Source organism: Shewanella sp. (assembly GCF_048265805.1).
Classification (GTDB): domain Bacteria; phylum Pseudomonadota; class Gammaproteobacteria; order Enterobacterales; family Shewanellaceae; genus Shewanella.
In genome coordinates this window covers 57,672-101,213 of the sequence record NZ_JBLXAT010000019.1, presented here as the reverse complement: position 1 = coordinate 101,213, position 43,542 = coordinate 57,672, and the positions used below count along the sequence as shown (strand labels likewise).

Genomic DNA, 43,542 nt, shown 5'->3' with positions numbered 1-43,542 from the left:
TGGTTATTTGAGCCCAGAAAACTTTGAATTAAAAAATAGTGCTTAGCAAAGTGTCCACTATTACTGGATCAGATCAAGCTGTTTCTAACAATAGTTCTATATTTCCAATAGAACTTCATTCAGTCTATCGCATTAACTGAGTTTAGTCGTACACCTTTTAAACTTGAAAACACAAATTGAGCTTGAACCTAATAAGCACAAAAGCGAACCTCTCGGTTCGCCTTTCAGTATCCAATCGATACAACCAAGCTAAATGGCGTTACTGCCGATGCTAAGGCAAGGCAGCGGGGGATTTTCGCCGCGCAGTTTACTGGAGTAAATGAGCAGCGGAAATCTTTCGCTAACGCCGCGTTAGCAAGGCCAGTAGCCATGAACAGGCTACTTATAATCTTCCATCGGCACACATGCGCAGAACAGATTTCTATCCCCATAAACGTCATCAATACGGTTTACCGTCGGCCAGAACTTGTTGGCACGTACCGCTGCGCTTGGGAACACCGCCAGTTCGCGGCTGTATGGGCGTTCGTCAAACGCTGGGTCCATGATATCGGCCATCGTGTGCGGTGCATTGTGCAGTGGGTTGTTGTCCACAGGCCACTCGCCTGCTTCTACTTTGGCGATTTCGCTGCGGATGGACACCATAGCGTCGATAAAGCGATCCAGTTCCACTTTTGATTCTGACTCGGTTGGCTCAATCATCAGCGTACCCGCGACTGGGAAACTCATGGTTGGTGCGTGGAAGCCATAGTCGTTCAAGCGCTTAGCAATATCCATTTCGGTCACGCCAGAGGCTTCTTTCAGAGGGCGCAGGTCGATAATACATTCGTGCGCGACGCGGTCGTTACGACCACGGTATAACACTGGATAGTGCTCAGACAGCTTTTTGGCTAAGTAGTTAGCGTTCAGCATGGCGTTTTGGGTCGACAGACGTAAGCCTTTGGCGCCGAGCAGTTTGATGTACATCCAGCTGATTGGCAGGATGCCCGCGCTACCGTATTGCGCCGCAGAAACTGCACCGTTGTTGTCGCTTTCTTTGCCCAGTTTCACCACCGAGTGACCGGCAACGAACGGTGCTAAATGCGCTTTAACACCGATAGGACCCATGCCTGGGCCACCACCGCCATGCGGAATTGCAAAGGTTTTATGCAGGTTGAGGTGCGATACGTCAGCGCCGATAAAGCCCGGTGAGGTAATGCCTACCTGTGCATTCATGTTGGCACCGTCCAAGTACACTTGGCCGCCGTGTTGGTGAATGATGTCGCAGATTTCGCGTACGGATTCTTCATACACACCGTGAGTCGATGGGTAAGTGATCATGATACACGCGAGGTTGTCGGCCACTTCGACAGCGCGCGCACGCAGGTCGTCTAAGTCAACGTTACCTTGCTTGTCACATTCAACCACCACCACTTTCATCCCCGCCAGCTGCGCTGATGCCGGGTTAGTCCCGTGGGCAGAGTGTGGGATCAAACATACGTCGCGTTGGCTTTGGCCGTTGGCGTCGTAGTATTTTTTAATTGCTAGCAGGCCAGCGTATTCGCCTTGCGCACCTGAGTTAGGTTGCATGCAAACCGCGTCATAGCCTGTGATTTCCACCAGCCATTGTGCCAGTTCATCCACCATTTGGGTGTAACCAGCGGCTTGTTCTTGCGGGCAGAATGGGTGCATGTTGGCAAATTCTGGCCAGCTGATCGGCAGCATTTCTACGGCAGCGTTCAGCTTCATGGTGCAAGAGCCGAGCGAAATCATCGAGTGGTTCAGCGCCAAGTCTTTATCTTCTAAGCGCTTGATGTAGCGCATCATCTCAGTTTCGCTGTGATACTGATTGAAGGTTGGATGGGTCAGAATCGCATCATCACGCAGCAGGTGTGGCGGAATAGACAAGCTACCGTTAGCCACAATGTCGCTATCGAGTTTAACCACATCCAAACCATGCCCTGCGCCAAGGATGACATCAAACAGTTCAGCGATATCAGCGCGGGTGGTGGTTTCTGCCAAGCTCACGCCCAGCGTGCCTTCAGCATCCACACGCAGGTTAACTTCAGCTGCGTTAGCACGGGCGATAACCGCGTCTTTGTCTGCCACGCTAAAGGTCAACGTATCAAACCAAGTGTTGTTGCTTACGCTCACGCCTTTGGCGGTCAAACCAGCCGCCAAAATATCGGTCAGGCGGTGAATGCGCTCAGCGATGTTTTTTAGACCTTGTGGGCCGTGATATACCGCGTAGAACGAGGCCATGTTGGCCAGCAATACTTGCGCAGTACAGATGTTAGAGTTGGCTTTTTCACGGCGAATATGTTGCTCGCGCGTTTGCATGGCCATACGCAGCGCACTGTTACCGCGAGTATCTTTTGATACGCCGATGATGCGGCCCGGGGCGGAACGCTTGTGCGCGTCTTTAGTGACGAAGAAGGCTGCGTGTGGGCCACCAAACCCCATAGGCACACCAAAGCGTTGGCTAGAGCCGAAAATTACGTCGGCGCCAATGGCAGCAGGTGATTTCAGCATGACCAGTGACATGATGTCTGCCGCGACGGTGATAACCGCTTTTTTCTCTTGCAGCTTGGCAAACAGTTCAGCAAAATCGCCAATCGCACCGGTTTTGCTGGTGTATTGGAACAGTGCACCAAACAACTCGTGATCAGCGGCGGTGTTAGCTGGGCCAACCACCACGTCAAAACCAAAACATTCGGCGCGGGTTTTCACTACGTCGATAGTTTGTGGAAACACATCATCGGCCACAAAGAAGATGTTGGTTTTTTTAGCTTTAGAGACGCGTTTTGCCAATGCCATGGCTTCAGCCGCGGCGGTAGCTTCATCCAGCAGCGAGGCGGAAGCTAAGTCCAGACCGGTCAAATCCATCGACATCTGTTGGTAGTTCAAAATCGCTTCTAAACGGCCTTGGGCAATCTCAGGCTGATATGGCGTGTATGCCGTGTACCAACCTGGGTTTTCCAGCACGTTACGCAGGATCACGTTGGGTACTTCAGTACCGTAGTAACCCATGCCGATGTAGCTTTTGAATACCTGATTTTTAGTCGCAACATCGTGCAAATATTCAAGGCCAGCGGCTTCAGTGCAGCTGTCATCCAGCGCCAATTCGCGGTTCAGGCGGATGGCACTTGGTACGATTTGCGCGGTGAGATCATCTAAAGATTCGGCGCCCACATAGTTGAGCATCTGCTGCTGCTGGTCAGCATCAGAGCCGATATGGCGGCGGATAAAGAGATCGTGTTGCTCGAGCTGAGCGAGGGTTTGCTTGGTCATGTGACTATTGTTTCCACTTGTCGCCGATGTACACCTTGTAGGGGGAGGCTAAGCATCGGTCACTATTATGTTCAAACAAACGAAGCCCCGCGAAGGGGCTTCGTGCGCACCGACGATTACTCTTCGTCGATGACGGCCTGATAGGCTTCAGCGTCCAGCAGGTTTTCCAGATCGCTTTCATCTGAAGGCATTACGCGGAAGAACCAGCCGTCGTTGTATGAGTCGCTGTTTACCAGCTCTGGGCTATCTTCCAGCGCTTCGTTGACTGCCAATACTTCACCAGAGATAGGTGCGTAGATGTCAGACGCCGCTTTAACAGATTCTGCCACAGCGCAGTCATCGCCAGCGCTCAGGGTATCACCCACTTCTGGCAGTTCTACGAATACCATGTCACCCAACAGCTCTTGCGCGTGTTCAGTGATACCTACGGTGTAGCTGCCGTCAGATTCTTTACGAACCCATTCATGTGAAGCGGTGTAGAGTAGTTCGTTAGGAATGTTGCTCATTCTTGTCTTCCTTTGCCTTAATTCAGAATGCTTGTTTGCCGTTGCGCACAAAATTGGGTGCGATCACTTTCACAGGGACGCGCTTCTTGCGCATATCCACTTCGGCACTATCTCCGATGGTGTTCGGAACACGTGCCATCGCAATAGAATAGCCCAATGTGGGTGAGAATGTACCGCTGGTAATAATGCCTTCGTGCTCTACACCGTTATCATCGGTGAAATACACAGACATGCCGTGACGCAGTACACCTTTTTGTTCCATCACCAGCCCAACCAGTTTGTCGGTGCCAGTGGCTTTGAGTTCCGTCAGTGCAGCACGGCCGATAAAGTCGCGGTCGCTGGGTTCCCACGCGATGGTCCAGCCCATGTTGGCCGCTAATGGATTGATGGTTTCATCCATATCTTGACCATACAGGTTCATGCCAGCTTCTAAACGCAGCGTGTCACGCGCGCCAAGGCCAGCAGGCTGTACGCCCGCATCCAGCAGTGCTTGCCATAGGTCAGCCGCCTGCGCTTCTGGCACCATGATTTCGTAACCCGCTTCACCAGTGTAACCGGTCGTGGCGATAAACAGTGAACCCGCTTGTACACCAAAAAATGGCTTCATACCTTCAACTGCCGCGTTTTGCTCGGCGGTAAATACGGTAGCTGCTTTCGCTTTGGCATTTGGGCCTTGCACGGCGATCATGGCAAGTTCTGGTAGCTCAGTGATGCTGACATCAAAGGCGGCGGCTTGCTTGTTGATCCATGCGAGGTCTTTTTCGCGAGTGGCGGAGTTAACCACCATGCGGTAATAGGTATCGGTGAGGTAGTAGGTGATCAGGTCGTCAATCACACCGGCATCTTCGTTAAGCATGCCGCTGTACAGTGCTTTACCACTGACTTTGAGTTTAGCGATATCGTTCGCCAGCAGATAACGCAAAAACGCTTGCGCTTGGTCGCCTTTAATATCGACTACCGTCATGTGCGACACATCAAACATACCTGCGTCTTGACGCACGGCATGATGCTCTTCAATTTGAGAGCCGTAGTTCAGCGGCATATCCCAGCCGTGAAAGTCGACAATCTTTGCATTAGCTTCTACATGCTTAGCGTAGAGAACAGTTTTATTAGCCATTGTTATCCCTTCTCTGTCGGGGCTTGCGATGTTCTTATCCTGCTGATACAGGGTCAAAATGCTCATCGAGTATAAACTGCGGCCGAATTTGTTATACAGGTTAAATTTCTAATCCGAGATAACATGCATTAGTTTTACTTATACATAAGCCTTAATAAAACCCTCTAGTGAGTGCGCAACAAGCAAAATAAAAGCCCAAAATATTATTTTATTTTGGGATTTTATGCGGATTTAGGAATTTAAACCAGATTTTCTAATTAGGCCGACACAATGACGGTAACTTAAATTTATGCCCCATGGCCTGTTGCATGAACAGTGTTTTCATTCCTGAAACACTATTAACGAGGTTTAAGCCGATATCGCGGATCGCTTTCTTCACCGGATTATTACCTAAGAACAGCCGATGGAAGCCCTCCATTGCGGCAATCATCTCCATTGCTTCCGCTTTGCGCCAGCGTTCAAGCGTACGCAGGTTTTCGTAGGCGCCGATGTCTTTATCTTCGCGGTGCAGTTTGCTGATCACTTCCACAATCGCCCCTGCATCTAAAAAACCCAAGTTTACCCCCTGCCCCGCTAATGGATGGATGGTATGGGCAGCATCACCAGCTAACACGAGGCGGTGTTGGGCAAAATGACGGGCAAAACGCATGCGCAGCGGATAAGACTGGCGCTCGCTTTGCAACTGGCATAAGCCGAGCTTGCCATCAAAGGCCGCCGTCAGCGCCTTGTTAAAGGCTTCATCATCCAGCGCGAGAAGTTGCTCAGCTTTCTCCGGTGGCACTGACCACACAATTGAGCATAAGTCGGCTGCAAACAGTGGCAAAAAGGCTAGCGGGCCATCGGCCGAAAACGCTTGGCGAGCACAGCCGTTGTGCGGCAATTGGGTTTTGATGGTGGCAACAATGGCTTGATGGTCGTAATCCCAAAACGTTAGCGGAATTTGGCACTGCTGGCGCACCCACGAGTTAGCGCCATCGGCCGCAACAACCAGCGCAGCACTTAAGCTGTCGCCACGTTCAAGGGTGATCCATGCTTCGCGTTCGCCAAATGCCAACGTGCGCACCTGTTCATTTTCCAGCAGGGTTACATTGGTTTCATCATGGGCACTTTGCGCTAAAGCGTACTGGATTGCGTCATTTTCGATAATCGTGCCGAGGGAATTTTCACAGATATTGGCGGCATCGAACTGGATTGCGCCCATGCCATCTTTTTCCCATACGTCCATTTTGCTGTATGGCGCGAGCCGCTCGGCGGGAATATTTTGCCAAGCGCCCAAGTTTTCTAACAACGCTTGGCTGGCTTTGTTAATGGCGCTGACACGCAGCCGCGGGACACCGCTGACCGGTGCGGCGGCGCGGCTATCAATCACCACCACTTGCAGGCCAGACTTAGCTAAGCCACACGCTGTTGCTAAACCAACCATGCCACCGCCAATCACAGCTACATCATAACTTTGGGTTTTGAACATGCTTAGCTCCTTGTCCACAAAATGCTTTGCTGCCGCCCTTGCCAGCCCATCGCCCGTTGCGCTACCGGCGCTTTCAATGGCGGAAACCACGACAACATGCGCAAGCCAAGATTACGTCCAGCCACCAACGGCCAATGTTGATTGGAGAACCCGCGCACTAATAATGCGATATTGGCGATGGTCTCACGACGATCTTGTGTACGGCTTGCTAGATAATCATGGATCACTTTTACGCCGCCGACATCCCCATTTTGCGCCAATGCTACGCCGACCACGTCAATTAACGCCATGACATCACGCAAACCTAGGTTAAACCCCTGCCCGGCAATGGGATGTAATGTCTGTGCGGCATTACCTATATAAAGGGTACGGTGATACGCCGGACGCGGCATTTGCGATAACGCCAGCGGATAACTGTGGCGCTCGCCCACTTTGACAAACTCGCCTGCGCGATTGCCAAAGGCTTGCTGTAGCGCCTGTAAAAAATCTTCGTCCGCTAACGCGAGGTGTTGCTGCAGTAACGGCGTCGCCATGGCCCACACTAACGATAAACGCGGTTGGCCTTCGCTATCCGCCATCGGCAGTAGTGCTAATGGGCCGTGTTCAGTAAACCGCTCATAAGCCATATGCTGATGCGGTTTACTGCAGGTGACATTAGCAATAATGGCGCTTTGCCCAAATTCGTCCACAGCTAGCGGTTGCTGTTGCAGTGTGCGCACTTGCGAGTTGAGGCCATCGGCGGCCACCAGCAGTTGGCAGGCAATTTGGCGACCATCATCCAGCGTTAAGGTGTGCTGCCGCGCGGTGCTGTTGATAGTGGTTAAACTGGCTGGGCAGTAATAAGTGATATCACTTTTTTGCAGTAAGGCTTCCAACTGCTGGCCGACACGGGTGAGTTCCACCACTTGCCCGAGCGCATCAAGATGAAACCGCTCGGCGTTGATTTCAGTCATGCCAAAATGGCCGCGATCAGACACGTGGATATCGGTAATGGCGGTGCCCAACTTGGCCAGATGCGGCCAGAGCCCAATCTGTTTGAGGGCAAAAATAGACCCATGTGCCACGGCGATGGCGCGGGCATCAAAACCGGAAGCTTGTTGACCTGATTGATGAGCCTCAATCACGGCGATACGCAGTGGTTTGCCTAAACGTTTAGCTTGCTCGGCGAGGCCTAAGGCGGCAATCGCCCCCACCATAGCGCCGCCGACAATGGCAATATCCACTTGCGTCAAATTGGCGTTCAAATCCATTGTTGTTATCAGGCCAGTGCTGCTGACCTGTACTCCTTAATGCAAAATACCTTTATCTTGCTCGGCGTTTGCCACCGCTTGTGCGTGCAGCACAAACTCAGTAAAGCATAAGATGGCAGACATGCGGACAAACTCTAACAACTCTTCAAAGGCGCTTTCGCTCTCTTCGTCATCGCCGACGTTCAGATCCACTTGGGTGATCTCGGCCAAATCGCGGATCACGTCACGCACATCGGCAGAAGATTGGTTCAGCTTTGGCTGCACCACGGCAATACCGGTAAGAAAACTCTGGGTCCACAACGATAGTGCTTCTAAGCGGGTTGCTAGAGGTTCCTCTTCCTCTGGGAGCAACAGGGTGAAGCCAAAATCAGGATCGGCTAAACGCGTTGCGACATCTTGATGCATCTCTTGCAGTAATGCATTGAGTGCATCTGGCAGTGCCTGCCCGTCGTTCATCAACTCGCGCATCGGCTGCTGCCACTGTTGTTCGGCCGCGCCGCCACAAATAATACCGACTAAAGCGCCGTGCACTTCTACAGGATGTTGACCGATTTCAGCACTGTCTAACTGTTCGCGCAGCTTGTCGATCTGTAATGAAGGAGGAGTAGCCATATCCAACAATCTCATTGGTAAAAAATACTCGGCCAATGCTATCAGAGTTGCCCACACTCACCAAGGGAATGAGCGCACAACTGTTCGCTCCACAGCTGTGCTAAGTCAAAACTTAAGCGTATTATGTGGTTTGTTAGCTAACTGTTCAGTGAAACGTCAAACAAACAATAATTAATTAACGGTTCAGCTTGGTAGCTTGCACTTTAAAACAATGGCCTTTATAGTCCGCCTCAAGAGCAAGGCAAACGGAAGATTGTCAAAAAATGAGTACTAATGCTGTTGATATCACCCTAATGGGCCGCAGCTACTCAATTGCTTGTCCCGCTGGGCAGGAGAAGGCTCTGAAACTGGTGGCGCATAATATTGAGCAGCAGTTAACCCAGCTTAAAAGCCGCACAAATAGCCTTAGCCGTGAAGATTTATTAGTGATGGCGGCACTAAATATCGGCCACGAATTGTTGTCCGAAAAGACGAAAAATCAAGAATATATGGAACAGATGGATGATCGCATCCGTGTGTTGCAGTCGACACTAGAACAAGCGCTGGTTGAGCGCAGTGATAGACACGACTAAAATAGAGTTATGAGTGATTCACTCAACAAGTTTTGCTCCCTGGGGTGTTCGCCTGCTGGTAATGTCCCTGTGCCGATATCTATGACCAAAGGGTTATTGTTTTTACTGACATTGAGCATGCTCGGCTTGACCGAGAAGCCTTAGGAGGTAATCAGTGACCCGACCTTGAACTTCTGGTTCAAGGGCTTACGCCGGTAACGGCACCCTGGGGAGCACCCTAATTCAATCGGCCTAGGGGCTGTTTATCTTTGCTGATTGTTTTTGCAGCAGACAGCGCGTGATTTAGGCAAGGCAGGTGATGTGCCGTGTAGTTATTCTCCACCAACAGCGCCTAACGCTGAATAAATTACGCGCTGTCGCTGCCCGAAGGGTTCATTTAAACGCCGCCTGAACTTTGTTGCGTCCAGCTTGCTTAGTTGACTAAGCGTCGCAGGTCTCGCCTCGTTCATAACGCGTTTAATTTGAACAAAAATGAAACACTAAAGATAAACAGCCCCTAGTGATTTCACTGGCCGATTTTTCATTTCTACACGGTGCTGATGATAGTGCCGCCGCTTTTTCACTAAGTTGTCCGCACGCCGTTGCCGATAAGCGCACCGTTCCATTATGCTGTGTAGCATTATGTTTAGCGGAGATCCCCCGTGACTGAACTGGCAGGCCATGCCGTCATCCATAATGCGCGCTTGGCGCAATGCAAAACCCTTCGGCAACAGATACGCCATCAGCGCCGCGCCTTAACGCCTGAGCAACAACAACAAGCCGCCGAGGCAGCATCACAGCGGCTGCTGCAATTGCTTGATACTCTGCCCAGCATTCGCCAAGTTGCCCTCTATTTTAGTTGCGATGGCGAACTGGATACCACGCCGTTATTTACTGCCTTATGGCAACGCGGTATCGCCACTTGCTTACCGGTACTGCATCCGTTTAGCCATGGGCAGCTGTTGTTTTTGCAATATCACAGCGCCAGCCAGATGGTGCTCAATCGGTTTGGCATTGCCGAGCCGAAACTCAATATCGGCGAATTGGTGTTACCCGCGACACTCAATCTGATTGTTACACCATTAGTGGCATTTGATGATGCGGGGAATCGCATGGGCATGGGCGGCGGTTTTTATGATCGCACCTTAGCCAATCCGGCTATCAAAGCGCTGGCAGTAGGCTATGCTCATGATTGCCAATATCGTGCGCAGTTGCCTATAGCGCCATGGGACATTCCGTTACCGATTATCACCACGCCAACACGGCTGATTGATAATCGCTAAAATAGCAAAAATTTGATTTGCGTCACATATTTGTTGCGTGTAGGCTGAATTCCTTGCCGTAGGCGCGGTTTGGTTATCGCTTGTTGATGCCAAGTTACGGCCCATTCAATACCAATGGAGAGGTTGTTATGTTTAAACGTTCAATGCTCGCGCTGGGATGCTCAGCGTTGCTGTTATCTTCAGCTGCTATGGCGAAAGACGCGCAAGTCAGCGTTTCGCTTTTGACTGCCAGCGGTGAAACACCTATCGGCACCGTTGAGTTAGCAGACTCAGCTTATGGTTTAGTGCTCACACCTCATCTTAAAGAGTTAACTCCCGGCGTTCATGGTTTTCACATTCACCAAAACGGTAGCTGTGGCCCATCTGAAAAAGATGGCAAAACTGTCTTAGGTGGTGCAGCCGGTGGTCACTTTGATCCAGACAAAACGGGTAAACACGGCTATCCGTGGACCGATAACAACCACAAAGGCGATCTGCCCGCCTTGTTTGTGACTGCTGATGGCATGGCACACACACCAGTATTGGCACCACGTTTGAAAGTGGCTGACGTAGTTGGTCACGCGCTGATGATCCACGCTGGCGGCGATAACCACTCTGACGATCCAAAACCACTGGGTGGCGGCGGTGCACGTATGGCTTGCGGTGTAATTCAATAGTCAACTACGCCAACACCACATCAAAAAAAACGCCGCTTCAATTGAGCAGCGTTTTTTATTGCAGATATTTTATTGGACGTAGCTTGAGTCGATTACTCGCTGGTAACTGACTGCTTCACTTTGCCAATGAGCGACATCAGCAGCAACACCACCGCACCAGCAATAATGCCTAATAGCGCATTCATCAATACCGGCAGTAACATATGCAGCAAACCACCGACACCGTCGACAGCTGACGCTGCTACGGCTTGCTGTTCAATCCACTCACCAATGACATGAATCCCATGGGCAATAATGCCTCCACCAACCATAAACATGGCGGCGGTACCCACCACGGTAAGTAGCTTCATCAACTTGGGCGCAGCGCTGACTAATAGCAAGCCCAAGCGACGCACTAAGTCCCACAGGCTGCCTTGCCCTTGGCGTTCACTTAGATACAAGCCTGCATCATCCAGTTTTACAATGGCGGCGACTAGCCCATACACACTGGCGGTAATCACCACAGCGATGATCACTAACGTGGCAAGTTGAGTAACAAAGCTGCTGTCAGCCACAATGCCCAACGTCAGCACGATGATCTCGGCCGAGAGCACAAAGTCAGTGCGAATTGCTCCTTTGATTTTGCTTTGCTCCCAAGCTTCAAGCCCCCCCGCTTTTTTGAGTCGTTCCTCAGCATCCGCCTCAGAGTGCGGCTCTGCTTTATGAGTGAGTTTGTGCCACAGCTTCTCAAAGCCTTCAAAACACAAAAACAAACCGCCCAACATCAACAACGGCATAATTAACCACGGCACGAACGCGCTAATTAGCAGTGCGGCAGGCACCAATATCGCTTTATTGCACAGTGAGCCTTTAGCTACCGCCCATACCACTGGCAACTCGCGCTCGGCGCGAAAGCCCGTCACTTGCTGAGCGTTAAGGGCTAAATCGTCCCCCAGTACGCCAGCCGTCTTTTTGGCGGCAACTTTGCTCATTAACGCCACGTCATCAAGAATGGTGGCGATGTCATCTAGCAAGGTCAGCAGACTTGCTCCTGCCATGTGGTCACTCCTTTTTAAGTCACAGTAACAATCGATTAAACCAGTTTGAGTCAGCAGTTTAACTTAGTCATTATGGCTTTGCTGAAGGATTTTGCAGCAGCTAGCGCGCTTGATTTGCCGCGTGCTGCCAAATGCGGATTTTAGTTCAATCGTTCAGTGTTGTTGGCCGCATCGCCCGCTACGGTGTTTAGCGTGAATAACCGACAAACCGCATGACGGCTATTCATTTCGGTAAATTTAAGTTGATTGTTCAGCAACCGCTGCAGTAATCACAGGATGTGGCTATAATAACGCCCGTTACTCTTCCATCCTTGTCAATCTGGAACCCATAATGACCCAAGATGAACTGAAAAAAGTCGTTGGCTGGGCAGCCCTAAAATACGTTGAAAAAGACAGTATTGTAGGTGTTGGTACTGGCTCTACTGTCAATCATTTCATTGATGCTCTAGGCACCATCAAAGCCGATATTGAAGGCGCGGTTGCCAGCTCAGAAGCCTCTGCCGCCCGCTTGAAAGCCCATGGCATTCCTGTTTTCGATTTGAACTCCGTTGACCAAATGGATATCTACGTCGATGGCGCGGATGAAATCAATCCGTACATGGAGATGATCAAAGGGGGTGGCGCAGCCCACACTCGCGAAAAAATCGTTGCGGCCGTGGCGAAGAAGTTTATCTGTATCGCTGATGCAAGCAAGCAAGTGGATATTTTGGGTCAATTCCCGCTGCCGGTTGAAGTCATTCCGATGGCACGCTCTTATGTCGCACGTGAATTAGTCAAATTAGGTGGCGACCCTGTGTATCGCGAAGGGGTGATCACCGATAACGGCAATATCATTTTGGACGTTTACAACTTCAAAATTGACAACCCAATCCGTATGGAAAATACCATCAACAACATCACGGGTGTGGTTGCTAATGGTATTTTTGCGCTACGCCGTGCAGACATTGCCCTGATTGGTACCGATGACGGCGTGAAAACGATTACGCTGTAACCGCCGCTCGCGCGATAAAACATTGCCAAAGAGACACAGCCGCAGCCGCTCGCTCGCGGCTTTTTTATTGCGCCGTTGCCAGTTGAGCGGTTATGCAGGAAAGAACATGGCTAACCAAATGGTAATATCATCGGGCTGAGTCCAGCTGACGCGGTGGCGGCAATGTGCGGGCAACAACACACTGTCGCCGACTTGTAGCGCGATCTCAGTGCCATCGGCATAAGCGATACGTGCTGCACCTTGTAGCAATATGACCCATTCATTTTCCGCCTGATCATACCATTCGCCTGCAGGAGTGATTTGGCCTTGGGACATGATGCGTTCAAGACGCACATTGGCACTATTGATCAGGCTATCAAACTGCTCTGCCGCCAACGCTGACGGCAGTGGGTGCAGTAGATTATGTACAGTAGGTAATGGCATTACGACTCAAACGGTGAATGCACGTGGCGGTTATCAACCATAGTGATAAAGCCTTTCGACGGCGATAACTGTAACTTTAAGCTGTAGCTAAACGAGCGGTTAATATCATCCGCAAAGCTGACATCAAAAGCATAACGATATTGGCTACATGCCTGCGAAGCTAACCATTTTTGAAATTCAGCAAACTGTTGTTGGCCTGCTTCCGTCAATTGGAAATCGTAGCGGTTGCGTGACTGCGTCACAAAAATCCAACTGCGTTCAGCCTGCATCATATCCATGCCGACCAAAGCGAGCGGAAACTCTTTGCGCACTTTACCTTCAGCTGACTCAATTTCAGCGCCAAGGGTAATGGTTCGTAGTTTAACAAAATCATCCACCACTAAACGGGCACGGATGGAGTTAGGGCTAATACCGACAAAATCCTGTTCGTCAAATGTCACTACGTGACTGCTATCCTTATCAGACACTGATGCACATCCTGATACCAGCAATGTCAGCATCAACAACATGTATTTCATTACTTATCTCCTGTCTGACCGCCGTAAAAAGCACGCTATCTGTTCAGCAGCAATGACCACTTAAAAAAATAGTGCAATTATTTAAACATTTTTTTTACATCAAAGTTCCACAAAAAGATATTTTTTTAAAAACAACGATTAAATACATAGCCTATATCACCCAATGTGGTGGGATGTCCTAGTGCTTTAGCTTTAAATTATGAAGGGTGTAACAAAAGTTACAGTTACATGGAATAAAGATGGCTGCTGCATCACATAGCAAACGAAAAAGCCGCCATAAACGGCGGTTTTAAAGAAGAGTAATAACAGCGTAAAACGGGATTACTGCGCTTCGAGCTGATCAATCAGCAATTGCAAACTGATATTGCCACGGAACTCATTGATATCTAACTTATAGACCGCGCGCACATGCTGTACGCTAGCATCTGGCCACACGGTTAAATCGACATTGAAGGCAATGCCGTCCACCATCACACTGCCGCATTCACTTTCAAGCACTAACTTGAGGTGTTTTTCGCCCACGAGCCGCTGCTGTAAGACACGGAAATAACCATCAAATGTCGGTTCTGGAAAGGCTTGTCCCCACGGGCCGCCATCACGCAGTAACTGGGCAGTATCAAGGGTGAATAGCTCCAGCGGCAGTTCGCCATCGGTCAGCAACTCGCCCGCCAGATCTTTCTCAGACAGTTGGCTGCGTACCGCCGCGTCATAGGCTGCGGCAAAATCGCTAAAGGCTGCCTTGGCTAACGTTAGCCCTGCCGCCATGGCATGACCGCCAAACTTTTTGATCATGCCCGGATGGCGCGAGTTAATCAGCTCTAACACATCACGCATATGCAAGCCGGGAATCGAGCGCGCTGAGCCTTTAATTTCCGTCTCACTCGATTCCGCAAAAGCGATCACTGGTCGGTGATAACGCTCTTTAATCCGTGATGCCAAAATACCAATGACCCCTTGGTGCCAATCGGCTTGATACAGGGCGATGCCCCACGGCATATCTTCTTTACCAAACTCTAACGTGCGCAACCGCTGCAATGCTTCTTGCTGCATACCGGCCTCAAGCTCTCGCCGCTCTTGGTTTAAACCATCAAGCTCACTGGCCATGCGCCGCGCCGACATCAAGTCATCGCACAATAGGGTTTCAACGCCGAGTGCCATATCATCCAAGCGCCCTGCGGCATTCAGCCGTGGGCCAACGGCAAAGCCGAAATCGGAGGCGACTATTTTTTCCGGTACCCGCCGCGCCACTTCCAGCAAGGCGGTGATCCCCGGCCGACAAACCCCAGCCCGTACCCGCTTTAGCCCAACATCCACCAGAATGCGGTTGTTGTTATCGAGCGCGACCACGTCTGCAACTGTGCCCAGCGCCACCAGATCGAGCAGATGTGCCAAGTTAGGTTGCTGCATGCCACGAGCGGCAAAGTAATCGCGGCTGCGCAGTTCAGCTCGCAGCGCCGTCATCAAATAAAACGCCACGCCGACCCCCGCTATCGATTTAGAAGCAAAAAGACAGCCGGGTTGGTTGGGGTTAACAATGGCATCCGCCGCCGGTAATTCGGCGCCCGGCAAGTGGTGATCGGTAACAATCACGGTCATGCCTGCCGTTTTCGCGGCTGCTACACCTTCAATTGAAGAGATACCGTTGTCGACGGTGATAATCACCTCAGCGGCTTTCTCTTTGGCCACCTCAACAATTTCAGGGCTGAGGCCATAGCCAAAATCAAAGCGGTTGGGGATCAGGTAATCACAGTGGTAATAACCAAACATCCGCAGCGCTAATAAGCACACCGAAGTTGAGGTAGCACCATCGGCATCAAAATCGCCCACAATCACCAAGCGCCGCTGCGCCGTCATCGCATCCGCCAACAGCCGAGCAGCCTCGGTTAGCCCTTTCATGGTGCTCGGGCTGAGCATACGCTGTAGCACTAACTCACATTCGTCAGGCGTGACGCCACGGCGAGCGTAGAGCTGCTTGAGTAGTGGATGCATTTGTGATGGCAGGTGGCTGTCATCAACCTGAGGGCGGCGCACAATGGTATGGATCACGGGGAAATTCTTCTACAACGGATAAACAAATAACAAAAAGGTGAGCACGATACTCACCTTGTCAACATAGCCACTCAGCTTAGTTAATGCGGCTCAGCGCTTGGTTAAGTTGTTCTGGCGGTACGTACCCTGGCAGCATGGTGCCATCTTCCAACACCAGAGATGGCGTACCATTAATACCAAAGCTCACACCTAAACGATATTGCGCAGGAACATCAGCGGCACAAGTGGCAGAAGGTACTGATTTACCAGACTTGGCATCGTCCATCGCTTTCAATGGATCTTTAGCACACCATATAGATTCCATCTCATCAGCCACTTTTGACGGTACGCCTGAGCGCGGGTACGCCAAGTAACGTACGGTAATGCCTAAGTCGTTATAGTCTTTCATCTGCTGATGTAACTTGCGACAGTAACCGCAAGTGATATCGGTAAACACAGTAACGACATGTTTTTCATTCTTCGCTTTGTAAACCAGCATTTGGTCTTCAAACGGTTTAAGTTTTTCCAATCGCGGTTTTGCCATCGCGGCTTCGGTCAGGTTGTTCATACCGTCAGCCATATCGTACATGGTGCCTTGCAGTAACTTGCTACCATCTGGCGAGACGTACAAAATGCCGTGGCTAGTCACGGCTTGCAGCAAGCCTGCGACTGGAGACTCAGTTAAGCTAGTGATTTCAATACCTAAGGTCTTGGTCAGCTTTTGTTGTAACGCGGTAAGGTCTTGCGCTGGCGCGGCAAACAACATTGGGGCAACTGCGAGGGATAAACACAGAGTAACAAGGTGAGGCAATTTCATTTTACGTCTCTCTTTAATACGTCAACCAGCAAACGGCTGACGTGCAGGGAATTGAGGCACACTAACGCTTATATTGGTGTAAAGCAACCGCCAAAATATGAGCAAATATATTACTCCCCCTCATACTAGCCGCGTGGATGGAATTGTGCATGCAACTGCTGCAAGCGCGCCTGTGCCACATGCGTATAGATTTGCGTGGTCGAGAGCGAGCTATGCCCCAGTAGCAACTGCACCACCCGTAAGTCAGCACCGTGATTCAGTAGATGAGTGGCAAACGCATGACGCAAGGTGTGTGGTGATAATGACTTTGTGATACCAGCGCGTAAGGCATACAACTTAATTCGGTGCCAAAAGGTTTGTCGCGTCATCATGCGGCTACGCAGTGACGGAAACACCACATCACTCGCGACATCGCCCAACAGCAATGGCCGCGTATGTTGCAGATAACGGCTGACTTCATCCAGCGCCACCTCGCCCAGCGGCACTAACCGTTCTTTACCGCCTTTGCCGGTGACCCGCACTAAACCTTGGCGCAAGCCTAGTTGCTCCATGGTCAAACCAACCAACTCACTCACCCGCAGGCCGGTAGCGTATAGCAATTCCAGCATCGCTTTATCACGAGCTTCAACCGTGTCTTCTGGCTGAGGTTCCGCCAACAAGGCATCGACATCCGCTTCGGTGAGCGTATCGGGCAATTTACGCGCTAACTTAGGCGAGGCTATGAGCGCCATCGGGTCTTTTTCTATCTGTTTACTGACCAGCAGAAAACCATAAAAACGCCGTAGGCTACTGAGTAAACGCGCTTGCGAGCTGGCTTTGATACCCTCATCAAATCGTTTACCCAGATAGTCTTGGACGATATCGCGCGCGGCGTCGATTAACTGCACGCCACGCTGCTGCAGGAACGCATCAAAATGTTGCAAATCGGTACGGTAAGCAGAAAGGGTGTTGTCACTTAACCCTTTCTCAGACCACAGATCATCGATAAAGGCTTCGACGATCGGGTCTGGTTGATACACATTGGCAGGCAAAACTGCACTCCATTTGCGTTCAGCAACGAAATATTACTGAGCGTGAGTTGTCGCTGGGCGGGTATTGTGGCCAATGATAATGCAAATCAGCACACTGACCAAGGTAGGAACTAACCACGCCATACCCTGATCGTACAGCGGGAACTTAGACATCACGGGAGCCACCCATGCGGCAAAGTCGACAACAGCTTGGCTCAAAGCACTGGTGTCATTCACATCAAAGGATTTCATGGTCTTAGCGGCAACTTTTAGGCCATCAAAAATACCAAAGAACAGCGCAACCAACAGCGAGACTCGGTGCGTCAGTTTCGGACGACGGAAAAAACGCTCAAGGAATGTCACCAACACCAAGGCAATCGCGACCGGATAGACCATCATCAATACTGGAATACTGATAGTAATCAAATGGCTTAAACCGACGTTAGCCACCACGGCGCAGACGATACTCAGTGTCACCACCAACACGCGGTAAGACAGTCCCGGTAGCAGTTCACTAAAGAAATCAGAACAGGAAGTCACCAAACCGACAGCCGTCGTCAAACATGCCAAACCCACCACCAAAGCCAATGCCAGATTGCCGTATACCCCGAAGTATTGGTTCACATAGTTAGTGAGGATCTGCCCGCCGGTCGTGGCACCTTTCCCCAATTCCCCAGCGGTAGCGCCAAGGTAAAACAGTGAGATATACACAAACGCCAAACCTGCGGCAGCAATAAAAGCAGCACGAGTCAGATAACGGGTTTGTAGCGTCACATCATCGACGCCTTTTTTACGCAGCAAGTCGATAATCAACATGCCGAACATCAGCGATGCCAAGGTATCCATGGTGCTGTAGCCATCAACAATCCCCTTCGAGAGTGGATGGCTGGCATAGTCTTCTGTCGGCGCGGGCATGGCACCACTGGCGAAAACAATCACAGATACGGCTAAGCCAATCAACAGCACAATCAATAGTGGGGTAAGGAATTTACCAACGCTATCCATCAATTGGCCGGGGAACAACGCCAGCAACATCACCAAGGCAAAGAAAAGCAGGGTAAAAAGCAACTGCGCTTGATTGAGTGCCAAGTCCCCAAGATGAATTAGGGCAGTGCTATTTTCCAAGAAAGGTTTAATGCCGATATCATAAGCCACAAGGCCCGCACGTGGCGCGGCAAATGCGGGACCGATAATGATATAGATAGCAGACGCCAGCAGCATGGCGGCCACTGGCGGCAGCATGCGCATCACCTTGCCTTTAGATTTTGCCACCGCAATCAAACCTGCGAGCGGTAATCCTACCGCAGTGATCAGAAATCCCACCATGGCGTAAGGCGTATTGTCGCCCGCCTGAAATCCTGCCATTGGCGGGAAAATCAGGTTACCCGCGCCTAAAAAGAAGGCGAAGGCCATAAATCCAAGGCCAATGATATCGCCCGCAGTTAATTGCTTATTTTGCACAGTTTGCCTCTAAAGTTATTATTTTTTATCCAGCTTCATTCATTTTGAGGAAAATGCCCATAAATCCAGATGACACGCAGATTTATCGCTCGCTTCCCATATTGGCGGCGCCGTCATTTTTATTAAATGGCACATCTAAAGAACGGTCTGATTTCTCGCCATATCGTTGTTACCCCGATATTACCGCCCCACTATTACCAAAGCCTTACCTGTCGAGCAATAGCGAAACACGTAAAACAATTGCAATTTCAAACAACAAAACGCAATGAACTCGGCCAAATTCACACTAAAGTGCAGCTAACCCACTGCTATGGCGCGATAAACTTGGTTACAATATTGCACTCATTTTTCAGCTAAGGATTTTCTGTGCCGTTCACCTTTAAACAATTTCACATCGACGACACAGATTGTGGCATGCCCGTCAGTACCGATGGTGTTTTACTCGGCGCATGGTCGCTGGTTGCTGGCGCACAACAGATCCTCGATATCGGTGCTGGCAGTGGTCTACTGAGCTTAATGGCGGCACAGCGTAACGCGCAGGCTCAGATTGATGCGGTAGAACTGGATGATGGTGCCGCGGCAGCCTGTCAGCGCAATTTTGCGGCATCGCCTTGGGCGGCACGTCTGCGGTTGCACCATTGCAGCATCCAAGCTTTCAGCGCCGCAACCACTGAGCGCTACGCATTGATCATCTGTAACCCGCCCTACTTTGCTAGCGGCCCATTAGCCAGTAACCAAGCGCGGGCACAAGCTCGCCATACCTTGAGTTTACCCTTTGCCGAGTTGATGACCTGCTGCCAGCAGCTGTTAGCCGCCAACGGCGTGGCCTGTTTTATTATTCCAACGCCAGCATTAGCGGACTTTCAAGCTACGGCCACCACAGCGGAGTTTAGCTACCAACGCGCGGTAGCCGTCAGCAGCGTCACAGGAAAAAACGCACAGCGACAGTTAGTGCTGCTTGCTAACCATGCGCCAACCCAGCCTTGGCTCAGTACCCCATTTGCCATTTGCGATCAGCACGGCGAGTACACGCCAATAATGCGCCAGCTCACCCAAGATTTTTATCTTAAACTTTAACGTTAATCCGTTTGCTTAAATGCTGTTACCGCAAGCGATGAACAGGTATACTGCCGCGCGATTCAATACGAGAGTATTTGCATGCTATTTGAAGAGTTCGATTTAGATCCAGCACTGCTGGATGCCCTAAAGGCGATGGATCACCAGACGCCTACCAGTATTCAGCAACAAGCGATTCCATTAGCGATGGAACAGCGCGATCTGCTGGCGCACGCCCCTACAGGTACCGGTAAAACGGCTAGCTTTTTGCTGCCTGCGCTACAGCACCTCATTGATTTTCCACGTCGTCGTGGTGGTCAAGCGCGAGTTCTGATCCTCACGCCAACCCGTGAGTTGGCCAGCCAAATTCACCGCTATGCTTGTCACCTTGCTAGTGATTTAGACCTAAACATCGCCATCATCACCGGTGGTGTACCTTATGCTCCACAGCAAGAAACCCTCGCGGGTAATGTCGACATTTTGGTCGCCACCCCTGGCCGTTTACTGGAGTATCTCGACAAAGGTAACTTCAAAGCGACCGACGTTGAGATCATGGTGATTGACGAAGCCGACCGCATGTTGGATATGGGCTTTACTAAAGTGGTACAAACTCTCGCGATTGAAGCGCAGGAATGTAAGCAAAAGATGCTGTTCTCCGCCACGCTGGAAGGCTCTGGTGTGCAGATTTTTGCCAACACTTTGCTGAATAATCCCGTCACAGTCGCCACTGAACCACCGCGTAGCGAAAAGAACAAAATTCATCAGTGGGTGCATCTGGCGGATGACAAAAACCATAAGTTCGCACTGCTTTGTGCCATTTTGCAGAGCGAAGATGTGACTCGCGCCATAGTGTTTGTCAAAACACGCGAAACCGTAGCGAGCCTAGAAGGTTTGCTACAACAAGCGGGTATTCCGGCGGCGTTTATGCGCGGCGATATGGAACAGAAAAAACGTTTCCAAGCCTTAGGCCGTTTCACCAAAGGTGAAGTAAAAGTGCTGCTGGCGACTGACGTTGCCGCTCGCGGTATTGATGTGGATGATATCAGCCACGTGATCAACTTTGACATGCCGCGCTCTGCCGATATTTATGTGCACCGTATTGGTCGTACCGGTCGCGCGGGTAAGAAAGGTACTGCTATCTCGTTAGTTGAAGCCCATGATGTAGGCATTCTAGCCAAAATTGAGCGTTATACCGAACAACGTCTAAAACGACGTGTCATTGAAGGTTTGCGCCCAAATAACAAAGAAGCCAAGGTGCCAACCAAGAAGAAAAGTAAAGAGAAGGCTAAAAAATCAGCAAAAGCCAAGAAATCTAAAAAGTGATTAATTAGAAGTAGATAGCATGTTAAAAGGGCACAGATTGTGTCCTTTTTTACGATAAAAACTTGCAACATTTGGTCACTTATGTGGTTTGACACATTTTCTTTACAAAAACCAATTTATTGCCATTAGCGCTTCTGGTAACTTAAGCGCCAGAATTGGGCTAGCTAAACACATGGAACGAACTCCGCTATGAATCTTTTTCTGAGACGGGTATTACCGCCGATCTTGTTGATTGCACTGACTCTATTAGTGATCATTGCGTTATTTGCCACCAAAAAACCTCCGGAAAAAAAACCGGAAGAAGAAAGCTTGCCGGTGGTGAATGTTATTCAGGTCGAACCCGACACAGAAACCCTGTCGGTTGCCTCCTACGGCACCGTAGAGCCCAAGTACCGCACACTATTAGTCAGTGAAGTACGTGGCCGTATTCAGTCTATCTCGCCGCTCTTTGTTGCTGGTGGCATGGTGAAAGAAGGCGATGAGTTAGCGGTTATTGAACCGTTTGACTATCAAGCTGACCTCAAACAAGCCCAAGCCAATCTGGCACAAGCACAAGCCTCACTGGAAGAGGAACGTGCCCGTGCTGAAGTCGCTAAGGTTGATTTCCAAGGTTTTTCGGGCATTCCGCCAGAACTAGGCCTACGTAAACCGCAATTGAAACAGCAACAAGCCAACGTTAAGTACGCTGAAGCTGAGCTAGCTCGCGCCCAACGTAACTTAGAACGTACCGTGATCCGTGCCCCGTTTGATGGCTTAGTAACATCTCGCGATGTGGATTTAGGGCAATACGTGACCGCGGGCAATAACTTGGGTGAACTGTACGACACCTCGGTGGCCGAAGTACGTTTGCCACTGGCCAACAAAGATCTGGCCTATATCGAATCGGCTGACAACCCATACACCGAAGTTACCCTGTTGGCCGAATTAGCTGGCAAAAAGGTGAAATGGGTGGCCAATATCGTTCGCAGCGAAGGCGTAATCGATGCTAATAACCGCATGGTTTATCTGGTGGCCGAAGTACAAGACCCTTACCTGCGTCATACCATTGCCCAAACCGGCCAAATGTCATTGAAGTTTGGTAGCTTTGTTGATGCGGAAATCCGTGGTCGTACCCTGCCTAACGTTGCCAAATTACCGCGCTATCTGGTGCGCAATAATAAAATTGCCGTTGTGGATAAAGACAACCGTATTGAGATGCGTCCGGTGAAAGTGGTGCGTACCGATATGGAAAACGTCTACATTCAAGACAGCTTAAAAGCAGGCGAACGGGTCGCGAAAACCACCTTGATGAATATGGAAACCGGCCTGAAAGTAAAGGTGTCAGGTGACGCCAATAACGCCTCGCTCACGCTTGATGAGCAACAGCGAGATTTGGCGAACGCAGGGAACGAATAATGGAAACAGAGAATAAAGAAACTGGCATTATTGCCTGGTTCGCACGCAATAGCGTTGCCGCTAATCTGCTGATGTTTCTATTGGTTATTGGTGGTTTGTTTTCAGCGTTTACCATCAATAAAGAGGTGTTTCCCACCTTTGAGTTGAACTACCTCAGGATCAGCGTGGCCTACCCAGGTGCCGCGCCGCAGGAGATTGAGGAAGGCATCAACATCAAGATTGAAGAAGAGCTACGCGATGTGGTGGGGATTAAGAAAATCACCTCAGTCGCCAGTGATGGCGTAGGCTCGGTGACCATTGAAGTGGCCGACGGCTATGATCCGAAAGATGTGCTCGATGAAGCCAAACTGCGCATCGACTCGATTTCAACCTTCCCTGCCAACATTGAACGGCCAGATATCTTCCGTATTCGCCCAGAAAACAATGTCATTTGGGTGTCGGTCTATGGCGATATCGACCAACACGAAATGAAAGAGCTGGCAAAGCAGATCCGTGACGAGTTAACTGACCTCCCCGCCGTTACCCGCGCCAGCGTGGCTGGCGTGCTGGATTATGAGATCAGTATTGAGCTATCAGAAGACAAGCTGCGTGAATATGGCCTGACCTTTTCCCAAGTTGCCACTGCGGTACAAAACTACTCGATTGATCTGCCAGGCGGCTCAATTAAAGCGCAAGATGGCAACATTTTGCTGCGTACTAAAGCCCAAGCCTACACCTATGACGATTTTGCCAAAATTGTAGTCAGTACCCGCGCTGACGGTAGCCGCATTATGCTGCCCGATGTCGCCACCATTAACGATGGTTTTGAAGAACGCCTAGATTACACCCGCTTTGACGGTAAGCCTGCCGCGATTATCGAAGTCACCAGTATTGATGACCAAGATGCGATTGCGATTGCCGACCAAGTTAAGGCCTATATTGCCAAACGCAAAGCCACCCTGCCAACCGGCGCACAACTGGATTATTGGGGGGACTTAACCCACTACCTTAAAGGGCGTTTGAGCATGATGTTGAACAACATGCTTTATGGTGCTTTTTTGGTATTCATCATTCTGGCAATCTTCTTAGATTTGAAACTGGCTTTCTGGGTGATGCTGGGTCTGCCGATCTGTTTCCTCGGCGCCCTCGCGTTGATGCCGTTGGAGTTCATCGGTCTGTCGATCAACATGTTGACGTTGTTCGCCTTTATTTTGGTGCTGGGGATCCTCGTGGATGACGCAATTGTCATTGGCGAAAGTGCCCATACCGAAACCGAAAAGTATGGGCACTCAGTAGATAACGTGATCCGTGGTGCCAAGAAAGTCGCCATGCCTGCCACCTTTGGGGTGCTGACCACCATCGCCGCCTTTATTCCGATGCTGATGGTGCCTGGCCCCATGGGGATCCTTTGGATCTCCATCGGCTTGATTGTGATTCTGTGTTTGACGTTCTCGTTAATTGAATCCAAGTTGATCTTGCCTGCGCATTTAGCGCATATGAAACCAAGTAAAAACCCCAACAGCTTTATGGCGCGTAACCGCCGTAAATTTAACGATAAAGTGCAGTACTTCATCGACGTGAAATACCGCGGTTTTATGGAAAGACTGATCCCCAACCGTTACACCGTGATGATGCTGTTTACCTGCCTGCTGTTTGTTTCCATCGCTATGGTAGCCACAGGCAAGGTACGCTGGGTGTTCTTCCCTGATATTCCATCTGACTTTATTCAAGTTAACCTTGAGATGGATGAAGGCTCGTCAGAGCAAAACACCCAAAAAGTGGTGATGCAGATTGAAGACGCGCTGTATGCCATGAACGACAAGATGATCAAAGAGCTGGGCTATCCAGTGGTTAACCATAGCTTTATCAATATGGATAGCCGCACCTCAGCCTTTATCTTCGCTGAGCTGACCAAATCAGAAGACCGTGACGTTGATGGCAACACCATTGCCGAAGCTTGGCGTAAGCAATTGCCTGAACTGATTGCGGTGAAAAACCTCAGCCTCAATGCCAGCACCAATGGTGAAGGCGGCGATATCTCCTTCCGCCTAGTGTCGAGTGACCTAGAGCAGTTGGCAGCAGCGTCTGATGCATTGAAGAAAAAACTGTCAACCTTCGATGGTGTGCATGATGTCGCCGATAACTTCTCGTCCGGTAGCCATGAAATCAAGCTGCAGATCAAACCAGAAGCCGAAGCGCTTGGGTTAACCCTGTCAGATTTGGCGCGCCAAGTACGCTATGGTTTCTACGGCTTTGAAGCGCAGCGTTTCTTGCGTAATAAGGAAGAGATCAAAGTGATGGTGCGTTACCCGCAAGAGCAACGTACGACCATAGGTTACTTGGAAAACATGATGATCCGTACTGCGGATGGCAACCAAGTGCCGTTTAGTAGCGTCGCCAATGTGAAACTGGGTGACAGCTACTCGTCGATCACTCGTGTGGATGGCCGCCGCGCGATTACCATTACCGCCAACGCCAACAAAGACAAGGTGGAGCCATCCAAAGTGGTGAGCGAAATCACCAAGGACTATTTACCTGAGTTGGAAAAGCAGTATCCGCACATTTCAACAACGTTAGACGGCGCCACCCAAGATGAAGCCGATGCGTTAGTGGGTTTAGTGAAAGGTTTCGTATTCGCTATCTTCACTATCTATGCGCTGATGGCGATTCCGCTGCGCTCCTACAGTCAACCAATTATCATCATGTCGGTGATCCCGTTTGGTATGATTGGCGCGCTGTTTGGTCACTTAGTGTTGGGCTTATCGATGTCCATCCTCAGCTTGTGCGGCATTGTCGCCTTAGCGGGCGTGGTGGTGAATGACTCGTTGATTCTGGTCGACTTTGTTAACCGCGCACGCTCAGAAGGGTTCTCGATGCACGACGCGGCGATTAACTCAGGCTGTGAACGTTTCAGAGCGATTATTCTGACCTCGTTAACCACCTTTGTTGGCTTGATCCCCATTATCACTGAGAAGAGCTTACAGGCACAGATTATGATCCCAATGGCGGTATCGCTGGCCTTTGGTATTCTGTTCTCCACTGTAGTCACGCTGATTATGGTGCCGCTGTCTTACCTGATTTTGGAAGATTTGAAGGCAGGTTTCCGCCGCGTTGGCCGTGGGTTCCATCGGTTATATGTGTACTGGTGGAAACCGGAACACGAGCATTAATTGCCAGCCCAAAACGCTGTTCACTGTTCAACACCGCTCTGTTTAGTCACTGAGCGGTGTTGAACTTATGCACAGTTTGACCGTGACAACATTTCGCAAAGATAAGGTTAGTTAAACTCAACATATTGACGTTTTCGAGCCTGATACTCCCATGAACCATGAAGCATCGCCATGCACTTTGGTGTATGACATCCGTAATAGTCGCTATCTCAACATCACCGGCCGCTGCACCTTACGCTGTCAATTTTGCCCAAAACACAACGGCAGCAAGCAAGTGCACCAATATCAACTGGCATTAGACCATCAACCCAAATCCAATGAAATACTCCCGCTGCTGGGCGATGTCCAGCAGTTCGATGAATATGTCTTTTGCGGTTATGGCGAGCCCACTCTCAATCTGCCGACCTTGTTGACGGTCGCACACGAAATTAAGCGGCAAGGAGGTCGTGTTCGAGTCAATACCGACGGCCTAGGCAATCTGTTCCATCGCCGCAATATTCTGCCGGAGCTCGCTAATTGTGTGGATGCGCTGTCGGTATCGCTCAACGCCAACACCCCACAGTTGTATCAAAGCCACTGTCAACCAAGGCTGCGCGGTGCTTGGGAGGCGGTGAATCAATTTATTATCGACGCCCCACGCTATATTGCAGACGTACAAGTATCAGCCATTGATGGACTGGAAGGCGTGGATATTCGTGCATGCCAGCAGCTTGTGGAACAGGCGGGTTGCAAGTTTAAACATCGCCAGTTGGATGTGGTTGGTTAGCATGGTGCGAACAACTCTTGGCGACTCGCTAGATATGTCAGCAATAGCAGTTCAAGGCAGCTCAGCCAATTGATGAATACTCAACCGCATAGCGGCACTGTTGTGCTGAAATTTTCGTGTTAACATAGCTGCATATTTATCCTTAACTTACGGCTTCATGTTCAGTAAACATCAACGACTCAAGGACTCACCACTGATCCCGCTATTGCGTGGCGTACAGTGGTCTCGCCAACGCTTATTAGCTGTCGTCAGCCAATTGAGTATGTTGGTGATTACCATAGTGCTGATCACCAATGTTGTGATCACCTTAGGCGAGCGTAAGTTTCAAGAAGAATGGGCGGTGCAGCGCTATAGCGAGCTGCAAACGGTCGGCACCCTACTGGCCGATAAAGTCTCTTTCCAGCAGTTTCGTACGCAGATGTTTGCACGCTCTGAGCAACTGCAGCACTTTCTTAACTCACCGGGCAAGCAGGAGCAACAGCGGCTAATCAGCAGTTGGATTGCGCTGAAACGCAATATCCCTGAGTTGATGGATATCGCCTTCTACGACGTGGCGGGTAAATTCAAACTCTCCAGCGGCAATATGTTTGGCAATGCCCCGCTGTCGGCCGACACCATGAAGAAAGTGAATCAACTCAGTGAACACGATATTTTGGCGTCGACCATCGAGTTCATCCCTTATGAAGATCGACTAGAACCGTACCAGATGCAGATTGCTCGGTTGGAGAATCCGGATCAATCGTTGCGGGGTTATCTGGTGACCTACAACTCGCTAGAACTGATGCTGCAAGCCATTAAACCGGTGTTTTCTAGCAATGATTCGCCGTTACTGCTGCTCGACAGCCAAGGCCAGTTGTATGCGGGGGCTAGCAACCTATCGCCGCTGGCTGGCGTGCCTGATACCTTAGGCATCAGCTTACGACAAACCTACCCAGAACTTTGGCGCGATCTTGCCATGAACAACTTTGGTGAGTTTCATGGCGATAATGCGGCTTTTGTTTACCTGAAAACGCCGTTAGGCGCGCAAAACAATAACAGCCACCAATATGTGCTGTTGTCCTATATTCGCAACCAAGATATTACCCAACGCTTTGAGGAGTGGCGTAATGTACTGCTAATTTCATCGGTACTGATGACCTTGCTGGCCGCTGCGGTGATCTTGTTAGTGCATCTGTATCGTATCGAACAGCGCTCTCGCGCCAGTGCTATTGAGTTAGCTGATGGCTTATTCCGTGGTGATACGGGTTGTTTGTTAGTGAGTGCCGCTGGTCGGATTGTTTGCTCGAACGCCCGCGCCGCCGCGATTTTAAAACTGAATCAACAAGATATTGAGAGCCGTAACCTTCAGAAACTCTTTGAGCAAGATGAGCGTTGGTATCAACAAGTGCAGCAGCATCTGCTCAAGGAAACCGCATGGCGCGGTGAAATCCAGTTGCAAACCATAGATACACTCTATTTGCGCGCCAACATCCGCCTGACTGGCGAAGGCGATACCATCTACACCTTGATCACCTTTGACGATATCAGCGAGTTAAAACAGGCACGACAAGATAATCATTTGAGCCAACTGCTGAGTGATTCTGCAGTGGCGACGGCGTTGGTCAGCCCAGCGGGTCAACTGATTAAAGTGAACGAGAGCTTTGATCATCTGATGCAGTTACATGGCCGTACCGACGTCAGCTTAGCGCAACTACTGAAAAACGATTTCGAAAACCAGTGGGAACGTATCTTGCAGTTGATCAATCTCCATGGGCATTGGCAAGGGCAGATCCTCTGCGATGAATATCGCAGCGGCTGTTTGCAAACCACGCTGAAGGGCTGTGTGGATAATGAGGGTGAGCTGGATTATCTGATCTGTACCTTAGAGCAGGCCAGAAATGAACGGCTGAATATACGCCGCGATATCTCGCCCTACCGCAGCTCGGTGCTCAATGAACTGCCAGCGCTAGAACGCTACTTTACCGCCATGAGCGAGCAAGACCGCCATAGCAGTTGCTTGATGCTGCTTGATATCAGCCCTAGCGGCATGTTGAGCCATTTGAGCGAGGTAGAAAAACTTGAGAGCCGCCAGCAACAGGTCGAGATGCACTTACTGCGCGACTTGCCACGAGGTTACCAGATGTCGAACTGGCAGTTGGGGCAAATTGCCATTCTGCTGCCAGAGAGTACGCCAACCGCTGCACATCACTATGCGAAAAATACGTTGGAAAGCTTAAACCATCACGGCCTAGCAGATGGCATTTGCATCGGCATCGCCGCCTACAATGATGGACAGACCTTGAGCCAATTCATACTCAATGCCGAAGTGGGATTAAAACGCGCGAAACAAAATGGTGCAGGTAATATCTGCCAAGCGTTTACCACGCCGTCAGACAGCAACCAGGCATAATGCCTAGTTGCTGTTGACCTCAATGGGCATGTTGGCAGAAGGTTCTGTGGAATTTAGGTAAGGTAGTGATGCACTGTGTGGTTATTTTCCACCAACAGCGCTAGGCACAGCGCCGTTAACTCTCCGTTATCGGCTCTGATTGTTGATCCAACCTTGCGGTGGCACTGGTATTGTCGGTGACCAAATCATCAATCAACGGCACGTTTTCCGGCAAGTCACTCATGGTGATTTCGACAATCTGACGTCGGTTAACGGTGATCTTATAACGGGCATATTGCGGCGGTTGTTTCAGGCGCTGACACACCACCACTAAGTTGATCTGATAGCGGCGCTCCACTTGCTCGGCAATAATCTCACCGTCTTGCTCACGGTATAACTCGTCTTTGCCCTGCTCCAGAAAATCCACAAATGGCACCAAGCTAAACACCACCTGCTCTTGAATACTGTTATAGCCGGTGAGAAAGTCGGTATCTTCTACTCGGGTAGAGATGCCGTAATGCAAAATTTCGGCGTCCACTTTGTTTTGGCTGTGGCGACGCTTGAGGATCTCATTGACCGCGTCGGGAAGATCTTTGCTCTTCACAAACTCCAGCCACACCAACTGCCGGGCAATTAAGCTATGGGTAGTCGTATCGGTGAGAATGCGGCTCCAACGTGGCCGTCCTTTTTGTACAATACGCCATAGTGCATTACGCACATCATCTTTAAAGATTTCACGGGCGCCGTAAATCAAGGCCAGCACGAACACCATCGCTAACGTCAGGCCGTTGAACACGCCCTGCGCCTTGATGATCAATGACGACACCACTAACATCACCAACGCCGTGGCAAAGCCGGTAGTAAGCTTTTTCAGGCCAACACCGAGTGTTTTCAAATCCTCTTTTAGTACCACCCCTTGCTGGATCAACCGCCGCAGTAATAGCATTTTGTTGGCAATGCGGTTGGGGTCTTCACGGGTACGTTCAGAGTTATAGTTGTGTGATTTACGGTACGCTTGCTCCTCGTGACACAGCTGTAATACCCGCTCTGACACCTTGTGCTGCATGTCGCGCTTACTCAATAGTTTGAGTAACTGCTGCTCGGTAAACCATGACAGATAGTTATCCGCGTTTTCAAAATAGTGGCGCCATTTTTCATCGGCTGGTGCGCCACGCCGAAAGCGGCGTAACAAGGTGCTGGCATGTACGGTAAACTCGTTCAAGCCTTCAAAAAATTGCGCGTCCTCTTCAATACGCGCTAACTCGCGCGCATCGTTTTCCATCGCCACCGCATATTGGTAGGCGAACAGATTCATATACAGACGGAACTCTTCTAAAGTGCGTTTCTTCTGGCTGACAAAACGTGATTGCACCAGCGGTAGGTGTAACCCTTCGGAGTAATACGCTCGGCGACCTTGGACGCCACTGAAATAATACTCTTCTTCATTGAGGCTGTTGGGACCAATGCCCATCTCTTTGGGCAGCGAAAAATACAGGTCAAGCTTGCGCTGTTCACCACGGGCAAGTAGGTGACTGAATTTAATTGAAAGTTCTTCTTCTTGTTTAATGCGCAGTTTTGACAAGGTCGGGCGTATCCTATCCAACTAATTGATTTGATTGGCTTAGAATATAGCGAATTTACCAGATAATGGAAGCCGAGATTAGTTCTGTAAGCGGCAGCCGTAAATAGCGTTACCAGGTTGGGTACGGATCACCGCGTAGTGTTGCAGCTCGTCAGTATCGAGCATCTCAATCACCATCGGATGCGATGCTTTATTGGTAAGGTTTAAGTTACTGATGTAAGACAGATAATCCATATGTGACGGCTTAACATCTTGCAGCAGTTGCTCATCTTTATGGGTGATACTCATATCATAAGCCGTACCCGCTGGCCGACGCGTGATTGAGCCTTCCAATTTAACGCTACCCAGCGGCTGCCCATCGGTAGAGAAGTAACGATAGTTAAGCACCACATTGTGGTGCCGCGCCTGTAAGTCCATCAACATGAAATATTGGTGTGAGTTGCCGCCTTGCTGATGATCATAAAGTTCCGAGCTACAGTTAAGCAAAAGCTGCGTTTCCGGTTGCTGTTGCCCAATAGATAAGCGCACGACGGCTAAGGTGACGGCTAACAACAACACCAGCCAGATCCAGATTTTATTCACAGAGATTAACTCCCGCTAACCACTGTTGATTGAAAAAACCCATATGACGGTCGACGTCACTGGCTTTGATATTGCGCAGTAAAAAGTGACCATCTTTACTGCCTTTCATGGTCACGTTCATAATCTGCTTTTCGTGGGAGATAGAGAGATACACTTGCTGCCATACCGTGGCACGACATTGCAGCAACGCCGACGCTAAGATCGTCGCTCGCGATTGCAGAATGTGGTTATTGGTACGGGAGTTCGCAAATAGCAGCAGTTGCACCTGCTGACCGGAAGCCAAGGTGAGATTTTGTTGGGCTAACGGCATGGCCACTTCACCCGCGGGGAAGTGCTTGAGAAAGTACACACTCAAGGCCAACATCAACATCAGCAGTAATGATACCCCCAACATTTTAGGGGTCCCGTTGACTCGTTCTTCCAACATAAACTTGGGTGTACGTGGTTGCGATATTGACTGCAACATAAGTTAATGACCGTCTATGCCCTAAAAGGTATTGCTGATGAAACCACGTTATTCGCACAATAATGCGTACCACTTAGCTCAGCAGTGTCTTACATCACGCCCGAAGAAACCGCTGGTAATTGCAGTGCATTATAGGAAAAGCCGAAATAACTAAATGTGATCTTCTTAACCAAGCGTTTCGAGAAGGGAGAAATTGGCCGATCAAAATGCAAAATAGTGATCCAGCCCCAAGGTTGCTCACGCGATAGGTGAACAAAAAACCTTTAAAAGCATATAACTAGAGAGTCTAGCTTATAGCTAATGTAGTAACAGCGCGCAATCACAGCACCACAACACTGGCAGCACCACCAGCGGCAACTCAGCGTAAAATGATCGCGCTAAGTTGCCTTGCTTGATTTATCAAACCATCATTACGCCTCAGCCTGTGCCACCTTTTGTGCCTGCTGTTGCAGCTCATACATGGCACGGTAGCGGCCATGTGGCAGTGCCATGAGTTGCTCATGACTACCTTGTTCCAACAATTGCCCATGATCGAGCACCAAAATGCGATCGGCGTGACGGATCGTCGATAACCGATGCGCTACTACAATCATGGTGACTTGCCGATGCAGATGACTCAACGCCTGCTGCACCACCTGTTCAGTTTCACTATCTACGTTTGCCGTCGCTTCATCGAGCAACAACACCTTAGGAGAACCTGCCAACGCCCGCGCAATGATCAACTGCTGACGCTGCCCTGTCGATAAGCGCAATCCGCCCTCACCTAGCTCCGTCTGGTAGCCGTCGCGCATCGCGGTAATGACTTGATGTAAGTGAGCCTGCTTCGCGGCACGTTCCACCGCACTTTGACTCAGGCCGCGCCCCATATCGATATTGTCGAATATGGTACTGGCGAGAATAAACGGCTCTTGCGGGATCAAACCGACACCTTGTCGCAAACTGTCGTGGCTGTACTGCTGCAATGGCTGCCCATCGATACAGATTTCGCCCACTTGCGGCTGGTAGAAGTTCAGCAGCAAACTTAGCAACGTGCTTTTGCCACTACCGGTATGGCCGACAATGGCGTAAAACTGCCCCGCTTCAATCTCGACATTGATATCTTGCAACACCGGTTTATTGGCTTGATAGGCAAATTGCAGTTGCTTAATCGACAACTGGCCGCGAGTAATCTGCGCGCTATCGCTAGGCGCCTCGGCAGCCGCGGGCTCTTGCAGCAACTCGTAAACACGATTACCTGCCACAATAGCTTGTTGATACAAACTAAAACGCTGAGTGATCTCCACCAGCGGTTCGGTGAAACGGCCTAAATAGTTGAGATACGCATACAACACGCCGATTTCGGCAACACCTTGCACCACTTTGAGGCCAAAAAACCACACAATGCAGGCCAGCACCAAAATGCTCAGAAAGTTAATTGCTGGCCGTAGTAGCAAAGAACCGACGGTGACGGCTTTGAGGCGGGTGCTGTAATAACGGTTATTGATGCCATCAAACTGTGCCAGCTTAGCGTGCTGTTGGTTAGTCGCTTGAATGACCGCCATGCCGCTGATCGACTCACTCACCGTGGCGTTAATATCGGAGCGGAACTGACGACTGTCACTAACCACTTTCACGCTGAAGCGTTGATACAGATAGATCAGCCCGATCACCGTTGGCAACAATGCCAAGGCAATGAGCATCAGGTGCCAATCCAAAATCGCCATCGCCACCAAAATACCAATGAGCAAAATGACGTTGGATACGACGTTGGAGAGAAACTGCACATAGATGTCTTTAATCGATTCGGTATCGTTGGTAATGCGGCTGACCAACTGCCCAGTGCGAGCATAATCGAAAAATGCCATCGGCAGGCTCAGCACATGCTTAAACACCCGCTGCCGAATATCCAATACCGCTGTTAGCGCCATATCCAAAAAGCGCATGGTTTGCTGGTATTTGAGTAACGTGCCAGCCACAACGGCAAAGATGAACAGTGCCACCACACCCACAATCGGCCATAGTGGGTAATGCCCCGGCACAATGAAGTCATCAATAAACACTTTACTGAGCATTGGCCCCATCACATCAAACACGGTAGCCACCACCACCAATAATAAGGTTTTGGCAAAACGTACTTTGTCAGCAAACACATAACTCATCAGCAAGCGCAAAGCGCCGCCATCGTCACCGTTGGCTGTTGTTGCTTTAGCGTCACGAGGCATAACTACTCTCCATCGCTTGCTCCATCTGTTGATAAGCCGCCATACGACCATACCAACCATCACTTTGACTTAACTGCTGATGGCTACCGCGTTCAACCACCGCGCCATGGGACAGCACGAGGATCTCATCCGCTTGCTCTAAAGCAGACAAGCGATGGCTGATGACCATGACACTCTGCTGTCGCTGCCGCAGGTGGCCGATAATCTGTTGCTCGGTTTCTACATCGACCGCCGATAGCGCATCATCCAAAATCAAAATTGGTGCGCGACTGATCAACGCTCGGGCAATGGATACCCGTTGCCGTTGGCCGCCGGATAACGTTACGCCACGTTCACCCACTAAGGTGTGGTACCCCTCTGGAAATTGCTCAATATCGTGGTGAATGGCTGCCAATGTCGCCGCCTCGTACACCTCTTCATCGGTTGCATCACTGCGCCCCATGCGGATGTTTTCCAGAATGCTGCTGCTAAACAAAAAAGAATCTTGCGGCACATAGGCATAGCTACCGCGTAAACTCGCCAGCGGCAGTTGCTGAATTGGCACACCACCTAACAGGATGCTGCTTGCGGGGGATTCCCAGTAACGCATCAATAACTGAATAAGCGTGGATTTACCACTGCCTGTTGCCCCAGCAATGCCCACAGTATGCCGCTCTGGCAGGGTGAAACTCACCTGCTGCAAGCTTGGCTGCTCACTCTCTGGGTAAGCAAACGTCAGCTGATTGACTGCCAGTTGATAACCGTGAGGCTGCTGCGCACCGTTATCACTGATGGTATCAGGCAGATACAGCAGCCCATCTAACCGTTCAATGGCCGCATTACCCCGTTGGATAATGTTCATCAGCCAACCGAAGGCAAACATCGGCCAAATCAGCTCCGACAGATACAAGGTAAAACTGGTGAGCTGCCCGACGGTGAGATTGCCCGTTTGGATCTGCCAGCCCCCCGCCAGCAACACAATGAGCATAGCGGCACCAAGACTGAGCTGAATAATCGGCCCGAAGAGTGCTTCAGAACGTTGTACCTTGTAAGTGCTGTCTGCCGCCCGCGCAGCAATGGCATCAAACTGCTGCGTTTCAATGCTTTCGCGTCCCATGGATTTGATCATGCGGATGCCAGCCATCGCCTGCTGCGTTTGGTCGTTCAGCTCAGAAAAACGGTCGAGTGTATCTTTAAACTGCGTATGGATACGCTTTGACAGACGATAGAAAGCCACCGCCATAAAGGGAAATGGCAGCACCGCAAAGGCCGCCAAGCGCCAATCAATAAAGACAAACATCATGATCAGCACCAAAATAAAGGTCAAAATGCCATCAAATCCTGACAGAATGCCTTCCCCAGCGGCCACTTCAACGGCGTCGATATCATTGGTGGCACGCGCCATCAAATCGCCAGTGGAATGCGCGTTATAAAACGCCTGCCCTTGCTTGGTGAGCCGCACATAAAAGTGCTGCCGCAAATAGTTACCCAGCCTATAAGAGGTGCCAAACAACATGCGGCGCCAACCGTAGCGCAGCATGTAAACCAACAAACCGCCCACCGCCATACCAACTAGATAAAGTTCAGTGGCAGATTGCTGTTTGGTGGCTAACAACTGATCAATGGCCTGGCCTATCAGCTTTGGGATCGCCATATTGATCAAGCCGACGCAGAAAAGCATCAGCATCGCTAAGGCGTAGGTGTGCCAGTAACGTCGAAAGAACCATTTCAGATGTATAAATAGCTGCATGTCACAGGATCCGACTACTAAGTGACCCGTCAATGTATGCCGTAGCATCACACTGAACGCTGGTAAGAGTTATGAGCAGCGCAGCACATCGTGCAAAAAGCGTCACCATGGCATCAAATCAAGATGCACCAAAGCATGCAGATGGGAAAAACTGCCGTAGCAAGCGCTGGGCTTACTGAAGAAGTGCTTGTTGCTCACGAGTTTCACCGTGACTCATTGTCTGAAAAGACAGATGAATACGACAAATGCGCGTAACGCTAGGCGATATTCTAAAAGGAATTACCACTGATGGCTATCTTGTACGCCATTAATGACATCGCTGACAGTGATGAATTTTAATCACATTAAGCCGGTAATCGAGGTTACCGGCTGACCAAACCAACCACGTTGCTCAGTTAAAACAGATGATGGTTGAAGTAATAATGCACGATGATACTGACGATATAACCGATAGCGACAACCGGTGTCCATTTAAGATGTGCCCCGAAGGTGTAGATACCACGCGCTTGGCCCATCAGCGCGACGCCAGCCGCACTACCAATAGACAACAAGCTACCACCGACACCCGCAGTCATGGTAACCAGCAACCACTGACCAACCGACATATCAGGGCTCATAGTCAACACCGCAAACATCACAGGAATGTTGTCCACAATGGATGACAGTACACCGATAGCCACGTTAGCGTAGGTTGGGTCCCAGTGACCATATAGAGCTTCAGATACCATGGCCAAGTAGCCCATCAACCCTAAACCACCCACGCATAACACCACACCGTAGAAGAACAACAAGGTGTCCCACTCTGCCATGGCAATGCGGCTGAATACATCAAATGGCACAAACTGATCGCAAGCACGCAGGGCTTTTTCATCGTTGGCTTTAGAGGCTTTTTCACGCAATTTATCGATGTTCTTATCAAAGCTCATGCGCAGGAAATAGCCGTACAGTTGCAGTAAACCAAGGCCAGTCATCATCCCTAGTACTGGAGGTAAGCCCAGTAAAGAATGAGCACAAACTGCCATAGATACGGTGACGAGGAACAGCACCACTAAGCCCAAAGCCCCAGGCTTCATGTGCACCACTTCGCCCTTAGCATGAGCTTCAGTGTCGTTAACGATGAAGAAGCTCATAATGGCCGCAGGCACGACGAAATTCACCAGCGAGGGCACAAACAGGTCAAAGAACTGGGCAAATTGCACCATACCTTTTTGCCACACCATCAGTGTAGTGATATCGCCAAACGGGCTGAACGCCCCACCAGCGTTGGCGCCAACAACAATGTTGATACAAGCCACGGTAATAAATTTCTTATTATCGCCGCCCATCTTCATCACCACGGCGCACATCAGCAATGCCGTGGTTAGGTTATCGGCAATAGGTGAAATAAAGAACGCTAGAAAGCCAGTGATCCAAAATACCTGCCGCAAAGTGAAGCCTTTGTTCACCATCCACGCACGCAGTGCATCAAACAGCTTACGTTCCTCCATCGCGTTGATGTAGGTCATCGCCGCTAATAGGAACAAGAATAACTCGGCATATTCCAGCAAATCGGCTTCAAAGGCGGCTTCAGCCACTTCCGACATGCCATGCTGGGTGTAAATGTAACCGAGTAGCCCCCAAATGATGCCAGCTGCAATCAGCATCGGCTTAGATTTACGCAGGTGCAGTTTTTCCTCAGACATCACCAAACCATAGGCGATGACAAAGATCACTACTCCCAAATAACCTACCCAAGTATGGGTAAGCGCCAAGCGTTCACCTGCCTCTTCGGCGGCAAACACTGCTGGAGAAATCAATCCTAGCAAACTCCCCCCGAGGACGCCCAGCCCACGGTTCATACGCTTCAACTTCATTTTGATTGTTCTCTTTTTTATAAGAATATACTTATTAAGCTAGCACAGTCGATTGGTCAGAAATGTTGACCAATCGCCAAATTTGGCCACTTCGAGAAAACAGATAAACCTGATGCAGGGAGGAAACAACTTTTTTTAGAGTGGGATTCAAATGGTGCGAACAAGATCACAAAGGCACTCGAAAGTGCCTACTGGAGTGATCACAAATTTGCGATTTTTGGACAATAATTCAGCAGATTAGAAAGAATACAACAAGGTCATATTTGTTTCAGTATCGGTGCTTTTAATGTCATCAAGTGGATCACTGTTGTAACGCACAATGACAGCAAACTTCATTGACAGGGCACCGACAATATTGGCGGTGATCGATGTTTCAGAACGGGCGTCCAATTTGTCGCCATAGTCAGCCACAAACATCTGCTTAAACTTCGATGTTTTACTGATCTTAGCTTCGTAGTTCAGTACGCCGTGCACCACCCAGCTGGCTTCACTGCCATAACCTAACTCTTCGCTCAGCTCATCATCTAAACGTTGATATTGGTAACCAGGACCGATCTCACCATCCAAGAAGCTATTAGCACCTTGGTACAAGCGGTAACCAAAACCGGCTGCGGAGTTGATTTTGTAGTCATAACCGGTAAATGGGTCAACTTCATAACTGCCGGTAGCAAACAGATAACTGTGAGTACCTAAGCGATAGTTACCTTGTGCCAAGCCTAGATAGCGCTTCGCAGTCACTTCTTCATCATCTTCTTTATAAAGACCTTCAAGCAGATATTGGTTTTCCCAATTACCGATCTCATGCTTCATATCCAAACGACCTTTGATGGATGTGGTATCGGTATTACCTGTGGTCAAGGTCGCGCCGAGTTCAGCGTTTGCCCCAAAAGTGGCTTCACCTTCGACGAAATCCGACTGCGCAAATGCAGCTGGTGCCGCCATTAACATAGCGATTGCCAGTAGCGTTGGCTTCATAAATATCTCCGTTTGCTCACACTGTTCCAAAGTTAAAACGCCGCACATAGTAACATTCAACACCAAAAAGCGTGAAGAAAAGCACATTTTTCTGCCATTTCTGCGATATTCGCCAACAGTTACTCCATCACTTCGCCACCAATAAGCAACGCTTGTTCAGAGATCTCTGGCCAAAAAGAAACGTTTTCACACCACAAAATCCCTATTAACCATTGTGCAACTTTTGAACATATTTATCGGTAGCGAAAAACCAAGAGACAGGCGTAGAATAGCCGCCGCATTTAACGCTGTAGTTTGACTGCGCCCGCAACTCAAACATACCAAAGGCCTGCTGACCTTTGCAGATAGTTTTGCAGCGAGCAGAGTGTGATTTAGGCAAGGCAGGCGATGCACCGTGTAGTAACGCGCCACAATCAGCCCCAAGTGCCCTTTCAAAGATTTTTATTTCGGGATCCCGATAGAGACTAACGCTGGACTTCACATGACACACCAAGCCCAACAGGGACCAGGTTCGCTATTTTCGCTGACTTGGCCGCTTTTTATCGACATTGCACTGCACTTTGCCACCGGCGCGATGAACACTTTTATGATGGGTCAAATCAACTTTGCCGATGTGGCGGCTCTGGCCGTTGGTAACCAAGTATTTGACTTGGCCATTACCGTGTTCAGTTTTGTCAGTATCGGCTCTAGCGTCGTATTGACCCAGTATCTTGGGGCCAAGCGCTATGATGATGCCAAGGTGGTCATCCACAGTGCGATCAGCTTTAACCTATTGATTGGTTTACTCGCGGCCATTGTGATTTTGAGTGGCGCAGGTCCGATCCTGCAAACCATGAATTTACCCGCACACCTGCTGGGTGATGGCGAGTTGTACCTGACCATTATTGGTTTGTGTCTACTGCCAGAAGCCGCCGCCTTATGTTTGGCGGCCACCTTACGGGCTCATGGTCATACTCGTCAGGCGATGTATGCCACCTTGCTAGTCAACTTAGTCACCTTTATTAGCAACTTAACCCTACTGTATGGCTGGTTTGGCATTCCGCAATTTGGCGTTGCAGGGGTGGCAATCAGTACGGTTGTCGGCCGCATAACAGGGATTGTGTTCCTAGTCTGGTTAGTACAAAAACGCGCTGGCATTCAACTTGTGCCTACATTACTGCTACGTCCAAGCAAAGATAAACTCCGCAAAGTGCTGCATATTGGCTTACCCGCTGCGGGAGAAAACTTGTCGTGGATGCTGCAGTTTATGGTGATAACCGCCTTTGTTGGGCTATTAGGTGAAACCTCGCTAGCAACGCACTCTTACTACTTCCAAATCTGTTTGTTTATGATGCTGTTTGGTATCTCGATTGGCTTAGGTAATGAGATTATCATTGGCTATCTGATCGGGGGGCGTCAGTTTGAATCAGCCTATGCGCGCTTACTTAAAACGCTCAAGCTGGGTATTGGTGTTACCTTTGTGGTGGCGCTGTGCGCTTCGTTTATCGGCCGCCAAGCGGTGAGCTTTTTTAGTGATGACCAAACCATTATTCAGCAAATTTCGATGCTGTTTCTGATCAGTATCATCATGGAACCTGGCCGCACCTTTAACTTAGTAGTGATTAACGCACTACGTGCCACTGGTGACGCGCGTTTCCCATTGATGATGGCGCTGTGCTCTATGTGGGGCATTGCGGTGCCGCTGGCTTATTACTTTGGCATTCACTCAGGTATGGGCTTGGTCGGGATTTGGATCGGCTTAGCTTGTGATGAATGGGTACGCGGCCTGGCGATGTTGTGGCGCTGGCGCAGCCGTCGTTGGCAGAGCAAGTCGTTGATTGACGACAGCACGCCGTTACCGCAATAACCTGCTTGCAGCAATAGAAAATCCCAGCCGAGGCTGGGATTTTTGTTGTACGAACCACTGATGAATTACTTCACAATCACCATTTCATCCAGCAGGTTGTCGGCATGGTCAACATACTTCATCACCCACAACATGTAGCGACTGTCTAACTGAATCGAGCGGTTGCTGTCATCGTCGTAGTTCCAGTCACCAATGATGCTCTCGTACACGCCATCAAACAGCAGACCAACCAGTTCGGCGCGACCATTCATCGCAGGGGAACCTGAGTTACCGCCGGTGGTGTCCAACGTCGACAGGAAGTTAACCGGTACGGAGTCGAGTGATTTCACGTAGAAGTCACCGTACTGTTTGTCTTTGATCAGCTGCAGCTCAGCCTTTGGTGCATTGAATGGCTCAACCCCAGTATCTTTTTGAGTAATACCTTCTAGGGTCGTAAATGGCACAGCGTACAAACCATCTTTTGGCGTATAGCCTTTCACATTACCGTAAGTCACCCGCAGGCTTGAGTTTGCATCGGCGTACACCGGCTTACCTTTGCTACGGTTGTAAGCGATGATAGCTTCCATATACTGCGGTCTGACTTTCATCAGATCGCCATCAAGTTGCTTCGCTTCATTACGTTGTTGTTCGTTAGTGTCGTACATTGCAACTGCGTATTGGATCATCGGATCTTTTGAGGCTTTAAAATCGGCCACCGATTTATTCATCCACGCCAGACGAGTCGCTTTGTCATCAAGCTTAGTGTTACCAAAAACGGCATCTAACTTCTTGTGCAATTTAGCAGCATCCACGCTGTTTTCAATGCCCCAGAATTTATCCAGTGCGGCAAAGTGCTCGCTCGCTGGCAACTTGGCATAACGATTAAGTAGCTCAAATGCAATCGCTTTGGCAACAGTGGCATCGTAGCGACGGTCGATACTTTCCAGCATATTTTTGACGCGGTTCAGATCGCGCTCTTGATAACCGGGCTCACGTTCCATGTCTGGCTTTTGTTGTTCATGCGCCAGACGATACAAACGCTCTGCGACAGATGGCATAGTGGTGTAATAGAAGTAACCTAAAATCAAGTCACGCGCTTGATGCTCGTCGCTCTTCTTCACCAAGCCATCGAGTTCAGCCAATACTTCGCCATATTGTTGCTTGCGAGCTTTATCAGCGTTGATCCATTTAGTCAGCTCCGCTTCAGTGGCACGACGATCTGCCAACATAGTAGATTTGCCGTAGAACTCAATCATTGAAGTGAAGTTTTTAGCGTAGTTATTGAGCCCTGCCAGCGTACTTTCATATTTGATACGCGCATCACTGCCTTCAGGCGAGCTCTGTTCAATCAACGCAATTACTTTTTCACGCAGCTCTTTAGCCGCAGGATAGTAATACTCGAACTGATGCTCAACTTCATCAGCGGTGCGATAACGGTTGGTGCTGCCGGGATAGCCCGCCACCATCACAAAATCACCATCGCTAACGCCTTTGGCAGACACTTTCAAAAAGCTTTTTGGCTCATACGGCACGTTATCTTTGGAAAAATCAGCAGGCTTGCCCGCTTTATTGACATAAGCACGATAGAAAGAGAAATCGCCAGTGTGACGCGGCCACATCCAGTTATCGATATCACCACCGTATTTACCGATGCTTTCCGCTGGGTTATACACCAAACGTACATCACGAATTTCCAGCTGCTTGACCAAGTAATACTCTAAACCGCCGTGGAAACTGTACACTTGGCAGCGATAGCCATCTTCTTGCTCACAATCAGCCACCAGCTTTTTCTCTGCCGCTTCAATCGCTTTATAGAAGGCATCGCCTGTAAGTTTCGCAGTACCTTGGTTCACTTTATCGGTCACGCTGGTGACTGACTCAGTGACATACACTCGCGAGCCCGGTGCAGCAGGCAGCTCTTGCTCGAACGTTTTTGCTAAAAAGCCATCACGTAGGATGTTGTTCTCTGGCGTGGAATTGTATTGCGCCGAACCATAAGCACAGTGGTGATTAGTGACCACTAACCCCTTTGGAGATACAAACGAGGCAGTACAACCACCAAGGCTGATCACGGCGTTCATTGGAAATTCTGTCAGCTTCGAAATTGATGATGCATCAATCTCCAGTCCTTTGGCCTTCAGAACATCCGCCATTGCCGGCAACTGATGGGGCTGCCACATGCCCTCATCGGCCTGCGCAGCAAAACATGCTGTTACCGCTGTGGCGATTAACCATTTTTTCATTCTGTTGTCTTCCTTAAATCGAACGGAACAATGCAAAGAAATTGTCGGTGCTAGGGGCTGTTTATCTTTGCTGGTTGTTTTTGCAGTAGACAGAGCGTGATTTAGGCAAAGCAGGTGATGTGACGTGTATTCTCCACAAATATCACCTAACGCTGAATACATTGCGCTATGTCACTGCTCGAAAGATGCAAAAAGCCGAGCACGAAGGCTCGACTTTATCACAAGGTATTAACACAGCCTATAAGCGGAAAAACTCGCTTACAAATGGGGCTCTAGCTGCCTTGTACCGCGGCGTATATCTGCGACACGATGATCAATACCGCACAGATACACACTAATATTAATGCCGGTTTTCCACCGATAACTTGATAGCCATCAGTAGTTGCCGCCCGCTGTTTCAGTGCAATGGCAACGGGCAGAATCAAGGAGATCACCACCAGCGGAATCGCGGCAAAACCGAGCAATGCGATAAAGCCTTCCGGATAAAACAAGGCACACACCAGTGGCGGCACAAAGGTCAGCAACCAAGTTTGCGAGCGGCCAACCAGCGTTTGACGTGCGCGGATCAGCTCAGCGAGAAAATCGTACAGACTCATGGTCACGCCAAGGAACGAGGTTATCAGCGCCAAATCCGCAAAGAAACCAACAAACTTACTGATCATTGGCCGCTGAGTGATCTCTTGCAATGCACTGATCATCGCACCGAGTTTGCCATCAAAACTGGCAATCGACTCACTGCCGACAGTACCTAAGGTCACCAGTAGCCACAAAATGTAGCAGAACAATGGAATGGTAGAACCAATCAATAACACTCGGCGCAGTGTGGGGGCATCACCATCTAAATAACGCACCAAGGTCGCAATACAGACATGGAAACCAAAGGAGGTAATCACCACCGGAATCGCCGCTAACCACACCTTGTTATAACTTTCAGTGGCGGCATGGTGCGCTAATACCTCTGAATTTACCTCTGGCAGCAAAAAGGCAATCACAATCACCAATAGCACCACCATTGCAGAAAACAGCAGCCGTGA

The 43,542-nt window shown here is 49.8% G+C and carries 34 protein-coding genes and 1 other RNA gene (1 of these 35 cut by a window edge); 13 read left to right on the top strand and 22 right to left on the bottom strand.

Translation table 11 applies throughout. From position 1 onward, the window contains the following. Positions 1 to 378: 378 nt before the first annotated feature. From gcvP to ACN0TT_RS13880, 6 genes are all read right to left on the bottom strand, one after another. A complete protein-coding gene (gcvP, locus tag ACN0TT_RS13905; protein WP_417762749.1) occupies positions 379 to 3,267 on the bottom strand; it encodes an aminomethyl-transferring glycine dehydrogenase in 2,889 nt (962 codons plus the stop codon). Positions 3,268 to 3,383: 116 nt separating this feature from the next. Beyond that, positions 3,384 to 3,773 carry a glycine cleavage system protein GcvH gene (gene gcvH / locus ACN0TT_RS13900; protein ID WP_417762748.1) on the bottom strand — a complete coding sequence of 130 codons (390 nt, stop codon included), beginning with the start codon at positions 3,771 to 3,773 and terminating at the stop codon, positions 3,384 to 3,386. Positions 3,774 to 3,795: 22 nt separating this feature from the next. Next, positions 3,796 to 4,890: a glycine cleavage system aminomethyltransferase GcvT gene (gcvT, locus tag ACN0TT_RS13895; RefSeq protein WP_417762747.1), complete on the bottom strand. Its 1,095-nt coding sequence runs from the start codon at positions 4,888 to 4,890 to the stop codon at positions 3,796 to 3,798. Positions 4,891 to 5,143: 253 nt separating this feature from the next. Then, on the bottom strand, positions 5,144 to 6,358 hold the full coding sequence (locus ACN0TT_RS13890; RefSeq protein WP_417762746.1) for an FAD-dependent oxidoreductase: 1,215 nt from the start codon (positions 6,356 to 6,358) through the stop codon (positions 5,144 to 5,146). 2 nt (positions 6,359 to 6,360) lie between these two features. Further along, on the bottom strand, positions 6,361 to 7,620 hold the full coding sequence (ubiH, locus tag ACN0TT_RS13885; protein WP_417762750.1) for a 2-octaprenyl-6-methoxyphenyl hydroxylase: 1,260 nt from the start codon (positions 7,618 to 7,620) through the stop codon (positions 6,361 to 6,363). A 24-nt stretch (positions 7,621 to 7,644) separates the two neighbouring features. Next, positions 7,645 to 8,220 (bottom strand): UPF0149 family protein, encoded by a 576-nt coding sequence (locus ACN0TT_RS13880; protein ID WP_417762745.1) that lies wholly within the window; start codon positions 8,218 to 8,220, stop codon positions 7,645 to 7,647. Between the two features lie 263 nt (positions 8,221 to 8,483). Here ACN0TT_RS13880 and zapA point away from each other — a divergent pair, with 263 nt between their 5' ends. The 4 genes from zapA (at position 8,484) to sodC (ending at position 10,710) form a co-directional block, all read left to right on the top strand. After that, on the top strand, positions 8,484 to 8,792 hold the full coding sequence (gene zapA / locus ACN0TT_RS13875; RefSeq protein ID WP_417762744.1) for a cell division protein ZapA: 309 nt from the start codon (positions 8,484 to 8,486) through the stop codon (positions 8,790 to 8,792). Between the two features lie 33 nt (positions 8,793 to 8,825). Beyond that, a non-coding RNA gene (ssrS, locus tag ACN0TT_RS13870) (6S RNA) lies at positions 8,826 to 9,008 on the top strand. 425 nt (positions 9,009 to 9,433) lie between these two features. After that, complete coding sequence (locus ACN0TT_RS13865; RefSeq protein ID WP_417762743.1) at positions 9,434 to 10,054, top strand: 5-formyltetrahydrofolate cyclo-ligase; 621 nt, start codon at positions 9,434 to 9,436, stop codon at positions 10,052 to 10,054. 128 nt (positions 10,055 to 10,182) lie between these two features. Next, entirely contained in the window at positions 10,183 to 10,710 is a 528-nt protein-coding gene (gene sodC / locus ACN0TT_RS13860) for a superoxide dismutase [Cu-Zn] SodC (protein WP_417762742.1), read from the top strand. A 92-nt stretch (positions 10,711 to 10,802) separates the two neighbouring features. On the opposite strand, the gene ACN0TT_RS13855 is transcribed toward sodC, so the two are convergent. After that, entirely contained in the window at positions 10,803 to 11,747 is a 945-nt protein-coding gene (locus ACN0TT_RS13855; RefSeq protein WP_417762741.1) for a DUF808 domain-containing protein, read from the bottom strand. Between the two features lie 331 nt (positions 11,748 to 12,078). Between ACN0TT_RS13855 and rpiA the strand changes: the two genes are divergently transcribed. Then, positions 12,079 to 12,738: a ribose-5-phosphate isomerase RpiA gene (gene rpiA / locus ACN0TT_RS13850; RefSeq protein WP_417762740.1), complete on the top strand. Its 660-nt coding sequence runs from the start codon at positions 12,079 to 12,081 to the stop codon at positions 12,736 to 12,738. Between the two features lie 90 nt (positions 12,739 to 12,828). On the opposite strand, the gene ACN0TT_RS13845 is transcribed toward rpiA, so the two are convergent. The 6 genes from ACN0TT_RS13845 to brnQ form a co-directional block, all read right to left on the bottom strand. Next, positions 12,829 to 13,161: a cupin domain-containing protein gene (locus ACN0TT_RS13845; RefSeq protein WP_417762739.1), complete on the bottom strand. Its 333-nt coding sequence runs from the start codon at positions 13,159 to 13,161 to the stop codon at positions 12,829 to 12,831. Continuing rightward, complete coding sequence (locus ACN0TT_RS13840; RefSeq protein ID WP_417762738.1) at positions 13,161 to 13,679, bottom strand: hypothetical protein; 519 nt, start codon at positions 13,677 to 13,679, stop codon at positions 13,161 to 13,163. Before ACN0TT_RS13840 ends, ACN0TT_RS13845 begins: the two co-directional genes overlap by 1 nt. 321 nt (positions 13,680 to 14,000) lie before the next feature. Next, positions 14,001 to 15,725: a single-stranded-DNA-specific exonuclease RecJ gene (gene recJ, locus ACN0TT_RS13835; protein ID WP_417762737.1), complete on the bottom strand. Its 1,725-nt coding sequence runs from the start codon at positions 15,723 to 15,725 to the stop codon at positions 14,001 to 14,003. A 79-nt stretch (positions 15,726 to 15,804) separates the two neighbouring features. Continuing rightward, positions 15,805 to 16,524, bottom strand: coding sequence for a bifunctional protein-disulfide isomerase/oxidoreductase DsbC (gene dsbC / locus ACN0TT_RS13830; RefSeq protein WP_417762736.1), 720 nt, complete (start codon positions 16,522 to 16,524; stop codon positions 15,805 to 15,807). Between the two features lie 125 nt (positions 16,525 to 16,649). Beyond that, positions 16,650 to 17,555: a site-specific tyrosine recombinase XerD gene (xerD, locus tag ACN0TT_RS13825; RefSeq protein ID WP_417762735.1), complete on the bottom strand. Its 906-nt coding sequence runs from the start codon at positions 17,553 to 17,555 to the stop codon at positions 16,650 to 16,652. 33 nt (positions 17,556 to 17,588) lie between these two features. Continuing rightward, entirely contained in the window at positions 17,589 to 18,995 is a 1,407-nt protein-coding gene (gene brnQ / locus ACN0TT_RS13820; protein WP_417762734.1) for a branched-chain amino acid transport system II carrier protein, read from the bottom strand. A 366-nt stretch (positions 18,996 to 19,361) separates the two neighbouring features. Here brnQ and ACN0TT_RS13815 point away from each other — a divergent pair, with 366 nt between their 5' ends. The 6 genes from ACN0TT_RS13815 (at position 19,362) to ACN0TT_RS13790 (ending at position 29,073) form a co-directional block, all read left to right on the top strand. Continuing rightward, positions 19,362 to 20,072 carry a tRNA1(Val) (adenine(37)-N6)-methyltransferase gene (locus ACN0TT_RS13815; protein ID WP_417762733.1) on the top strand — a complete coding sequence of 237 codons (711 nt, stop codon included), beginning with the start codon at positions 19,362 to 19,364 and terminating at the stop codon, positions 20,070 to 20,072. Between the two features lie 81 nt (positions 20,073 to 20,153). Next, entirely contained in the window at positions 20,154 to 21,374 is a 1,221-nt protein-coding gene (gene srmB / locus ACN0TT_RS13810; RefSeq protein WP_417762732.1) for an ATP-dependent RNA helicase SrmB, read from the top strand. A 189-nt stretch (positions 21,375 to 21,563) separates the two neighbouring features. Further along, entirely contained in the window at positions 21,564 to 22,769 is a 1,206-nt protein-coding gene (locus tag ACN0TT_RS13805) for an efflux RND transporter periplasmic adaptor subunit (RefSeq protein WP_417762731.1), read from the top strand. After that, positions 22,769 to 25,918, top strand: a complete 3,150-nt coding sequence (locus ACN0TT_RS13800; RefSeq protein WP_417762730.1) for an efflux RND transporter permease subunit — start codon at positions 22,769 to 22,771, stop codon at positions 25,916 to 25,918. Before ACN0TT_RS13805 ends, ACN0TT_RS13800 begins: the two co-directional genes overlap by 1 nt. A gap of 151 nt (positions 25,919 to 26,069) precedes the next feature. Continuing rightward, on the top strand, positions 26,070 to 26,684 hold the full coding sequence (locus ACN0TT_RS13795; RefSeq protein ID WP_417762729.1) for a TatD family nuclease-associated radical SAM protein: 615 nt from the start codon (positions 26,070 to 26,072) through the stop codon (positions 26,682 to 26,684). Between the two features lie 157 nt (positions 26,685 to 26,841). Next, the gene (locus tag ACN0TT_RS13790; RefSeq protein ID WP_417762728.1) at positions 26,842 to 29,073 is read left to right on the top strand and encodes a PAS domain-containing protein; all 2,232 of its coding nucleotides are present in this window, start codon (positions 26,842 to 26,844) and stop codon (positions 29,071 to 29,073) included. A 115-nt stretch (positions 29,074 to 29,188) separates the two neighbouring features. Here the strand turns inward: ACN0TT_RS13790 and ACN0TT_RS13785 are convergent, their stop codons facing one another. The 5 genes from ACN0TT_RS13785 to ACN0TT_RS13765 form a co-directional block, all read right to left on the bottom strand. Further along, entirely contained in the window at positions 29,189 to 30,634 is a 1,446-nt protein-coding gene (locus ACN0TT_RS13785) for a hypothetical protein (protein ID WP_417762727.1), read from the bottom strand. Positions 30,635 to 30,712: 78 nt separating this feature from the next. Beyond that, the gene (locus tag ACN0TT_RS13780) at positions 30,713 to 31,216 is read right to left on the bottom strand and encodes a hypothetical protein (protein ID WP_417762726.1); all 504 of its coding nucleotides are present in this window, start codon (positions 31,214 to 31,216) and stop codon (positions 30,713 to 30,715) included. After that, positions 31,209 to 31,682, bottom strand: coding sequence for a hypothetical protein (locus ACN0TT_RS13775; RefSeq protein ID WP_417762725.1), 474 nt, complete (start codon positions 31,680 to 31,682; stop codon positions 31,209 to 31,211). Before ACN0TT_RS13775 ends, ACN0TT_RS13780 begins: the two co-directional genes overlap by 8 nt. Positions 31,683 to 32,092: 410 nt before the next feature. Further along, positions 32,093 to 33,883: an ABC transporter ATP-binding protein gene (locus ACN0TT_RS13770; RefSeq protein ID WP_417762724.1), complete on the bottom strand. Its 1,791-nt coding sequence runs from the start codon at positions 33,881 to 33,883 to the stop codon at positions 32,093 to 32,095. Further along, a complete protein-coding gene (locus ACN0TT_RS13765) occupies positions 33,873 to 35,612 on the bottom strand; it encodes an ABC transporter ATP-binding protein (protein ID WP_417762723.1) in 1,740 nt (579 codons plus the stop codon). Before ACN0TT_RS13765 ends, ACN0TT_RS13770 begins: the two co-directional genes overlap by 11 nt. Positions 35,613 to 35,702: 90 nt before the next feature. Here ACN0TT_RS13765 and ACN0TT_RS13760 point away from each other — a divergent pair, with 90 nt between their 5' ends. Then, positions 35,703 to 35,867 (top strand): hypothetical protein, encoded by a 165-nt coding sequence (locus ACN0TT_RS13760; RefSeq protein ID WP_417762722.1) that lies wholly within the window; start codon positions 35,703 to 35,705, stop codon positions 35,865 to 35,867. Positions 35,868 to 36,007: 140 nt separating this feature from the next. Here the strand turns inward: ACN0TT_RS13760 and nhaD are convergent, their stop codons facing one another. Together nhaD and ACN0TT_RS13750 are read right to left on the bottom strand one after the other, a co-directional pair. Next, positions 36,008 to 37,465, bottom strand: coding sequence for a sodium:proton antiporter NhaD (nhaD, locus tag ACN0TT_RS13755; RefSeq protein WP_417762721.1), 1,458 nt, complete (start codon positions 37,463 to 37,465; stop codon positions 36,008 to 36,010). A gap of 237 nt (positions 37,466 to 37,702) precedes the next feature. Continuing rightward, on the bottom strand, positions 37,703 to 38,440 hold the full coding sequence (locus ACN0TT_RS13750; protein WP_417762720.1) for a DUF481 domain-containing protein: 738 nt from the start codon (positions 38,438 to 38,440) through the stop codon (positions 37,703 to 37,705). 481 nt (positions 38,441 to 38,921) lie between these two features. On the opposite strand from ACN0TT_RS13750, the gene ACN0TT_RS13745 reads away from it, so the two are divergent. Continuing rightward, positions 38,922 to 40,286: an MATE family efflux transporter gene (locus tag ACN0TT_RS13745; RefSeq protein ID WP_417762719.1), complete on the top strand. Its 1,365-nt coding sequence runs from the start codon at positions 38,922 to 38,924 to the stop codon at positions 40,284 to 40,286. Between the two features lie 65 nt (positions 40,287 to 40,351). Here ACN0TT_RS13745 and ACN0TT_RS13740 read toward each other — a convergent pair whose 3' ends face one another. Then, positions 40,352 to 42,508 carry a S46 family peptidase gene (locus tag ACN0TT_RS13740; protein WP_417762718.1) on the bottom strand — a complete coding sequence of 719 codons (2,157 nt, stop codon included), beginning with the start codon at positions 42,506 to 42,508 and terminating at the stop codon, positions 40,352 to 40,354. Between the two features lie 272 nt (positions 42,509 to 42,780). Beyond that, on the bottom strand, positions 42,781 to 43,542 hold the 3' portion of the coding sequence (locus tag ACN0TT_RS13735; protein ID WP_417762717.1) for an amino acid permease. It continues 435 nt past the right edge of the window; the window shows 762 of its 1,197 coding nt (coding positions 436-1,197); its start codon lies beyond the right edge, outside the window; it ends in the stop codon at positions 42,781 to 42,783.

Bases quoted from the DNA above. Each gene is read 5' to 3' on its own strand.
- gcvP (WP_417762749.1), bottom strand. From the start codon at position 3,267: ATGACCAAGCAAACCCTCGCTCAGCTCGAGCAACACGATCTCTTTATC.
- gcvH (WP_417762748.1), bottom strand. From the start codon at position 3,773: ATGAGCAACATTCCTAACGAACTACTCTACACCGCTTCACATGAATGG.
- gcvT (WP_417762747.1), bottom strand. From the start codon at position 4,890: ATGGCTAATAAAACTGTTCTCTACGCTAAGCATGTAGAAGCTAATGCA.
- ACN0TT_RS13890 (WP_417762746.1), bottom strand. From the start codon at position 6,358: ATGTTCAAAACCCAAAGTTATGATGTAGCTGTGATTGGCGGTGGCATG.
- ACN0TT_RS13880 (WP_417762745.1), bottom strand. From the start codon at position 8,220: ATGGCTACTCCTCCTTCATTACAGATCGACAAGCTGCGCGAACAGTTA.
- zapA (WP_417762744.1), top strand. From the start codon at position 8,484: ATGAGTACTAATGCTGTTGATATCACCCTAATGGGCCGCAGCTACTCA.
- sodC (WP_417762742.1), top strand. From the start codon at position 10,183: ATGTTTAAACGTTCAATGCTCGCGCTGGGATGCTCAGCGTTGCTGTTA.
- ACN0TT_RS13855 (WP_417762741.1), bottom strand. From the start codon at position 11,747: ATGGCAGGAGCAAGTCTGCTGACCTTGCTAGATGACATCGCCACCATT.
- rpiA (WP_417762740.1), top strand. From the start codon at position 12,079: ATGACCCAAGATGAACTGAAAAAAGTCGTTGGCTGGGCAGCCCTAAAA.
- ACN0TT_RS13845 (WP_417762739.1), bottom strand. From the start codon at position 13,161: ATGCCATTACCTACTGTACATAATCTACTGCACCCACTGCCGTCAGCG.
- ACN0TT_RS13840 (WP_417762738.1), bottom strand. From the start codon at position 13,679: ATGAAATACATGTTGTTGATGCTGACATTGCTGGTATCAGGATGTGCA.
- dsbC (WP_417762736.1), bottom strand. From the start codon at position 16,524: ATGAAATTGCCTCACCTTGTTACTCTGTGTTTATCCCTCGCAGTTGCC.
- srmB (WP_417762732.1), top strand. From the start codon at position 20,154: ATGCTATTTGAAGAGTTCGATTTAGATCCAGCACTGCTGGATGCCCTA.
- ACN0TT_RS13805 (WP_417762731.1), top strand. From the start codon at position 21,564: ATGAATCTTTTTCTGAGACGGGTATTACCGCCGATCTTGTTGATTGCA.
- ACN0TT_RS13800 (WP_417762730.1), top strand. From the start codon at position 22,769: ATGGAAACAGAGAATAAAGAAACTGGCATTATTGCCTGGTTCGCACGC.
- ACN0TT_RS13795 (WP_417762729.1), top strand. From the start codon at position 26,070: ATGAACCATGAAGCATCGCCATGCACTTTGGTGTATGACATCCGTAAT.
- ACN0TT_RS13790 (WP_417762728.1), top strand. From the start codon at position 26,842: ATGTTCAGTAAACATCAACGACTCAAGGACTCACCACTGATCCCGCTA.
- ACN0TT_RS13775 (WP_417762725.1), bottom strand. From the start codon at position 31,682: ATGTTGCAGTCAATATCGCAACCACGTACACCCAAGTTTATGTTGGAA.
- ACN0TT_RS13770 (WP_417762724.1), bottom strand. From the start codon at position 33,883: ATGCCTCGTGACGCTAAAGCAACAACAGCCAACGGTGACGATGGCGGC.
- ACN0TT_RS13765 (WP_417762723.1), bottom strand. From the start codon at position 35,612: ATGCAGCTATTTATACATCTGAAATGGTTCTTTCGACGTTACTGGCAC.
- nhaD (WP_417762721.1), bottom strand. From the start codon at position 37,465: ATGAAGTTGAAGCGTATGAACCGTGGGCTGGGCGTCCTCGGGGGGAGT.
- ACN0TT_RS13750 (WP_417762720.1), bottom strand. From the start codon at position 38,440: ATGAAGCCAACGCTACTGGCAATCGCTATGTTAATGGCGGCACCAGCT.
- ACN0TT_RS13745 (WP_417762719.1), top strand. From the start codon at position 38,922: ATGACACACCAAGCCCAACAGGGACCAGGTTCGCTATTTTCGCTGACT.
- ACN0TT_RS13740 (WP_417762718.1), bottom strand. From the start codon at position 42,508: ATGAAAAAATGGTTAATCGCCACAGCGGTAACAGCATGTTTTGCTGCG.